The following is a 52,798-nucleotide window of genomic DNA, read 5'->3' as shown; positions in this document are numbered from 1 at the left end:
AGTGGTGGTCAATTTACTCCGAAACTGGTGGTCAATTTACACTGGAATGGGGTGGTCAATTTGACCGGTTTTTCCAGTATGACCAGTAATAAGCATTAATTTGCTTTTCGCTTCAAATGGAGTACTGTTTTTGACCAATTCTCGGTATAGCTTGGTTATGAAAGTATGTCTAAAGCTATACAATCCGTAATCTTTTCCTAATTCTAAACTGTCTTTTACTTTCTTGAAACGTTTACTGAAGTAATCTCTTTTGTCGGTTTCTCCAGTCGTCCAATCATAGCCAATGCCATTTGGAGTAAATAAGAAGCTTTCAGGGTTCAATTTTTCTAAATCAGGAATTGCAGATAAAAGTATTTCAGGAATGATTTTGATTTTTACAGCTTTGTTTTTGGCTCGAACATAAATAAGTTTGTCTTTTATGTTTACATCTTTAATTCTCAATCGAACAACTTCTACTGGTCGCAAATGATTATAGGAAATAAATTGAATAAACAAGAGTAATAAATCGTCATTGCTTTTTAGATAATTGAAAATATCAACTTCTTGGGTAGTACTATAAGTCTTGTTTCTTTCAGGTGTGGATTTTAGAACATTGATTTTTTTGACAAAATTATCCGTAATAATATCATTATCTTCTAGTGATTGAAAGAACATTGATAGATTGGAACGAGTATTATTTCTGTTTTTAGCACTTGTACTCGATAAAACGGAGTTAAGAAAAGTGATAACCGTCTTTTTATTTACCGTTGTAATGTATCTATTTTCATATCCGTTAGCCAAAAGCCACTTCTCAAATGATTTTATTCTTACTCTAAAATCACGATAACTATTCTCTTTTAGTGTGCTTTTTTTTAATTCAAGCGCAAAAGTAACGGCTTCTGGAATATTATATTTCTTTATTTCTTCAACAGAAAGAGAATCGTCATAAGGATTGAAACCATTATCCAAAATGGTTTCAATTGCCTTTGCGAGTATTTTTATTGCGTTTCTTCGCTCTTTGAGGGTCTTGAACAAATTTACTCCTGCATAAACAGGGGTTTGTCTTTCAAGCTTATCGGTTGTGGGATTTCGAAAGGAATAATACACATACCAGCGTTTAGATAAATCACCGTTTGCATCGTAAATCTTTGGTAATGAGAATTGTTTTTTATGAGCCAAATCGTATGCGTTAGCGTATTCTTTCGTTAAGAGGTCGATAATTTTAGACATAAAAAAACGGTTTTAAATTTCTCTAAAACCGCATAAAATCTATATTTTTTCGTTTTTCAACCTTGTAGCGAAGACGGGAGTTGAACCCGTGACCTCAGGGTTATGAATCCTGCGCTCTAACCGACTGAGCTACCTCGCCATATTCGGGACAAATCCTGTCCCTGAATGCGGGTGCAAATATAAAACAATAATTTAAGTGTGCAAGCAAAAATGATAAAAAAAATATTTTTCAAAATGCTTTTTTCTTGTCATAATATTCTATATATTTCCAAAAAATATAAAAGATGTTCATGGATCTAAAAGTACGTTACGAAATCGAGTTCCCCATAAATTCTTCTCCTCAATTGTTGTATCAATATATCTCAACACCTTCTGGTTTGTCAGAATGGTTTGCGGATAATGTCAATTCTCGGGGTGAGTTTTTTACGTTTATTTGGAATGACTCCGAGGAAAAGGCTAGGCTTGCTTCCAAAAAGTCTGGCGAGAAAGTAAAATTTAGATGGGTCGACGACAACAATAAGGATACCGAGTATTTTTTTGAATTAAATATTCTGGTAGACGAACTTACCAAGGATGTTTCTTTGATGGTAGTCGACTTTGCTCGTAAAGATGAGATTGAAGAAGCTACTCAGCTCTGGGAAAATCAAATTTCAGACCTGAAACATGTAATTGGATCGGTGTAGTAAAATTGTATATTATAACTTATATTTGCCTGAATTAATTCAGGCTTTTTTTATGATAAATTTTAATGGAACTTTGGTGTCTGAGGATGCAAATACAGTAGCGCAAAATCGCGGTTTTTTATATGGTGATGCGGTTTTTGAGACTGTCAAAATAGTGAATTCGAAAATTTTATTTTTAGAAGATCATTATTTTAGGTTAATGTCTTCCATGCGCGTGATTAGAATGGAAATCCCTATGAATTTCACGATGGAATCTCTTGAGGAGCAAATCGTTTCTTTGGTTAAGAATAATGGCTTAGAATCGTCGGCACGTGCCAGAATAACGATATATAGGAATGAAGGAGGGTATTATTTGCCTCAAAACAATACGGTTTCTTTTTTTATACAGGCAGTTTTAGTAGAAAGTGCTTTATATGCCCTTGATGGAAAAGAATACGAGGTTGATTTGTACAAAGATTTTTATGTGACCAAGCATTTGTTGTCTTCAATAAAGACAACAAACCGACTTATAAATGTAACGGGAAGTATTTATGCCAGCGAAAACGGATTGGATAATTGCATTTTGTTAAACGATAGTAAAAATGTTGTTGAGGTGTTACAAGGAAATATTTTTATGCTAAAAGGAAATGTTTTAACTACTCCTCCGGTTTCAGAAGGTTGTTTGAACGGGGTTATGAGAAAACAAATTTTAAAAATAGCTCAAAAATTAGAAGGTATTGAAGTGGTTGAAGAGATAATTTCTCCCTTTGATATTCAAAAAGCAGATGAATTATTTGTTACCAATGTTATTAAAGGCGTTCAGCCGATTACAAAATATAGAAAAAAAGAATTTTCAATTGAATTGTCCAAGGCTTTAGTGGCGGAATTGAATAGTTTAATAGTCTAGTTTAAATAGGGATTTTCAGGAGCGTTAGACCAGATGAGGTATTCGCCTCCAAGTTCCATGATTTGTTCTTTCCAGAAATGAGTAGCCGATTTGCCAATTATTTTGTTTTCATAATTGTTTTGGGTAATTATCCATGAGTTGGCTTCCATTTCTGTTTCTAATTGGTGTTCATCCCAGCCGGTGTAACCTAAAAAGAAACGAATGTTGTCTTTTTTTATTTTACCGCTGTTGATCAGTTCTTTGGTAGACTCAAAATTGCCACCCCAATAAATTCCGTTTGAAATCTCTATGCTGTTAGGGATTAATTCTGGAATGTTATGGATGAAATAAAGGTTGTCTTGCTCAACTGGTCCACCATTGTAAATTTTGAAAGTGGCATCAATTTCGGGAATTAAATCATTGATGGTATATTTCAAAGGTTTATTAATGATAAAACCTACTGAACCGTCTTCATTATGGTCCGCTAAAAGTATTACAGATCTATTAAAAGATAAGTCGCCAATGATAGATGGCTCTGCAATAAGTAAATACCCTTTTTTTAATTTTTCGGAAATCATAAGGCTTTATTTTTTATTAAATTTAATAAAAAAACAGTAAAAACTCCAAATTTAATCGTTGAAAGTATAAAAAAAACCTTCCATAGGAAGGTTTAATTATATAAGATAAACTATAATTAGTTTACTGCTCCTTCTAAATCTGCTCCAGCTTTGAATTTCACAACATTTTTGGCAGCGATTTGGATAGTTTTACCTGTTTGAGGGTTTCTTCCGTCTCTTGCAGCTCTAGCAGATACTGACCATGATCCGAAACCTACTAAAGAAATTTTTCCACCTTTTTTCAAAGTTTCACCTACATTTCCTAAAAATGATTCTAAAGCTAATTTTGCAGCAGCTTTTGTGATTCCTGCATCAGCAGCGATAGCGTCGATTAATTCTGATTTGTTCATAATAATAAGGTATTAATTGTTGGTTAAAAGAATTGTTATTACAACAAATTTAATAGGAATTATGTTTCTTGCAAGGATTTTGTGTGATTTTAGCGCTTTTTGTTGATAACTTGATTTTATTGTTCATAAAGCAAGGTTTTTTTCTTGCAAAAAATCACTTAACTCCCGTTTTTATTGGTTTCAATAGGCTTTTGCACTTTCGGAAAAAACAACACCATTTAATAATTCATAGGTGTTCATTTTCTTTTTGCCTGGAAATTGCAGACTCAATATTTGGAGGTAACCATCTGTAATGGCGACTTTCATTTCTTTTTTGGTGCATAATAAAGTTCCAATAGGATGTTCGTGTTGTTCCGAAATGATTTTGGTCTCATATATTTTTACATTCCACTCTTCATTTTTATCACTAAAAAAACACCAAGCCGCAGGATAAGGGCTTAATCCTCGGATAAGGTTATTGATTTCTGATACCGATTTCGTCCAATCGATTTTGCAATTCTCTTTGTTTAGTTTGTAAGCCGTTTTGATTTCTGCTGAATCATTTTGAATGGTTGTAGTTACATTTCCACTTTCTATTAATTGCAATGTTTCTATAACGGTACCACTTCCTAAAACCATCAAACGATCGTGTAAGTGCCCTGCATTTTCAGTTGCTGAAATTTCAGTTTCAGCACTCAAGATCATGGCTCCGGTATCTATTTTATCATCTATAAAAAAAGTAGTGACTCCGGTTTTGGTTTCTCCGTTTATGATGGCCCAATTTATCGGTGCTGCTCCGCGATAATTAGGAAGTAAAGAAGCGTGAAGATTGAATGTTCCTAATGCGGGCATTTCCCAAACTACTTTCGGTAACATTCTAAAGGCTACAACAATTTGTAAATTGGCATTCAATGATTTTAATTCCTCTAGAAAACTTTCGTCTTTTAGGTTTGTAGGCTGTAATAATGTTATGTTGTTCTCTAAAGCATATTCTTTAACGGCAGAGTATTTTAATTTCTGTCCACGGCCTGCGGGTTTGTCAGCAGCGGTTATTACGCCTACTACTTCGTAATTGTTTTTGATTATGGTGTCCAGAATTCCAACAGCAAATTCTGGGGTTCCCATAAATATAATTCTTAATTTTTCCATTATGATTTTAAAGTATATTTATTATTCTTTTGAATTATTAGAATTTCATTTTCTAATAATTGTTGCAGGACAAAGATAACATCGTCTGAGGTGTCTTTGGTCTTATTTTGAATTTCTCTTGAATTTAAATCTTCACTTTCTAATAGCTTGATTATTTTTTTTGAAAGTGTGTTATAATCTTTTCGGGTCTTGGTTTTCGTAATGCAATACGAGCAAATGCCACAATCGGTAGTTGCTTTTTCTCCAAAATAATCTAAAATAATTTTGCTTTTGCAAACGTTTTTTTCTTTAATATAATGGAGTACCGATTGAAGTTGCTCTTTTTTGAGCTGGTTTTGTCTCTCTAAATATTTTGAAACTCTACTGATCGTTCTTTCATCTTCCCGAATCTCATTAAAAATTAAAGTTGCATCATTATTTTTCGAATGGTATTCAATAATTTCTTTGTCTTTTAATTTATGTAGTACAGCCTGTATTTCTGCTTCAGAATGATGGGATTTTTTAGCAATTAACGGAAGATTAAATGCGGTTTGCATTTCATATATACCGGGATAGGTTCTCAATATAGCCAAAATTATTTCTTCATCGTTGGGGTTCAAGCTCGTATAACGAATGACTTCTTTGGATGGAATTAGAAATTGCAACGTTATTTTTTCCGAGAATTCCTGAGATAAAGTAATAACACCTTGTCCGTCTAGAAAACGAAGGGCATTAAAGGTTTTTAACGTAGGGAATCCATATTTTAAGCAAAAATGATGCAAGTTAAAAGGGAACTGTTCGTCAATTCCTTCTCCATAAGCAATTTGGAAATAATTACAGAGTTTAACGTACATGGTGTTCAAAAAAGGTTTATCGGGAAGGACTTGTATAAATTGATTTTCGGTCTGGATAATATCAGATGGACTGGTCAATAATACGGCATATGCTTTGTCTCCATTTCTACCGGCGCGTCCAGCTTCTTGGTAGTAATTCTCTATGTTTTCGGGTAGCTGAATATGAATAACGGTTTTTACATTGGCTTTGTCAATTCCCATTCCAAAGGCATTTGTAGCCACGATGACTTGGGCTTTTTCCTCCATCCACAACTGCATGTTTTTGTCTTTTTCTCTAGAGGTAAGGCCGCCGTGATAATAGGTGGCTTTAAAACCTAATGATTGCAACTGACTCGAAATATCGAAACATGATTTTCTGTTCCGGACATAAATGATAGAAGGTTGTGGATTTTTTTTAAGGATTTGTTCAACCCTGAAAAGTTTGTCTTCTACTTCAAAAACCATATAAGCAATGTTTTCTCTGGCAAAAGATTTTTCGAATTGTTTTGGTTCATGCAAACCCAGTTCGGTTATAATATCTTTTTTCACCTTTGGGGTTGCCGTTGCGGTAAGTGCCAGAAATGGAACTTTTGGAAAATGTTCTTTTAAAGCAGAAATCTTCAAATAAGCGGGTCGAAAATCATGTCCCCATTGTGAAACACAATGCGCCTCATCGATAGTGATCAGGTTTATGGGGAGATTTTTTATTCGATCCATAATCCAATCCGATTGTAATCGCTCTGGAGATACGTACAAAAATTTATAATTTCCGAATTGGCAATTGTCCAGCAAATCAATCATCTCGTCAGATTTGATACCGCCCGTTAATGCAATTGCTTTGATGTCGCGCTTTTGCAAGTTAGCTACTTGGTCTTTCATCAGCGCCACCAAAGGCGAGATCACCAAGCATATTCCTTCCTTCATCATGGCGGGAACCTGAAAACAAACTGATTTCCCACCTCCCGTTGGCATCAAGGCAAAAGTATCCCGACCGCTCAAAACTGAATCAATTATTTCGTTTTGAAGAGATCTAAATTTGTCGTGTTTCCAATATTTTTGAAGAATGGCTAATGCTTCTTGCATAGAAAAGTGTTCAGTATTCAGTTCTTTAGTATTCAGTGAGCTGACTTCAGTTTTTCTATTTTTAGTTATTAATGCATTGGTTAATACAAAATTATCAATAGATAGCTGGCTATTAATAATCCATCATTGAATGCGAAAAACTAAAAATGGAACACTAAATTTTATCTAATATATAAAGAATTCTGTTATCTACACTATCTTTTGGCACTTCAATTAGATTGTAACCGTATTTTTGATAGGTTTCTATAAGGTGTTTGTAGATGGTTTTTGCTTGTTCAAAGTTTTCATAACGCTCACTATCACTTTGGTAAATCTCTTCCCAAGGCGGAAGAATAAATATTTTAGTGTAATTATTTTCGCGGCAAGCCAAGTCAAAATGATCCGGATAAGAATCCCCAATATAATCCAAGTACGCCACAACGTCGGGAATGCCACGATCGATAAACACTATTGTATGTGCTTCATTTTGAGCATTATTGTATTGCTTAACTCTTCCGTCAAGCAGCATTTGGCTAAACAGTAAAGGATCTTCTAGGAACAATTGCTCAATGCCTCTTTGTTGAGCTTCAAGCGTTACTTCTCGAGAAATTTCGGGATAACAACAATAGCCTTTTGCAACCAAACTATCGATAATAGAACTTTTCCCCGTACCTGGGCCACCAATGATAACAATAATTTCTTTCTGCACTTTCTGTAATTAAACGGCAAAAATACTTAAAGTTATCGTTATTTTAAAAAAAAAAGCGCTAGGATTTTCATCAGTTTGTTCAGGAGCGAATGATTGTTCCTTTTTTAGTAGATATGGGTTCCTGCTGTACACTATATCTTTATATAAAGGATGCCGTTTCCATCAGGGCTAAAGGGAAATAATTGTTTTTTTTTTTTTTTTTGGAGGTATTTTGTTGGATTAAAGCTGTTTTTAAACCCAAAATAAGTTGATACACATCTGGGTTTAAAAAAAAAACTAAATTCTAGACGCAATTCTGAATTCTAAATTTTAAACGGATATAAGACAAATTGCATCTTTTCAAAAATTACAATCAATTTGATTAAAGAATAATTGTTTTTATGATACATTAATCGATCAAATCTGCGTAAATCTGCGAAATCTGCGTACCAATTTTTCACGCAGATTTCGCAGATTTTCGCAGATTTTAAAAAATTCTCTAAGAAATGCAATTTGTCGTGCGCCCATTCTAAATTCTAAAATCAAAACCGTATATTTGCTTTTATTTTAATTTAAGAATGGACGAAGATAAAGAAAGAGAGACCGCAGAATTTTACGAAAGACTGAAGGTTGAGTTAGATAATAGCAACTCTTGGCCAGCAGAATATTTGTTTAAATTTATAGTTCCCACATCCGACGAGAATATCAAAAAAGTCGAAGAAGCATTTAATTGTATGGGAGCTGTAATCAAAACGACAAAGTCAAGAACAGGAAAATTTACCAGTATTTCAATAGATTTAGAGGTCAAAGATTCACAAGAAATAATAGATAAGTACCAAGAAGTTTCTACAATAAAAGGTATAGTTTCCCTATAATTATGGTCGAAAAATATAAAAAAGAAATAGCGAATGATGTTGTTTTCAATTTAGAATATAATTCTGAAAGAGAGCACTTAATCATTCCGGAATATGGTCGTCATTTGCAAAAATTGATAGAGCAGGCAACTGTTATAGAAGATGATGTAGAACGCAACAAAGCGGCAAAATACATCATTCAAGTAATGGGAAGTTTGAATCCTCACCTTAGGGACGTGCCTGATTTTCAGCATAAACTGTGGGATCAACTTTTTATCATGTCCGATTTTAAATTGGTAGCCAATTCGCCTTATCCAATTCCATCGCGAGAAGTTTTACAACTCAAACCCGATGTTTTAAAGTACCCTCAGAATTTTCCAAAATACAGGTATTACGGTAACAACATAAAATACATGATTGATGTTGCCAATAAATGGGAAGATGGCGAAATGAAAAATGCATTGGTAAAAGTAATTGCCAATCACATGAAAAAATCCTATTTAAGCTGGAACAAAGACACCGTAAAAGACGATGTGATTTTTGAACACCTTTATGAATTATCAGACGGGAAATTGAATTTAATTCAAAGTTCAGAAGAGTTATTAAACACCACCGATTTATTACGAACCAATAAAAGGATTTCCAATAAGATTACTCCTGCTGGGCAGCCTAAAATTCAAAGTAATAAAAATACTAAAACGGGAAAACCAAAACCGTTTATCAAGAAATAATTTAAATAAAGATAGAAGTTAAGGCGCTAATTTGATGAGGATAAAGCTATATGGCTAATAAAACCTTTGAATCTTAGAGTCTCTGCGACTTATAAACTTAAAATAAAACCATGGAAGTTTTCAAAATAGAAGGAGGGGTGCGTTTAAAAGGGGAAGTAATACCTCAAGGAGCCAAAAATGAAGCATTACAAATTTTGTGTGCCGTACTTTTAACTCCAGAGAAAGTAACAATCAACAATATCCCAGATATTATCGATATCAATAAATTGATAACCCTTTTGGGGAATTTGGGAGTTAAAATAGAGAAGATAGGATCAGGATCTTATACTTTTCAATCGGATGAAGTAAATGTAGACTATTTAGAAACAGAAGCTTTCAAGAAAGAAGGAGGATCACTTCGTGGTTCTATCATGATTGTTGGGCCACTTTTGGCACGTTTCGGAAAAGGATATATCCCGAAACCAGGAGGAGACAAAATTGGACGAAGAAGATTGGATACCCACTTTGAAGGGTTTATCAATCTTGGAGCCAAATTTAGATACAACAGGGAAGACCATTTTTATGGAGTAGAAGCACCTGATGGACTTGTAGGTGCCGATATGTTATTGGACGAAGCGTCGGTAACCGGAACGGCCAATATTGTGATGGCGGCGGTTTTGGCTAAAGGGAAAACAACAGTTTACAATGCTGCTTGTGAGCCTTATTTGCAACAACTTTGTAAGATGTTGAACTCCATGGGAGCCAATATTACTGGAGTTGGATCTAATTTATTGACGATAGAAGGAGTTAAAAACCTAGGTGGTTGTGTACATAGAATTCTACCCGATATGATTGAAATTGGTTCTTGGATTGGTCTTGCGGCTATGACAAGAAGCGAAATTACAATCAAAGATGTGAGTTGGGACAATCTAGGGGTGATTCCCAATGTATTTAGAAAACTAGGAATTACATTAGAGAGAAGAGGGGATGATATTTTTATCCCAGAACATAAAGACGGATATGAAGTTAAAACAGATATTGATGGTTCAATTCTTACCATTGCCGATGCGCCATGGCCTGGATTTACTCCAGATTTATTGAGTATTGTATTGGTAGTTGCTACGCAAGCCAAAGGAGATGTTTTGATTCACCAAAAAATGTTTGAAAGCCGTTTGTTCTTTACGGATAAATTGATAGACATGGGAGCGAAAATCATGTTGTGTGATCCCCATAGAGCGGTAGTTATAGGTCATGATTTTAAATCAGTTCTAAAAGCAACAACAATGTCTTCTCCGGATATTCGTGCAGGAATCTCATTATTGATTGCCGCACTTTCGGCCAAAGGAACGAGTACTATTCAAAATATTGAACAAATTGATCGTGGATACGAACGTATAGACGAACGTTTAAGAGCAATAGGAGCCAAAATAGTTCGAGAAAAACAATAAGAAACAACAATTTTAAAAATCGCTTAAATAAATTTAATTTTAATTTGAAATTAGTTTGTTTAAGCGATTTTTTTAGTAGAATAAAATGAAATATGTCCGATAGAACGAATGAGCAAAAAGCGATAAAGGCAACCTATTTTAGTATCATTGGGAATACTGCTTTGGCTCTTATAAAAGGGTTAGCTGGTTTTTTCGGAAATTCCTATGCCTTGATTGCAGATGCTATAGAATCTACAACAGATATCTTTGCTTCTCTTTTGGTTTTATTTGGTATAAAATATTCCAACAGACCAGCAGATGATAATCATCCGTATGGACATGGAAGAGCCGAACCATTAATTACTTTTTTAGTAGTTGGATTCCTTATTACATCGGCAACAATTATAGGATATGAGAGTATTGTAAACATTCAAACGCCTCACGAATTACCCAAAACTTGGACACTTCTTGTATTGGGTGCTATTATCATCTGGAAAGAGTATTCGTTTCGGTTGGTAATGAAAAGAAGCAAGGAAACCAATAGTTCTTCTCTTAAAGCCGATGCTTGGCATCATAGAAGCGATGCGATAACTTCAGTAGCTGCATTTACAGGGATTTCTATTGCCTTGTTTTTAGGAAAAGGCTACGAAGCTGCAGATGATTGGGCTGCTTTGTTTGCCTCATTTTTCATTCTTTATAATAGTTACCTCATTTTTAGACCCGCTCTTGGCGAAATCATGGACGAACATTTATATGATGATTTGGTCGAAGAAATTAGAAAAGTTTCCCTTCAAGTGAATGGAATTATTGATACCGAAAAATGTTTCATCCGAAAAGCAGGAATGAAATACCATGTTGATCTTCATGCCAGAGTAAATGGTATGATAACTGTAAAAGAAGGACACGACTTATCTCATAAACTCAAAGATACTCTAAGAGAGAAGATACCAGAGTTGGGGCATGTTTTAATTCATATTGAGCCTAATTAAAGAGTTTTTAATCTTAAAAATAAAACCCAATACATTTTAAATTTGTATTGGGTTTTATTATTTCTATGGGTGAGTTTAATTCAAAAACTTCAATCCAACAATAATTCCGTCTTTTTGAAATCCATTTTGGTAGGAGCGTACATAGTCTAGACGAAACATTTTGAACTTCCCAAAACCGAGATTGTCCAAACCTACACTGTATTCAGCATAAGGACTTGTGTTGGGAACAGCAAGCAAGTGATAGCCTAAAATTAAATTTGATTTAAGCATATTCAATAATGGTATTTTATTCATTATATAGCCTTTGTCATTGTGTTCGGTATGCAACTCAAAATAGCTGTCATTCGTGCTATTAGTGTAGTAAGGCATTAAATTGAATACATTCAAATAGCTTTCAGATAATCCAATATAAGTTTGATTCCCATTAAAATGTTTGTAATCGACAAAAGAGATTTGGTCGGCATTAAAGAATTTACCCACTTTTGCATTCAAGGATAGAATTCCTTTGTTTCCTAGCGTAGCATCATAAGTTATCTTAGCTTTTGCATGGTCAAACTCATATTTCTTTTCGCTTCCGGCAAATCCTTTTTCAAATCCTAAAGTCAATACGGGATATTTACCATTTGGTTCGTTATACTTTCCGTCTGGGCGTGAAATGTAGTCTTGATCGAAATTGATTTTGGCCTCTATTTTGGCTTTTATCAAATTGTATTTTTCAAAAGCGGGCGTTATATTATCATTTGGTGCCCATGGATTATTAGAGGTATAGGATTTATCTTTTTGTAAAAAGGTGTAATCTGTTGTATTAAATAAAGGTTTGTTTTCTAAATAATCAACTTTTGCCTTCACGAAAACTCCATTTGTGATTTCACGTTGATAGAAGAAAGAGATGAAATTATTTTCATAAATTTTCATGAAATTTTCTTTGAAAAATAAAGTGGTAACAGAGTTCAAAAGCTCTGTTATGGGTTTTTCTTCATTAAATTGAGCTACTCTAGATCCTCCAGAAATTTGAATTTCACTTTTATTGATATTGTTGAACTTATGGATAAAACTTCCTGTTGATCTAAATTGAGCTTCGGAGAATCCATAGTCAAAATCAGCTCCAAAACGCGTGTATTTCCCTTTCTCACGGTCGTTTTTTGTATACGATAATCCAGTTGCGATTTTCCAGCCTTGTACCGTATTGAAATTGATTCCGGTTAGTAAACCTTCATAATTGGTAGACCATTTTTGAAACGAATTTTTATAGGTATAGCCCATTATAATATCTGAAATCTGAAATTTATTGCTCTTTTTATCTATGGAATCAAGATATACCTCTGATTTTTTCTTGGTTTGTAGAATGTCTTTCTTGGTGTAATCGGTGCTTTCTTCAATAGTTAAAGGAATTGGTCTAATGGTATTCCAGTAGACATCTTCCTTTTTGTTGGCGTTTTCTTCAAAAGTCAATATTTCTTTTGTAAATGTTTTTTTTGTAAATGGTGGGTCAAATTCAAAATTCGAATAGACATAAGTGAATCTCCCGGATATATTAATGCCTAACATTCCAAAAGTAAAATCAATTGATTGGGTGTTTTTTATCCAAATTTTAGAAGTAGCATTATAACTGAAATTTTGTTTTAAAGTCAATACATCCAAAGCGGGATTTTGCATTTGATCTCCTTTAATACTTACATCAACAGCATAAATAGCCCAACTGTCATCTACGATATAAATGTAGCCTTCCATGACAGGCTCAGACAGTCTCTTTGGTGTAACTTTTATTTTATTGATCTGTTGGTTGTTTTCATTGTAAAAGGAGCCTTCGAATTTGTATTTGTAATAACCAAAAGCATTGTCTGCAATAGGGGAAATCACATTGACATCAAAAGGTAAATAATTATCATAAAAATCAAAATTGGCAGAAGCTGCATTATTAAAACTGAAACCATTATCCTTACCACTTACTTTGGAGGCAATAATGTTTTCTTTCATTTTATCGGGCTTCTGAAAAGCAATTTTAGAAACAGTTTCCGATAAATAAAGAATTCCGCTTCGGGTTGAATCTAGCACTTCGTCAAACATATCCAGTTTTTGTCCTAGAATTTTTTTGGGAGCATCTTTGATTCGGAAGATACCACGGGAATAAAAATCGGCTTTGTAACGAGCCGTTTTTTCGATGTTTACTTTTTTATTGGCAATAGCATTTCTTATAATTTGATTGGCAGGATTGTCTTTTGGATTAATCACAACTTCATTTAAAGAAAAACTTTCTTCAATTAATTTTACATCCAAATTATGAGGGAATGAGAGGATATCTATGACTATTTTTTGAGTTTTAAAGCCTAAAAACTGAAATACAATCGAATGTTTACCTATTTTTTTTAAGTTTAATTCATAATGTCCTTGTTCGTTTGAAGTGGTTCCATTATAGGTGTTCTCTTCGTATACCGTAACATATGGTAAAGGGTTTCCTTTCTCATCAGATAGTTTTCCTTTAATTTGAGCAAAATTGAATAAGCTGCTAAATAGGAATAGCAACAAAAAAGCGTTTTTCATAATTGTAATTTTGATGTTTGACGCTTTTTTGTAAGATTGTTACATGAAAAAATAAACAGGTTTTTATAAAAATTTGTTAAAAATATTACAAAAAGGATTGGATAGCCAAATCATAGCTTTTTAAACCGAAACCTAGTATTACCCCTTTGGCATTTCCAGAAATGTAGGATTGATGTCTGAAACTTTCACGGGCATAAGTGTTTGAGATGTGAACTTCGATCACGGGAGTGGTTACCCCTTTGATGGCATCACCAATACCTATAGAAGTATGGGTATAGGCTCCAGCATTAAGGATAATACCATCATAAGTAAATCCAAATTCTTGAATTTTACCAATTAATTCTCCTTCAATATTACTTTGGTAGTATGTCAATTCTATTTGAGGAAACTTATTTATTAAAATTTCAAAATAATCTTCAAAAGTTTGAGTCCCGTAAACTTCGGGTTCTCTTTTTCCTAGAAGATTTAAATTGGGACCATTAACGATGGCTATTTTCATATGGTTTGTTTTTTGTAAAAATAAATAATCCTTGGGGAATATGGATGTTCTTTTTGTCAAAAATGGATTGTTTTTTGAACAAAACGAACTCGCTTTGTTTTATTAGGAAAAAAACTGTCTTTTGTGCTTTTGTCTGGACTGTTATTTTGTGTAATTTATTTTAAATCTCCTGTGTATAGGTGCTTAGGTGCTATTTTATTTTTGTGAATGATTTCATAAAATTATTCTCTTATGATTTAATTAAGTTTTAGTTAACATATTTAAGTTAGTTTTTCGTACATTTACTTTCGTATTAACAAACAAAAACCAAACAAGATGAAAAAAAGTATTTTAGTATTAGTAGCGATATTTGCGTTTAGTTATGCAAATGCACAAGACAATGGTTTCGTAAAAGGGAATAAATTTGTCGAGGGAAGTTTTAGTTTTCGTTCAGGCGATGTTGAAGACAGTTGGGCTTTTAATCCAAGTATGGGATATATGTTAGATAACAAATGGGCTGTAGGCGGCAGATTAAATTTTGCAGGTACAGAGGATAACGCGAATAACAAAGAGTCTAAAATTGGTTTTACTGCTTTTGCTCGTTATTATTTCCTGTCTCTAGGGGCTTCTAAAAGTTTTAATGTTTATGGAGAATTTGGTTTGGGGTATTCTTCGGTTAAAGACGATCCAAATGTAGGGCCTACTTCTACTGATAGTGCAATGAATGCTAACATTGATTTAGGAATGAACTATTTCTTTACAAATCACTGGGCTGCTACCTTTAAATTAGCTAATATCTTAAGTTACAATAGTACTAATCCTGAAAATGGAAACAATTCAAGTGACTTGAATGTAAACGTTAACTTGTTTAACAATATTTTCGCTCAACCTCAATTTGGATTATTATACAGATGGTAGTTTAAAATGTTTTAAAATCATATAAACCTCTCAATTCGGGAGGTTTTTTTATGACCAAAAAAGCCTTTACTTTGTTATCATGAATTGGCAGTCGTATATAAAGAGTTATCAGTCCTATCTTAAAATTGAAAGAGGATTATCAAAAAACACTATTGATAATTATTCTTTTGATATGGAGCGCTTGTGTTTGTTTTTGTCGCAAAATGATATTAAGGTTTCGCCTATTGTTATTAATGAGGAAACATTACAACAGTTTATCTATGCTGTTTCAAAAGAAGTAAACCCTAGATCTCAGGCTAGAATAATTTCGGGATTGAAAAGTTTTTTTTCCTATCTAATATTCGAGGATTTTAGGAATGATAGCCCGATGGAGTTGGTTGAAACTCCCAAAACAGGACGCAAGTTGCCCGATACATTGGCTGTTGAGGAAATCGATGCACTTATTTCGGCAATTGATTTGAGTTCGAAAGAAGGAGAACGCAATCGTGCGATACTTGAAACGGTATATGGCTGTGGGCTTCGAGTGTCAGAATTGGTAGATTTGAAGATATCGGATTTGTTTTTCGAAGAAGGTTTTATCAAAATAACGGGGAAGGGGAATAAACAACGTTTTGTCCCTGTTGGAGATTTGACCCAAAAATTTATTGAAATTTACAAAAACAACATCAGAACCCAGCTCAATATTCAAAAAGGATTTGAGGATACTTTGTTTTTGAACAGAAGAGGGAGGCAATTAACTCGGGCAATGATTTTTACCATTATTAAAGATTTGGCCGTAAAAATTAATTTGACTAAAAACATAAGCCCGCATACATTAAGACATTCTTTTGCTACCCATCTTTTAGAAAATGGGGCTGATTTGCGTTCGATACAATTAATGCTGGGTCATGAGTCTATCACGACAACAGAAATTTATGTCCATTTGGATCGAAAATTTTTAACTGAAGTTCTTAATACATTTCATCCGAGAAAGGACTAAGGCGCTAAGTAAATTTGCTTATGGGATAGCCGGGTGCAGTAAATTGAATATAAAAAAAAGGCTTGCTGATTTTTCAATCAACAAGCCTTTTAATATTTTGAAAGCCTTAGTTATTTAGCAATATTCACCGCTCTAGTTTCTCTAATTACAGTAACTTTTACTTGACCTGGATACGTCATTTCGGTTTGGATTTTTTGTGAAATTTCGAAAGATAAAGTAGCTGCATTATCATCAGATACTTTTTCGCTTTCTACGATAACTCGTAGTTCTCTACCAGCTTGGATAGCATAAGCGTTTTTCACACCGCTAAATCCGTAAGCTACTTCTTCAAGATCTTTTAAACGCTGAATGTAAGAGTCTAATACTTGTCTTCTAGCTCCCGGTCTTGCGCCAGAAATAGCATCGCAAACTTGAATGATTGGAGATAATAATGATTTCATTTCTATCTCATCGTGGTGTGCTCCAATAGCGTTGCAAACTTCTTCTTTCTCACCATATTTTTCAGCCCATTGCATTCCTAATAAAGCGTGTGGTAAATCACTTTCTGCATCTGGAACTTTACCAATATCGTGAAGTAATCCTGCTCTTTTGGCCAATTTAACATTCAATCCTAATTCAGCTGCCATAATTCCACAAAGTTTAGAAACTTCGCGAGAGTGTTGCAATAAATTTTGTCCGTAAGAAGAACGGTATTTCATTCTACCTACTACTTTTATTAATTCAGGGTGTAAACCATGAATTCCTAAATCAATAACAGTTCGTTTTCCAACTTCAATGATTTCATCATCAATTTGTTTGGTAGTTTTAGCAACTACTTCTTCAATACGTGCTGGGTGAATACGTCCGTCTGTTACTAATTTGTGTAATGCCAAACGAGCAATTTCTCTACGTACTGGATCAAAACAAGAAAGGATAATAGCTTCTGGAGTATCATCTACAATGATTTCTACACCAGTGGCTGCTTCTAGCGCTCTAATGTTTCTTCCTTCACGACCAATGATTCTACCTTTTACATCATCCGATTCAATGTTGAAAACAGATACACAGTTTTCTACCGCTTCTTCCGTTCCTACTCTTTGGATCGTGTTAATGATGATTTTCTTAGCCTCTTGTTGTGCCGTTAATTTTGCTTCTTCAATAGTATCTTGAATATGAGACATTGCTTTGCTCTTAGCTTCTGCTTTTAAGCCTTCAACTAGTTGATCTTTGGCTTCATCGGCAGATAATCCAGAGATTACTTCTAATTGTTGCAATTGACTTTTATGTAGTTTGTCTACTTCTACTTGTTTTTTGTCTAAATTTTCAATTTTAGAGGTGTATTCTATGGTTTTTGCTTCAAAATCATCATTTACCTTTTTAGCTTTTGATAATTCGTTAGAAATTTGAGATTCTTTGTCACGAACTCTTTTTTCTACCTCGGCTACTTTTTTGTCTCTAGCTAGGATTACTTGTTCGTGTTCTGATTTTAGTTCGATAAATTTTTCTTTTGCTTGAAGAATTTTATCTTTTTTAATGTTTTCTGCCTCAAGATTAGCGTCTTTTAGAATAGAAGTCGCTTCTTTTTTTGCACTTTTAATTAAATTAGAGATATTGCTTTTTTCAATGACTTTGGCTATACCAAATCCTGCTGCAATACCCGTAATTCCTGAAATAATTATTGTTAAGATGTCCATGTTTGTTAAAATTTATATATAAAAAAGCCTACATTAGATTGCTTGTATAAACTCGGAAAGACAAGTTTTGAGCTAACTCACTGTTCAAGTTTCCTCGCCGAAGCGTGGCATGCTTTAGTAGTGATGATTTGCTCATTCTAAATTGTTAGTGTTGAGTTTACCAAATATGAACTAATGTAGGCAGTATCTTAGTTTGTGTAAAGAACGTTTAATTTTCGAGATATTGATCTAAAATCGCATTGATTTTGTTTAATCTTTCAATGGTTTCATCCCCATTTATAGCATTATCAATATGTTTTTGTTCTGATTGAGAGGCAAATTGTAAGGCACACATGGCCAATACATCTTGTTTATCCCGAACGGCATAATTTTCTTCAAATTGCTTTATCATAGCATCAATTTTTTTTGAAGCACTTCTAAGTCCTTCTTCCTGAGAGAAATCTACCGTTAGCGGGTACACTCTTTCTGCAATTGATATTTTAATTTTAAGCTTTTCGTCCATATATTTTACTAATCTGATAGCTGTGCTATACAGTAATCAATTTCACGAATTATTGAATTTATCTTAAGCTTTGTATCTCTTTTATTTTCGTCACTGCCTAATAATGCATTGGCTATTTTGAGTGTTTCTAACTGTGTTTTTAAATCATCAATCTCTTTGGATTGAGTTTGTAGTAACACTGCAGCATTTCTTAATTCTAAAGTTAGATCTTGATTGTTTTTTTCTAAAGTTTTAATTTTAAAAAAAAGTTTTTCAACCTTATTTTCAAGAGTATCAATTATTTCTGCAATCACACTCATTATAATTCCTATTCATTACTTAATCTTACAAAGTTAGTATTCCTTTTTATTATTACAATATTTTATTGATTTTTTTACATTAAAAATATCAATTGTTTCAAAATCAGTTTATTGTATTTTGGTTTTGTTTTGTCTTGTGGGTTTTAGTTGCTTTTTTTATCTTAGCAAAAATGTATTCTATGAAATGAGCATGATCGTAAATTGGTAGTAAGCACTAATGATGTTGTGCGACTCGAGCAATAGCGAACGTGCGAAACAATTACATTTGACCCATAAAATACAATAAATATTCACAAATGAAATTTTCTTTTTTTCTGTTATTTTTCTCTAGTGCTCTTTTTGCTCAAATAGATTATCCCAAAAACTATTTTTGTCCTCCACTTGATATTCCGATGCAATTGTCCGGGAATTTTGGAGAATTAAGACCCAATCATTTTCATGCGGGCTTTGATATGAAAACTATGCAAAGAGAAGGCTTGAGCGTTTATGCTGTGGCTGATGGATATGTTTCCAGAATTAAAATCTCTACTTTTGGTAACGGTAAAACCATTTATATTGATCATCCAAATGGATTTACCTCGGTGTATGGTCATCTGCAAAAAGCAACCGATTCTATTCAAAGTTTTATAAAGAAAACACATTACAAAGAACAGTTTTTTGAAATTGAGATGTATTTTAAACCCAATGAAATGCCCGTTAAAAAAGGGCGATTAATTGGTGTTTCCGGAAATACGGGTGCTTCCGAAGGACCTCATTTGCATTTCGAAATTAGAGATACAAAAACGGAGAAAATTATTAATCCCATGTTTTTTGGGTTTGATGCTTTAATGAAAGACACCAAGAAACCGATAGTTTCAAATTTGTATGCTTACCCTTTAGATTCAAAAACAACGGTCAATTATGCGCAACGTCCTATCTCTATCAATTTATCCTTGCAAAAGGACGGGTCTTATTTGGCAGATAAGGTTATAGCGAATGGAAAAATTGGTTTTGGTATTGTAGCTTTCGATTATGATGATGTGTCTTTTAACAAAAATGGAGCTTTCGATGTGAATTTGTCTTGCAACGGGAAATCTATTTTTGGATATCAATTTAATACCTATTCTTTTGATGAAATGCGATACGTCAATGCTTTAATCGATTATTCATTTTATAAAAAAACACAACAAAGGGTTCAAAAATTATTTATGAGTCCACCTTATAATTTGAGCATTATAAAAACCGACGAAATGAATGGTGTCATTACAGTATTGCCCAATTTGACCTCGGTTTGTCGTTTGGAGGTTTCTGATTTTTATGCAAATAAAACCACGATTGTTATTCCAGTACAGTATGATGCACTTTCAATCATAATTGAGAAAGAATCTATTGTTTCTAATTATGTTGTAAAAGCGTCGAAGGATTGTTTCTTTGAAAAGGATAAGATTAGTGTTTTCTTTGCAGCAGGTACTTTTTATAGTGATTTTAATTTGAATTTTGATGTGAAAAATAACGTTTTGACTGTACATGACGATACAGTTCCAGCGCATACGAATTTTACAATTTCTATAGAAAACGATAGTTATCCAGCAGATCAAAAAGACAAAGTGTTTATTGGTCGAATTGAAGGAGGGAAGATAAGTTATAATACAACTCGTCAAAAAAACAATGTTTATGAGACAAAAGTAAAAACTTTAGGGCAGTATAAATTAGTGTTAGACACCATTGCGCCTGTGATTGCTATTGCAAAATCTATTGAAGGGAAACGATTGGATAATCAAAAGTTGCTTCAAGTGAGTATATCGGATAGTTTGTCTGGAATTAAATCCTACAATGGTTACCTTAACGGGAAATGGATTTTGATGGAATACGATAATAAAACAAAACTATTGACCCATGATTTTAATGATGCAATTGTGGCTGAAGGAGACAATGAATTAAAAGTTGTAGTAGTTGATAATGTAGGGAATTCTTCTATCTTTGAAACTCATTTTCAAAGAAATCAAAAAAAGTAAAAGCAAAATCAATTGAATATTTTTAAAGCCCTGTATTGTTTTATTTTTTTATGGATAGGAATGAATTCATTTGCTCAAACGGCTTTTGTAAAAGGTATTGTTTTGGATGAAAAGAATCTTCCTGTTGAGGGAGTGAATGTAACTTCCCCGAATAATAATACCCAGACAAATGAAAAGGGATTTTATCAAATCAAAATTCCATCCGATCAAAATATCACCGTAGAATTTACCCATATTTCTTTAAAAAAAGCCAGTTTAAAAATCTCTTTAAAGCCAAATGAAGTTTATGTGTTTAATATGCGTATGAACGATCAAGAGGAACAAATGGGGGAGGTCATCATCAACAGCAATAATAAAAAATCAGTTCAAGGGATTATTACTTTTGAAGCCAAAGACATTCGTTTTATTCCGGGTGCCAATGCGGGAATCGAAAATGTTTTGAAGACATTGCCCGGAGTCAATTCGAATAATGAACTCAGTACCCAATATTCAGTTCGTGGAGGAAATTATGACGAAAATTTGGTTTATGTCAATGAAGTAGAAGTGTATCGTCCTTTTCTGATTCGGTCTGGACAACAGGAAGGTTTGAGTTTTGTCAATACTGATTTGGTTCAAAATATAGAATTTTCAGCAGGGGGTTTTCAGGCAAAGTATGGAGACAAAATGTCTTCAGTCTTGGATATTACTTATCGGAATCCAACGCAGTTTGGGGCAACTCTCGAAATGAGTTTCCTTGGCGGAAGCCTAGCTGTTGATGCGGTTTCTAAAAACAGAAAATGGTCAGCCATTACAGGAATAAGGTACAGAAATAACAGTCTTCTTGTTAATAGTCAAGAAACTCAAACGAATTATACTCCTACTTTTGCCGATATTCAAACGAACATCAACTATCAGGCTTCTGCCAAATGGCAATGGAGTTTTCTGGGGAATATTTCTCAAAATAAGTATTTATACCAACCGCTTACGCGTCAAACCAATTTTGGTACAGCAGATGCACCAATGGCTCTTGCGGTTTATTACGAAGGCAAGGAAAAAGATAAATATGATACGTATTTTGGAGCTTTAAAAACCACTTATCAAGTGAGTGATACTTTCACTTTAAAATTTATTGGATCTGTTTTTCACACTATAGAACAAGAGTATTTCGATATTTATGCACAATACCGATTGGGTGAAGTCGATACCAACATTGGTTCAGACACTTATGGAGATATTGCTTTTTCAAGAGGAATTGGTTCACAGCTCAATCATGCCAGAAATGATTTGGATGCTTTAATTGCCAATTTAGAAGTAAAAGGTTTAAAAAATTGGAAACAAAATCAAATCGAATGGGGAGTTAAATACACCAAAGAATTGATCCGAGATCGAATTTCAGAATGGGAAGTCATTGATTCAGCAGGGTTCTCCATTCGGCCACCACTTGTATTGCCCAAAAATGATGAGCCTTACCAACCCTATGCAGGACTGTTGGTCCCGTATCAATATGTAAGTGCTACTAATTTTACGAATATAGATCGGTTTTCAGCTTATGCGCAATGGGGAAGAAAAGACAATTTAGGTTCAAACGAAATATGGTACAATTTGGGTGCACGAATGCAAAGTTGGGAAGTTTCAGGCGATAATTTGAAAAGTAATCTTCAAACTGTTTTTAGTCTGAGAGCTCAGTTTGCCATAAAACCAGATTGGAAGAAGGATATGCTTTTTAGATTAACCGTTGGCATCTATAACCAGCCGCCATTTTATAGGGAGTTACGAGATTATGATGGAGTGGTGCAACCCGATACGAAAGCTCAAAAATCTCTAAATGTTGTTTTGGGGAATGATTATAGTTTCAAAATGTGGGAACGCCCTTTTAAACTTGTGACCGAAGCCTATTATAAAAAAATGACAGATGTCAATCCTTATACGGTTGATAATGTCCGGATACGTTATGCTGCAGATAATAATGCTGTCGCCTATGCACAAGGACTGGATGTTCGACTGAATGGAGAATTTGTCCCCGGAACCGATTCTTGGATTAGTTTTGGATATCTAAAAACCGAGGAGAATATTGACAACAAAGGGTATATTGCAAGACCAACAGATCAACGATTAAAATTTGGTCTTTTGTTTCAGGATTATATGCCAAAAATTCCAAGTCTAAAGTTATATCTCAATATGGTCTATAATACAGGATTACCGGGAGGTTCGCCTGCTTATGCCGATCCGTATTTGTACCAAAACAGATTGAACGATTACCGCCGGGTTGATGTTGGATTTTCGAAAGTCTTCATTGATCAAAAAGTAGGGGTGTCCAAGAATAAATTTTTCAAAAATCTGAAGGAACTATCTTTAGGTTTTGAAATATTTAATCTCTTTAACAATCAAAATGCCATAACCAATACATGGGTTCGGGATGTGTACAGTAAAACAGAATATGCGATTCCCAATTATATGACAACCCGAGTTTTTAATTTGAAGTTAAGTGCGAGGTTGTAGCAATTTTTAGGTAGATTACGTTCGTTGCAATGAATAAATCTACAGTATATTTCCCTTTCCATTTTTAAAAATGATTACATTTGAGTTTATTTTTTAATATTAAAATTATTATGAGAACATCACATTTTGTCTATATAGGAATTTCACTTTTACTTTTAGCAAGCTGTAAAGAAGAATCAGAGAAGCCGAAAGTGATTTATGATGCTTCAAAAATAGGGAGAGAACTCACTAAAGCCGATCCGACTCAAATAAAAATAGCTGATTTACCCATACAAATGGAAGGAACTGATTATTTAATCCATCCAGTGGGGGATTTGAGTGTTTATGAAAAAGGAACCAAAAATAAATATGGTTCTTCGAGTGTGAATGATTTGAGTTTTACCATATCGAATGCATCCGAGTATGAAATTACGGGCTATTTGCAAAATATTAAATTCCAAAGAGTAGATTCAGATTCTATAAAAGTATTGACGGATAAACCTATTTTGATTCAAACGGCAACTTACTTAAAAACGGTTGCTGATAAGACCAAAAATCAAATTATGGTCTATACCATGTATGATATGGATTCTAATAAAGACGGAAAACTGGATACTAGTGACATCAAGGCGTTGTATTTAAGTAAAATAAGCGGCGATAAATTCACGAAAGTTTCAACCGATTTTCAAGAATTAATCGATTGGAATTTAATCGAATCCAAAAACCGTTTGTATTTTAGAACCGTTGAGGACACCAATAAAAATGGGAAATTCGACAGTAAAGATGTACTGCATTACAATTACATCGATTTGTCAAGTAAGGATTGGAAAATAGAGACTTACAATCCGATATAAATCTCAAATCAAAATATCACTTTCTAAATCTGATTTTTCGATTTCAAAATCAAATCCAAGTTGTGTTACCAATTGAATCACTAGATTTTTATACCAATTTTCGGATTTGGGATGGATATAGATTTTTTCGATCAGTTGACTGATATCCACATTTATTTTTAATCCATCATTTAGTTTGATGGTGCTTTCAGTTACATCTGTAATGATGCGAACTTCGCGTTCGTATTGAAAGCTTTTTCTTTTGAACAAAAAAGGAAAAAACAAATCGTCAAACGGAATATACTCTTTTTTGTAATCGATGTAATTTACTTCACCAATGAATTGCTTGTGGTTTTTTTCGGGAACCAAGGCATCTTGAAGCCTTTTTACTGTAGATTGTATGGCCAATCCTTCGCTATTTTGAGTAAAAATTTGCCACATGGCGAACGATTCGTATTCATTGATGTGCCAACTACTGATAGCCACTTTCTCCCGATGGGTTTTGTAGTAATTTAAAAAATCAGGATTGTTTGTAGAAAGTTTTTTGATTTCCTCAAATGTAGGTTCGCTAAAAGTTCCTTCGTATTGGTCTTCAAATTTATCAGACCGTGACATAAACAGTTTCTGCGAAAGCAATAAATCCAAAAACTTCGACAAGTCCAGATATTTCCATACAATGGTATCTGGATCTTGCGGAAGTTTTATGTTGGGATTATTAAGATACATTGTTTTGATTTATATAAGTAGAACCATTAGAAATCTAAAGGTACTAATCTAAATTGTTATTCAAAACTTTGCATTGTTACCAGTTTGTTATATGCTCCATTCATAGCAATAAGATCTTCATGTTTTCCTTGCTCTACTATTTTTCCTTTTTTCATTACAACAATCAAATCTGCTTTTTGAATGGTTGAAAGACGGTGTGCAATTACAATAGAAGTTCTGTTTTGCATCATGTTTTCTAAAGCCACTTGCACAAATTTTTCGCTTTCGGTATCCAAAGCTGATGTTGCTTCATCCAAAATCATAATCGGAGGGTTTTTCAAAACGGCACGGGCAATAGATAGTCGTTGTTTTTGACCTCCGGAAAGTTTGTTTCCGCTGTCGCCAATGTTAGTGTAAATACCTTTTGGCAGGTCTTTTACGAATTCGTAAGCATTCGCAATTTTTAGAGCTTCGATGATTTCTTCATCGGTAGCATCTAGTTTTCCTAAGGAGATATTGGCTTTTATGGTATCATTAAATAAAATACTGTCTTGGGTTACCAATCCCATCAAACCACGAAGCGATTGTAGATTTAAATCTTTTATAGCAACACCGTCGATAGCAATGGTTCCTTCATTGACATCATAAAAACGAGTCAGCAAATTGGCGATAGTACTTTTTCCGCTTCCTGATTGACCTACAAGAGCAACAGTTTGTCCTTTTTTTACGGTAAGTGAAAAATCTTTTAAAACAGTTTCGTCTTCGTATTTGAAGTTGATGTTTTGAATCGCGATTTCGGATTCAAAAGTAGATTTTTCTACAGCATCGATTTTACTGGTAATTGGGTTTTCTTGATCCAAGATTTCTAAAACACGCTCTGCAGCGGCATTTCCTCTTTTGATAGCGTATGATGCTTTCGAAATAGATTTTGCAGGAGTTAGGATGTTGTAAGCCAATCCCATATAGGCGATAAACGAAGCGCCATTCAGCGTTTTGTCAATCAAAACCATGTGTCCACCGTACCAAAGTAAAATGGCGATAACCATAATTCCCATAAACTCACTGGCTGGAGATGCTAGGTTTTGACGATTACCAATACTATTTGATAAGATAAAAAAACGTTGAGTCGATTCTTGAAAAACACGGTTGAAGTAATTTTCCGAGTTATAGCCTTTTACCACTTTCAATCCGCCCAATGTCTCTTCAATAGTTGATAAAAAGATACCTTGTTCTTCTTGTGCTCTCGTCGATTTTTTCTTTAATTGTTTTCCAATAAGGGAAATGACGTAGCCAGAAACAGGAATGAAAATAAACACAAAAAGAGTCAATTGCACACTGATGGTAACCATTGTAATTAATGTAAAAACAATTGTAAGGGGTTCTTTTACAATAAGTTCCAAAATAGACAAGAAAGAAGTTTGAACCTCATTGACATCTCCTGAAATTCTAGAAATCACATCTCCTTTTCTTTTTTCAGAATAGAAAGCTAGTGGTAATTCAATCGTTTTTTTGTACATGGCATTTCGCATGTCTCTCAAAATACCATTTCGTAAAAAGGTAATAAAAAACATCGCTAGATAATCACATAAATTTTTCAGTAAAAAGATAGAAATGATTATCACGACCATTATGGTCAAGGTGCGACCTACACCAAACGTATCAGTAGTGTGGGTAATGTAATAACTTAAGTAATCTTCGCCATATTTTTTTAGCTCCCAAATGCCTTTATAAACTGGCATTACCGTATTTTTTTTGGTTTGGTCAAATAAAACCTGCATCATCGGAATCAATGATACAAAAGAAAGTGTACTAAATAGGGCATATAGTACATTAAAAAGTATGTTCATATAAGCATACTTTTTGTACGGAATTACAAAAGGGAATATTCTTTTAAAATTGTTCATTAGTTCAATTGCATTGCAATAATTATATTTTTAATTTTTTCGTTCAAGACTTGCTCAACTTCGGTAAAATGGTCAACGCTGTCTAAGTGGGTGTTTACACTGATGTAAAATTTAATTTTTGGTTCCGTTCCGCTAGGTCTGGCACATATTTTAGACCCATCTTCTGTGTAATAAATCAATACGTCAGATTTAGGAATATTCATCGTTTCTTCTTCATCTGTAAATAAGTTTTTGGCTATTGATGATTTGTAATCTTCCATCATAACCACTCTTTCTCCGTTGATTTCTTTCAATGGGTTTTCGCGTAATGAAACCATCATTTGGTTAATTTCGGCCAATCCTTCGATTCCTTTTTTGGTGATAGAAACTAAGTGCTCTTTGTAAAATCCGTAATCTACATAATATTGTAACAAGGTATTGTACACAGAACTGCCATTGGCTTTGGCTTGAGCCGCAACTTCGCAAATTAATAAAGTGGCCGCAACGGCATCTTTATCACGAACGGCATCGCCAACCATATATCCAAAACTTTCTTCTCCACCACCAATAAATTCGAGTTCCGGAAAATCTTTAATCATTTTGGCAATCCATTTAAAGCCTGTTAATCCCACTTTGCATTCTACGTCATAAGCCGAAGCTAGTTCCATAATCATTGGCGTGGAAACAATCGTAGAGCCCACAAATTGTTGACCGTTTATCTTTCCGGCTTTTTTCCATTGTTCGAGTAGAAAAGCGGTCATCAAAATCATTGTTTGATTTCCGTTCAACAAAATCATTTTACCTTCGTTATTTCGAACAGCAACTCCCAAACGGTCACAGTCTGGGTCGGTACCCACAACAATATCAGCATTCAATTTGTCTGCCAGCGCCAATGCCATTGTCAATGCTTCCGGCTCTTCTGGGTTTGGTGATTTTACGGTTGGGAAATTCCCATCCGGTTTGGCTTGTTCGGGAACGATGTTTACATTCTTGTAACCCGCTTTTTCCAAAGTTGCAGGAACCGACATAATAGAAGTCCCGTGTAAAGAAGTAAATACAATGTTCAGATTGTCCTTGGCTTCCTTTGGTGTATTAAAACTGGCATTCTCCACAGATGACTTTACAAAAGCTTCGTCAATTTCGGCATCTATATATTGTATCAAACTTTCATCTGCCGAAAATTTGATTTCGTTGTAATTTAAATTCTCAATAATATTTATGATAGCCTCATCTTCTGGAGGAACAATTTGTCCGCCATCTTCCCAATACACTTTGTAACCATTATATTCTGGTGGATTGTGAGAAGCAGTTAGTACAATACCACATTGACAGCCTAAATGTTTAAGTGCAAAAGACAATTCTGGAGTAGGTCTCAAGTCCGAAAACAAATAAACCTGAATTCCATTGGCAGAGAAAACATCGGCAACCACTTTGGCCAAAGATTGACTATTATGACGGCAATCATAAGCAATTACAACCTTCAAGGTTTGTCCAGGGAAAACAGTATGCAAGTAATTTGAAAGTCCTTGAGTGTTTTTTCCAAGAGTATATTTATTAATACGATTGTTTCCAACTCCCATTACACCACGCATACCACCTGTTCCGAACTCCAAATTTTTGTAAAAGCTCTCTTCCAATTCTTTTGGTGAAGTAGTCATTAATTCGATTACTTCTGCTTGTGTTTTGGTGTCAAAAGCAGGAGTTAGCCATTCGTTTACTGCGTCTAAAATGTTTTGTGCAATGTGCATATATTTGGTTTAAAGTTGTTAATCTGTTTTTTGCAAAAGCAAGAAATAAATCTTGTCACCCTGAGCATAGTCGAAGGGAGGAGCTATTTCCAGCTATTCGCTTTAATCTTTTTCTCTTAAATCTTTTTTTCCAAGAACTGTCAGGAGCTTCCGTTGGTCGCTCTGCCCGTTCAGGAAAAAATAGATTTATTCAAAAAAGGATTTCCGCTACTATCAGGGCTAGACCCGTAAAGTGAGAGATTTAGTTTTTAATCCTATTTCCTTTGACAAACGAGTTGTAGCAAATTTTCAGCTGCGAATTTCACTAATTCTCACAAATTAATTGGAGTAAATTAGTAAAATTCTGGGCGAACTATTTTAACAATATCATTAAATTCGTTTAAATCTGTTCAATCCGTGTTCCATTTTAAATTCGTGAGTGCACAGATTTTAAAAATTCACTTCACTCGAAACCTTGTATCGTTCCTCATTATTTTTGGTTCTCAATATAATTTCGCCTAGAAACCCAGCCAAAAACAATTGTGTTCCCAAAACCATTGTTGTTAATGCGATATAAAACCAAGGATTACTTGTTACTAAATTATAGCGCATTCCCATATACATATGATATAATTTTGAAACTCCAATGTATCCAGCCAACAAAAAACCAATAATAAACATAAAGGAACCTATGGCGCCAAATAAATGCATTGGTCTTTTTCCAAATCGGGAAAGAAACCAAATCGTTATCAAATCCAAGAAACCATTGATGAAACGTTCCATTCCAAATTTGGTTTCTCCGTATTTTCTGGCTTGGTGTTGCACTATTTTTTCGCCAATTTTTCCAAAACCGGCATTCTTGGCCAAAACCGGAATGTATCGGTGCATTTCACCGGATACTTCAATGTTTTTTACCACTACGTTTTTGTAAGCTTTCAATCCGCAATTAAAATCATTTAATTCAACCCCAGATGTTTTTCTGGCCGCCCAATTAAATAGTTTTGATGGAAGATTTTTGGCCACAACAGAGTCGTAACGTTTCTTTTTCCAACCCGAAACCAAATCGTATTTTTGAGTGGTAATCATTTCGTACAAACCTGGAATTTCATCGGGACTGTCTTGCAAATCGGCATCCATGGTAATGATCACATCGCCTTTTGCCTTAGCGAAACCAGCATGCAAAGCTTGAGATTTACCGAAATTTTTCATGAATCGAATCCCTTTTACATTAGAATTCTCAGTAGCAAATCCTGCTATAATGTTCCAGGATTCATCTGTACTTCCATCATCCAGAAAAATGATTTCGTAGCTGTAATTGTTCGATTTCATAATCGAAATAATCCAAGTGTACAATTCTTGCAGCGATTCCTCTTCGTTAAGAAGCGGTATGAGTATAGATAAATTCATTATTTCTATTCTTGGGATGTAGATTTACTTTTGAAAAAGGCTGCTATTACTAAACCCAGTATAGCGCAAAAAAAGAGATTGAAAATAGAACCTTTTAATTGTTCTACAATTGAAAAAGGATCACTTTCTTTAAGTTTTGAAATGGTTTCGTTCATTGCGGATGCAGGAACTCCATATTTTTCTGAAGTACTAATTAGGTACTTTATTGTTAAATCTAGAAGTGTATCTTTTACAGATGGATCTATGAAATTGAACAAAATGATTTTAAAGACTATAGAAATAAGTATTCCTATTGCAGCCGAAATAAAGTAGGTAGTGAAGGCTTCTTTGAATGGGAATATTCCGTTTAATTCTTTCTTTGTTTTAAATAGTGCTATAATTGGTACAATGATAATTACGGAAAAACTTAAAAGGGTAGTCCACCAAGCAATGAATAATTCTAAGTTTGTTGCATATATTGAAGCTGTAATTAAGCACAGTATCGCTCCTGTAATTGCTCCATAGGTTATCCCGTTTTTTTTTATAATTTCATTTACCATTAGTAGTTGTTTTTTTATGAATCCACAAAGATAGCAATTCCCAATATATTGGCGTACAAAAAATGTTTTTTACCGCGATATAAAAAAAGTCACGCAAAGGTTTGTATATTGGAAAATAAGTGTAAATTTGCAAACTCAAAATAATATTGTAAAACAAAAAGTTATAATGCGTTTATACCTTTTCTGTTAGAAGAAAAGCTTCAAGACAAGTTATAATTAACAAATAAAAAAGATTCAAGATGAAAAAAGGTGTACACCCAGAAAATTACAGATTAGTTGCTTTTAAAGACATGTCAAACGAAGATGTTTTTATCACTAAATCTACTGCAGATACAAAAGAAACTATTACAGTTGACGGTGTTGAATATCCAGTTGTGAAAATGGAGATTTCTAGAACTTCTCACCCTTTTTACACAGGTAAATCTAAACTTATCGATACTGCAGGACGTATTGATAAATTCAAAACTAAATACGCTAAACACGTTAAATAATTTTAATTTGTTTTCAAATACACTAAAGCCTCGCATTTTGCGGGGCTTTTTTTATGGGATTTATACCAGAAATTCCCGTATTTAGGGAAGTTCCATTTCTTTAAACAAATAAAAATAATTGTAACTTTGCGGTGATAACCAAATCATATTTTAACAATTTACAAATCAGTTTATGAACTATATCCTTTTTGACGGACCGGCTCGGAACGCTTTACTACCCTTTACTTTTACGCGACCTGTTGCCGATATTCTAGTTGGTATTATGACGATTCGCCAAAAATGGGAAATGCGTCTGGGGTCTACTACGACAACCTTAACAGAGGAATATCTGTCGGATAAATACCCGATGGTAGAATTAGAAGAAAATGTAATGATCAATGCTTCTTTTCTTCCTAATGATGTTTTGGCAGAAATGGTGAGCAATTTAGAGCCGAATCAGGCTATTTTCAAAGGAGATGAAGTGATTGCTTTTTATACGCAAGAAGACCAAGAATCGGTGGATTTTGATACTTACGAGATACTCGAATACAATGAAGAATGCATATCGATCGAACATACTTGGGATATTTTCTCTAAAAATGATACCGCTATTCGTGAGGATTTCGAATATTTAACCGAAGATAGAAAATCACAGCCGATTCCAAAAAGCGTAAATGTTATTGCGCCAGAAAATATATTTATTGAAGAAGGGGCAAAATTGGAGTTTGTTACCTTGAATGCTTCGTTTGGCCCTATATATATAGGTAAAGATTCAGAGATCATGGAAGGTACTGTAATTCGTGGGCCATTTGCTTTATGCGAAAATGCACAAGTAAAAATGGGTGCCAAAGTTTATGGAGCGACTACAGTTGGACCACATTCCAGAATTGGTGGGGAAGTTAAAAATGCGGTTCTTTTTGCGAATTCCAATAAAGGGCATGAAGGGTATCTAGGAGATTCTGTTTTGGGGGAGTGGTGTAACATTGGTGCGGATAGCAACAATTCGAACCTAAAAAACAATTACGAAGAAGTGAAATTGTGGAGTTATGAAACCGAAGGTTTTGCCAAAACAGGACTTCAATTTTGCGGATTAATGATGGGAGACCATAGTAAGTGTGGTATAAACACTATGTTTAATACCGGAACGGTAGTGGGAGTGAGTGCCAATATTTTCGGAAGCGGGTTTCCACGCAATTTCGTTCCTAGTTTTTCTTGGGGTGGAGCATCGGGATTTACGACTTATATAACCAAAAAAGCTTTTGAAACGGCACGAATAGTTATGGCGCGTAGAAATGTGGAGTTTGATGACAGAGAAGCGGCAATTTTAGAACATGTTTTTGAGGAATCAAAAAAATGGAGGAAAGAGTAAAAGAGAAGAGTGTCTTTCAAAGATAAGTGTTTTAAATATTAAAAAGGGATGAACGGAAAATCGAAAGAATAATTCCCGTTTATCCCTTTTTTTATTTAATTAAAATCCGCTGACATTTAAGCGACCACTTGAAACACATTTCCCGTTTAATGAAGGTGTTGCTACTGCACTACTTAAGATTGCTGATTTAATAGCTGCAGCATTTGATCCCGGGTGAGTTGATGCATATAAAGCACAAGCTCCTGTTACATGCGGTGTGGCCATGGAGGTGCCGCTATAAGATCCATAACCATTACCAGCGGAATTAGGTAAAGTGGAATAAATACCGGATCCCGGAGCGCCGATATCTACCGTAGTTGCTCCATACTGAGAAAAACTCGAAAGAGCTCCGGTATTAGTGATAGAAGCGACTGCAATGATATTAGCACTTGTGTAACCGGAGGGGTAGCTTGCTGTAACATCGTTATTTGTGCTGCTGTTTCCAGCGGCTGCGATGAAAAGAATGTCGGCCGTGTTGGCTCTGTCAATAGCGTCTTTGAGACTTTGCGAAAATCCGCCCCCGCCCCAAGAGTTATTCGTTGCGACTATATTAACTGGATTAACTAACCTAGTTTTCAAGGCAGTAAAATAATCAACTGCCTTGATTGCATTTGCAGTTGTCCCGCCTCTTCTTCCCAAAAATTTTGCAGAGATGATCGTTACATTCCAGTTCACGCCTGCAACTCCTTTTCCATTGCCACCCACAGCGCCAATGGTGCCCGAAACGTGAGTGCCATGATCGTCTTGTGTGCCATCATAGGTGCTATTGTCGTTTTTGTCAAAATCCCAACCATGAATATCATCCTTATAGCCATTTCCATCATTATCAATTCCATCAATTGGGTCATAAGGATTGGTCCAGAAATTAGCGGCAAGATCCTCATGAGAGTATTGGGCGCCTTCGTCAATTACACCAACATAGACTAAAGAGGAGCCAGTTTTCCCAGCGGCCCATGCTTTACCCGCCTGAGATCCGAATTGATTAGCTGGATTTGTGTCACCTCCATACATTCCCCAAAGCGATCCATTTGTAAAATAGGTATCGTTTGAAGTTGCACAATGTTGATAGATCCAGTTGGGTTCCGCATATTCAATTTCAGATGAATTTTTAAGCAATGCAATCGCTTCCATTGTACCTAGTTTTGAAGAAACTAACAGAAGTTCACCCGAGCTGACACCTTTTCCGGTATTTGCAGTTTTCATGGCATTTGTATTGATTTCTTCAACTACATTGCCCATAATCATTGATAGTACAGTTGATTTTGTTTTACTGGTAGATTTGTCTCCATCTTTAAATTTGATGAGTATTTCACCAGGTACAAAGTTCTGTTGTTCTGTTTTTTGAACAGATTCTGGTTCGATTTCGATTTCATTTTCGCATGATACTGTCAGTATCATGATCATTACTGATAGCATTAAAATGTAATTAAGTTTCATAATATAGCTTGGTTAAAGGTTAAAATAAACTCAAATTTACGTAATAGTTTTTATATAGACTTCTTAATACTCTAAAAATCAGCACGTTTGTTTGTTTTGACAGATTGATTAGTCGTTTTTGATAATCTCACTTCCAATTTGTTCAATACTCTAATTAAGCTATCTTTGCACTTTTAAAAATTCTAGGAGTTTCAACTAATAACTTCTAACGCATAACTTCTAACTTTATATAATGATTACAATTAACGATATTTCAGTTCAATTTGGAGGAACAACTCTTTTTAGTGATGTTTCTTTTGCTATAAATGAAAATGATAAGATTGCCTTGATGGGTAAAAATGGAGCCGGTAAGTCAACGCTTCTAAAGATTATTGCAGGACAAAGCAAACCTTCTACAGGAAATGTTTCGGCACCAAAGGACGCTGTTGTGGCTTATTTGCCACAGCATTTATTGACTACAGATGGAGCGACAGTAATGGAAGAAACGTCAAAAGCGTTTGGCGAAATTTTTAGTATGAAAGCCGAAATAGATGAAATCAATGAACAATTGACGATTCGTACCGATTATGAAAGTGACGCTTACATGAAATTAATCGAAAGAGTTTCGGACTTAAGCGAGAAATTTTATGCGATTGAAGAAGTAAATTATGAAGCTGAAGTAGAGAAAATTCTAATTGGTTTGGGTTTTGTTCGTGAGGATTTTACCCGTCAGACTTCAGAATTCTCAGGAGGTTGGAGAATGCGAATCGAATTGGCCAAAATCCTTTTGCAAAAACCAGATTTAATTTTGCTGGATGAGCCTACCAATCACATGGATATCGAAAGTATTCAATGGCTGGAAGATTTCTTGATCAATTCAGCCAAAGCCGTTGTTGTCATTTCGCACGATAGAACTTTTGTAGACAATATTACCAATCGTACCATTGAAGTCACCATGGGTAGGATTTATGATTATAAAGCCAAGTATTCCCATTATTTAGAGTTGAGAAAAGACCGTCGTATGCACCAACAAAAAGCGTATGATGAGCAACAACGTATGATTGCCGATAACAGAACTTTTATTGATCGTTTTAAAGGGACTTTCTCAAAAACAGATGCCGTTCAGTCTCGAGTTAAGATGTTGGAAAAATTGGTTATCGTGCAAGTTGATGAAGTAGATACATCGGCATTGAAATTGAAATTTCCTCCAGCGATTCGTTCTGGACAATATCCGGTAATTGTCAAAGATTTATCGAAGTCTTATGGAGACCATGTGGTTTTCAAAGATGCCAATATTGTAATCGAAAGAGGTCAAAAAGTAGCTTTTGTGGGTAAAAATGGGGAAGGAAAATCAACCATGATCAAAGCTATTATGAAGCAAATTGAAATTGATGGAGGAAGTTTGGAAATAGGACATAATTCTCAAATTGGTTATTTTGCTCAAAATCAAGCCGCTTTGTTGAATGAAAATGCGACTATTTTTGAAACTATTGATGATATAGCAGTAGGAGATGTTCGAACAAAAATTAAAGATATCTTGGGAGCCTTCATGTTTCACGGTGATGATGTAACCAAAAAAGTAAAAGTGCTTTCGGGTGGTGAAAAAACCCGTTTGGCAATGATTAAATTATTACTTGAACCAGTCAATTTCTTGATTCTTGATGAGCCTTCCAATCACTTGGATATGAAAACCAAAGATATTATCAAAGATGCTTTACGCGATTTTGACGGGACTTTGATTCTAGTTTCTCACGATCGTGATTTCCTTGATGGATTGGCAACCAAGGTTTTTGAATTTGGAAACAAACGAGTGGTAGAGCATTTTGAGGATATAACTGGTTTCTTGGCTCACAAGAAAATGGATAGTATGAAAGAAATAGAAAAATAGTGTTCCATTTATTCAATATAAAAAAAGGCAAGAGTTTTATTTCTCTTGCCTTTTTTTATATTTCATTTTTTAAAATCGCATTTTTCTTCAAATACAAAGCGATATAAGCTACAACGGCACAAACGCTTCCAATGATAATCATACTTTGAATAGGATCTCGAGTTTGACAAAGAGTTCCGTTTTCAATAATTAATATACGAAAAGCTTTTAAGAAGTGGGTTAATGGAATCACATTGGCAACTCCTTGGACCCAATTGGGCATTTGACTCAAAGGCCAGCTAAATCCACTTAAAATAAAACTAGGGGTCGCAATAACCATCAAAATCTCTGTAGCTTTGAGTTGATTTGGAATCAAGATACTGACTAAAATTCCAATAAAAGAGACTGACAATACGAATATGCCTGCTACAAAGGTGAGTTGGAGTAAATTATCGAAAAAGGGTATTCGGAAATAAAAGGTGAACATCCAGTAGAGTAGCCAAACACCAAAACTCATAATAAGATAAGGGATTATTTTTATACTCATCATTTTTAGAATTGAAGGGGATTGGTCTACTAAAATTTTAAATGTACCGTTTTCAAATTCAGAAGCAAAGGATAAGGCTAGTGCCAATAGCATAACCTGTTGCAATACAGCGGATAAAACTCCTGGCCATAGGTAGTACATATAATTGCTACTACGATTGTTCTTTTTAATGAAAGTTGTTTTGAACGGTTCGTATTGTTCTGCTAATAATTTTTCAGGCACCCCTTGCTTGCGTAAGGTTTCCATTTGAACACCAGCTTTTAGGGTTCCTAAACAAACTTGTATTGCTGTAGCGGCATAGTTTGCGGTTAATATATTGGCAGTATTGACGATAGTTATAATTTCGGGACATCGCTTGGTAAATACTCTTTTTTGAAAATCCTTAGGTATTATGACTACACTATTGGCTTCTTTGTCAATTACAATTGAAGAAAGATTGTTTTGATTGTATAAAATTGCTGATACTGAAATAACTTCATTGTCGTTGAACATTTCAATAGCTTTGGCGCTCATTTCTGTTTGGTCCAAATCAATGACGATAATGGGTAAATCGGTTACTTTCCCTTTGCTGTAAACGTACCCTAATAAAATGGCATACAATAATGGAGCTCCAATAAAAAGCATTCTTAAAACCGTATTTTGCCAAAATAATTGAAACTCTCTTTTTAAGAGTGAATTGAAATTTCGCATGATTTATAAGGATATAGTTACTGTTGTTTTGGTAATTAAATCTTTGGTCTCTGTTAAGTTAATTGGAGCTATTTTAACTTCAAATAAACTTTCCTGCAAATCATAATCGGGATAAGCTGTTGCTATATTCCCATAAGAACTCAGTTGTTTTATGGTTGTAATAACTCCTTTTATGGTTTTATTGGTATACGGAATTGAAACAGTAAGATCTTGTCCTTTTTTTATTTTGTTTAATTTACTTTCGGGAATAGTAAATCTGAAATAAGTACTATTGCTAATAAAACCATTAAATAAGGTGTAGCCTGGTAATGCAAGTTCACCTAAATTAAGGGTAATGGTTTCTATACTCATGTCTTGAGGAGCTAGTATGTAACGTTCTTTGTTAGCAGTTTCAACTTCTTGTAGGGCGCCATAGGCACGATCTTGTTGGCCTAAAGCCATGGTTTGTTGTTCAATTCTAGCACCTTTTTTCGCATCATCTAATTCAGCAATAACGGCGTTATATTGTGCTTGAGCTCCTTGGTATTTTGCAAAAGTTTCGTCAAAAGATTGCTGAGAAATTAAAGAATCTTTAAGCATATTACTCAATCGTTTTATTGATTTTTGGGCAAATTCATATTGCTCTTTCAATCCCATTTTTTTGGCCTCAAGCTGTTTGATTTGATTTTCGGTAGCTCCTTTGATAGCCATAGAGTATTGTGCTTTTGCGCTAACAACAGCGCCTTCGGCTTGATTTTTTTTAGCATCAACTTCCGGAATATCAAGAATGGCTAAAGTATCTCCTTTTTGAACTAGGTCTCCTTCCTTTACCAGTATTTTTATGATTTTTCCGGGGATTTTACTTACTACTGAAATTTGTTCGTTTTCTACTTTTCCTTGAATAAGGGAGTCGTTTTTCGGTTTATTACAGCTTAATGCAAGTAGCGTTAGGAATAAAAGGGTGATTACTTTTTTCATAAATAAAGTTTTATTTAGATAATGTATTAGATAGTTTTCCTGTGGCTATAATAGTTTCAATAGCGGCTAAACGTTCTTCTATTAAAATATTTAATTTGCTGGTAGACACTTTAAAAGAATCATTTTCAGCTTCCAAAAGTTCTGAAATGTTGATTAGTCCTTCTTTGTATTGTTTAGAAGCTAAATTTAAATTGTTTTTGGCAACTTTTTCTTGTTGTTCAGAAATCTCAATTTTTTTTAATAAAACGGTGTAGTTTACAAGGTTGTTTTCGAGAAGTAATTGTAGTTTTTGTTTGGTGTCATCTATCTGATTTTGAATCTGGTCAATGTTTATTTTTGCTTCGTGAACTTTGTGTTTTCTTTCAAAACCTGCAAAAATTTCCCACTTCATTGCAACTCCTACCGTTAAAAGCGGACTCAATGAAAATTCATTGAGACTTAAATTTAAGGGTTGGTTTATGATAGGAACTGCCGAAGTGGTTCCGTTTACATCAAATAAACTAGAATAAACAACTCCTCCAAAAGCTCCTACGGTTGGTAAGTAGGTGCCTTTCTCTTTCTTTAAAAGGTATTCGTTTGCCAGCTTAAACGACTCTAATGCTTTAATCTCTTGTTTATTTTCGGTGCTTAATTTGTCTTCTGTAATTAAATAAGGGATTAAATCGTATTGTACGCTATTGATTTCTGAATCAGAAAAACCAGTTAAGTATTGTAGTTTTTTATAAAGTAAAGATCGTTTACCGGTGAATTCAATTTTTTTTGATTCCAGTTCCAATAAAGCCAGTTTTATTTTGTCTCTATCGTAAGGAATAGCAAGTCCTTGTTCTATCGCTTTTGTAATTCTTTTGGTTTCTGTTTGTAATCTCTTGTCACTATCGTTAATGAGTTTTTCTGTTTCGTTAATTAATTTTAATTGATCAAAAGTGTTGATAACATCTTTGATAATGGCATCTTTTTCGGCATCTTTTAGGTAGGCTGTTCCAATGGCTTTTTGTTTAATTGCGTTGGCTCCATTGGGTATTTGCATGCCGCTGAATAGTACTGTTTTGGCCATTACACTTCCTATGAAAAAATTACCCGAATTGTCATAAGTTGCTTTATCATTGAATAATGGGTAGTTGACAATTGGAATTGTTGAGGTGGGTAAATCAAGGGTTAGATTACTATGGAAATAGGAATAAAGCGCATTGGCTTCAACGGTTGGGATGTATTTATTACGAACACCTTTTTCTTGTAAATTTAATTTTTCGATTTCAAGTTCTTTGTTTTTGATTGAAGTGTTTTTTTCTATTGCTTTATAAATAGCTTCATTTAAAGAAGTGGATGTTTCTATTTGAGAGTAGCTATTTGTAATAGAAAAAAAGAAGAAAAATGAAATTATAGGATATTTTATCATCTTATTTTAAGTTTCGAATTATAAATCAAAATTTTTATGATTTAATTGAATTTTTCAGAGATAGTATAGTTGTAAAGATAAGATTTCATTTTTCATTTTTAAAAATATTAATCTTTTTTTATTTTATGAAAATTTGCAAGATTTCTAACTGTAAATTTTTTAACTGTACATTTAATTAAATACTTCTTGTATTGTTAAAAAAAAGGTTCAGATTAGTATATTTACGTTCTTTTTAATAGCTTGCAATAGAATTTAATAATAAAAAAAATGAAAAATAGTATTTTAAGAATTGTGGTTTTACTGATTTGCTTAGTAAGTGTTCCAGCTTTCTCCCAGGCGGATAAAGAACCAAAGACTATAGGTTTGCCTGGGGACAATTTAGATTTATATGCTGTTTTGGATCTGTTTCAAAAATCAAAAACCATCGAAGATTTTGAAAAGTCATTAAATTCAGATAAAGCAGGAATCAATAATCTAGATTTAGATTTAGATAAAAAAGTTGATTTTATTAAAGTGGTAACAAAGCAAGATAAAGAAGATTTTACATTTGCATTACAAATAGCTGTTTCCGAAAAAGAAACTCAAGACGTTGCCGTCATTTTATTATCTAAGGACAAAAACAAAAAAGTTACTTTGCAAATCGTTGGAGACAAGGATTTGTATGGTAAGAATTATATAGTAGAACCCAAAACGCCTGCGCCTACTAGTACCGCCAATCCTGGGTATACTGGAGCAGAGACAGTTGTGGTAGCTGCTCCAACAACTACAACTGTCGTGATTGTAGAATCTGCGCCAATTGTGCAGTATGTGTATTCTCCAGTTTATGTACCTTATTATCCTCCTTATCATTATGCTTATTATCCTCCTTATTATACCGCTTTTGCAGTAGTGGCAGTTGGAGTGTATCATTCCAATCATTACTATAATCATTACCATGGAGGCGGCTATGGCAATACAACAGTAGTTGTCAATCATAACACGTATAATAATTACAATAATAATTCTAGAAATACGTCTAATACTGTAAATCAAAATAATGTCAATGGCAATTATGGGGGTAATACTGCCAATAAGTCGACAAATGCAGCTAAAACCAATACGGCTAATAAGCCAGCGAATACTGCCAATACAGCAAATAAATCAGCTAATTCTGCTAATAACGCAGCTGCTTCAACGAAGGCTCAATCTGCTAAGTCTTCATCTAGCGCAGCAAGTAGTCAAAATGCTCGTGCTTCAAACAGTGGTACTAGAAGTTCAGGAAGCCGATCTTTTAGTGGAGGAGGACGTAGAAGATAGTGGTGTAATAAATTTTATATAATGACAAAAGATCCTGTTTCAATTGCGAAACAGGATCTTTTGGTTTAGATATGTTACAAGAGATTAATTTTTTTGGCTCTTCGTATATATTTTTGGATAACTCAAAATATACATTTTATGGATTAGCCATCTTTTATAAATTAATTACATAAAACAGCTTATTTTTGTATATAAAAAACTTTGTAACATCATAATATATAAGGCGTTATGGTCTTTGTGAATATGATTTACTAGATAGTGATGTTAATAAAAACACAAGAACTTTAAACTATTAAATTTTATGGTTAGGTGGTTAAAAAGTTGACTGTGATTATTTATAAATAGTCACAGTCAGCTTTTTTGTTAGTAGAACTAAACTATTTGTCATAAATTTATGCATGATTTGAATGCTTTAAATACTTTATAATGAAAATAAAAAACTCAATTCTAAACGGAATACAGATAAGTATTTGCTTTATACTACTTTTTGCCAATGCTTTAATGGCGCAACAACGTCCAAAAGTAGGATTGGTTTTAAGCGGTGGTGGCGCCAAAGGGATCGCCCACATTGGAGTCTTAAAAGCCATTGATAGTGCCGGGTTAAAAATAGACTACATAACGGGTACCAGTATGGGTAGTATTATAGGTGGATTGTATACCACTGGTTATTCGGGAAATGAAATTGAAAAAGTAACCAAAACACTCAACTGGGATGAATTATTGAGTGGTAAGCCCATTTATAAACACGTTAGTATTGATGAAAAAGATGAATATGGACAATATTCTGCAGAAGTAGGGATTAAAGATAAAAAAGCTCAATTTGCAACTGGTTTAATAGATTCACAAGAACTTTGGCTCATTTTAAATAAAATGTTTATGCCTGTTTACAACGTCAAGGATTTTTCTAAATTTAGCATACCGTTTAAATGCATAGCCACTGATTTGTCTAATGGTAAAGCGGTTGTTATTTCGGATGGAGATATCGTTAAAGCAGTACGAGCCAGTATGGCTATTCCGAGTGTGTTTACAGCTGTTGATTCGGATAAAACTAAGCTTGTCGATGGCGGAATAGTAAGAAACTTTCCTGTCAAAGATGTTAAGGAAATGGGAGCCGATATTGTCATTGGTGTAAACTTATTCACAGGTCTTCCCGATATTGAAAAACTAAATAATGTATTGGATGTTTTTTATCAAATTACCCAATATCGTGATGCTGACGATTTGGTTGAAGAAAAAAAACTTTGTAATCTTGTTATAGAACCTCATTTAGAAAAATACAGCGCTGGTAGTTTTGATGCTACAGATTCTATTATGGACATTGGTGACGCTGTTGGAAAACTCTATTATCCTTATTTTAAAAAACTTGCTGATTCTTTGAATGTTCTATATCCTATAACTTATGATCCTTACAATCGCTTGCCTAAAGTAGAAACCATTGTAATTGATGAAATTGCTTACGAAGGAATAGAGTATACAAGTACGAGTTTATTGCTACAAAAATTAGGATTGAAGCCTAGTAATTCTTACACTGTAGCGCAAATAAATGAGGGCTTCCGTAAAGCTTTTGCGAGTCGTTATTATGACAATATCTATTATAGTTTGACCCCAACAACAGAGGGACACGCCAAGTTAATTTGTAAGATAAAAGAAAAACCTTTAACCCAGTTGAAAGTAGGGTTGTCATTCCATCAGTTTACAGGTCCAGCCTTATTGCTCAATCTGACTATGAGAGATTTGCTATTGAATAAGTCCCGTACTATGGGGAAATTTGCTATTGGAGAGAATTTCAGGATATTATTAGAGCATAAGCAAATTTTTGGCCCAAAAGCAAATAATTTTTTTAACCTGAGTTGGGAAAGACAAAATCTTCCTATGAATCTATACGATGGCACACAGAAACTCTTTGTTTATGACGTTGCTTATTCTCAATCAGATATAAATTATACCCGAGTTATGGCTAATGATTGGAGTATAGCAGCAGGAATTAGCTATCAAAAAAATAAATTTTCTCCTGATGTAGTTGAAGATGAATTTTATACCGGGAATATAAGTAACTATTTTGCTTATTTAGCTTCAGAATCCATCACCACAGACAGGCCAAACTTCCCAACACGTGGGCACCTATTTAATGCACAAGGCGGAATCGTATTTGGTCGAAAAGCACAGATTGATCAAACATTAGAAGATGGCACAGTTCAAGATATTTCCAGCCTTGTGGATAATGCTCCTGAGTTTTATAAGTTTATGGTTAATTTTACAAAATTCAATCCTTTAAGTGATAAATTAGTCTTGTTTTACACCTTACAAACTAGTTTTGCTTTTAAATCTCAAGGGTTTATTGTAGATAATTTTTATCTGGGTGGTATTCAACAATTATTCAGACAACAAGTAGCCTTTGCGGGTCTTAACGAACAGCAAATCAATTCGACTTCCTTAGCTTCAGGGCAGTTAGGTATGCAGTATAATTTTGCTGGGAGCTTGTTTTTGATGGGAAGAGCAAATACTGGAATTTATGACTTTACTACCCAAACCAAAGCCTGGGATTCAGATACTGTAGAATCGATTAATGGATTTTCGTTAGGGTTGGGCTATAATTTAGGTTTCTTGCCAATGGAACTTACAGCAATGTATTCTCCAGAAATAGGCAAGGTATATTCGCATGTTAAAATTGGGTTTGTGTTCTAAATGAATCGAGTTTAAATCCTGAATCGGCAAAACAATTTCTTTGCTGTAGCAATTTTATAGTTAAAACATTTTTAAATGACCTAAAGTCAATAAAACCTAGAAGAGTTTTTTTTAAAAATAAATTAATACCTTTAAAGTTACTATTAATTAACCCTAATACCTTTATATAATGAGAAAAAGCAAGACTACTTTATTTATTGTTCTATCTATAGTCAGTTTCGGAAATAGTATTGGTCAAGAGCTGGATCGTACTTCTCTTCCAATAAAAGAACCCAAGCGACAAACGTATAAAGAGCTTGATGCTCGCAAGGTGACTCCACCTGCAAGATGGGAAGTAAAAGCACCAAAAGGAGCACCCAATGTGGTAGTAATATTAATTGATGATCAAGGTTTTGGAGCTACTGGAACTTTTGGAGGACCAGTTGCTACCCCAAATATGGATAAATTGGCCAGCAATGGTCTTAAGTACAATCGTTTTCATACTACAGCACTTTGTTCGCCTACACGGGTTGCTTTGCTCACAGGTTATAACCATCACAGCAACAATATGGGGTGTATAGGTGAAGCAGCCACTACTTTTCCGGGAAATACTTCGGTAAGACCCCAAAGCATCACTCCAATGGCAGAAGTCTTGAGACAAAATGGGTATAATACAGCCGCTTTTGGAAAATACCACGAAACTCCACCTTGGGAAATCTCGAATTCAGGGCCACAAGACCGTTGGCCAACCCGTTCTGGTTTCGAAAAATTTTATGGATTTATTGGTGGCGAAACCAATCAATGGGCTCCGCTAGTTTATGATGGCATTACTATAGTTGATTCATCTGAAGATCCTAATTATCATTTCACTTCAGACATGACTAGTCAAGCTATTTCATGGGTTCGTTTCCAACAGGCTTTATCGCCAGACAAGCCATTTTTTATGTATTATGCTCCTGGAGCAACTCACGCTCCACATCATGTTCCTAAAGAGTGGATCGAAAAATACAAAGGAAAATTTGATCAAGGTTGGGACAAATTACGAGAAGAAACTTTGGCAAGACAAATAAAAATGAGTATTGTACCTGCAGGAACCAAATTGGCACCAAAACCAACTGACATCAAAGATTGGGAAGCACTTTCAGCCGATGAAAAAAAATTGTTTACCCGACAAATGGAAGTGTATGCCGGATTTGCTGAACAAACGGATTATGAAGCCGGAAGACTTATTTCGACACTCAAAGATTTAGGTGTGATGGATAATACCATTGTCATTTATATTGCTGGTGATAATGGAGCCAGTGCCGAAGGGCAAATGAATGGAATGTACCAAGAAATGACTTATTTCAATGGAGTTGCAGAAACCGTTCCAGATATGTTGAAACATTATGACGAATGGGGGGCAGAAAGCACCTATCCTCACTTTGCTGCTGGTTGGGCTGTAGCTATGGATACGCCATTTTCTTATACAAAACAAGTTGCGTCTGATTTTGGTGGTACACGAAACGGAATGATTATTCAATGGCCAAATGGGATTAAGGCAAAAGGAGAAGTGCGTTCGCAGTTTGGTCATGTCATCGATATTGCGCCAACAGTTTATGAAGCTGCAAAATTACCTGCGCCAAAAAGTGTCAATGGCATCGAACAAGACCCAATTGAAGGTACGAGTTTATTATATTCATTTAATGATGTAAAGGCTTCAGAAAAGCATACGGTTCAATATTTTGAAATGTTTGGTAATAGAGCAATCTATCAAGATGGCTGGTATGCTCGAACTATTCATAGACCAGCATGGAAAATGAAACCTCTAAATACGCTACAAGACGATGTCTGGGAATTATACAACAACAATATAGATTTCAGTTTAGCCAATAATTTGGTTTCAAAAAATGAGGATAAATTAAAAACTATGCAGGAATTATTCATGCAAGAAGCCGAAAAATTCCATGTGTTACCAATTGACGATCGTTTGTTGGAAAGAACCAATGCCGAGTTGATGGGAAGGCCTACCGTTATGGGAAAAAGAAACTCCGTAACTTATGGAGAAGGTATGAGAGGAATGGGAGTTGATGTTTTTATTGACTTAAGAGGTAAATCTTATACCATCACGGCCGAAGTGGCAGTTGACACTAATGGAAACGGTGTAATTGTTTGTCAGGGTGGTCGTTTTGGAGGTATTTCTTTCTATATAAAAGATGGAAAACCAGCTTTCAGTTACAACTATTTAGGAATGGAATCTACCCAAATCATTGCCGATCAACCCTTGACACCAGGGAATTATAAATTGGTTTTTGAGTTCGTATCGGATGGTGGATTAGGCAAAGGAGGATTGGGAACAATTTCTGTAAATGATAAAAAAGTGGTCGAAAAGAGACTTGATAAAACGCAACCAGGTATCTTCTCGGTAGATGATTTAGCAGATATTGGTATAGATGATGGGACACACGTAGCTGACTACGGTGCTTCGTCAAAATTCAATGGAAAAATTGAGTACGTAACTATAGTAAGAAAAGAGTAATTATTTGTAGGTAGTCCTGATGGAAAGCTAAATTTTTCTATCAGGACTTCTTTAATCTTATGCAATAATTCAAATGAAATAATTTAGATTTTTTGAATGTTTATTCAACTATTTTGATTTTCTATTTTTTGACAAAGGCTTTAAAATCTTATTATATTGCTTATATCCTAAACTAATTATTTTTAACATGAGAAAATTACTCATTTTCACCTTTATTTTTGAATCAGCTACTGGTCTTTTATTGATAGTGCTTCCTTCGCTACTAACAAAGCTCTTGTTTGATACAACACTCGATTTGCCAATCTCATTGACTGTTGCACGTGTAGCGGGAGTTGCTATACTTTCTTTGTCAGTAGTATGCTGGTTTGCGCGAAATGACACCCAAAGCATAGCCGCTAGAGGCATAATCTGTGCGATGTTACTCTATAACATTGTAATTGTACTCATCCTCATTTATGCTGCATTAAATTTGTCTCTGTCAGGTATTGGTCTTTGGCCAACAATCCTATTACATCTAGCAATGTCTATTTGGTGTATTCGTAATCTAAAAAAAAGAATAGATAATTAAGAAGTAAGCAGTAATAAGTAATAGGTGAAGGATTAGTTTTAAAATGCTTTTAATTGGTTTTAAAATAAAACCCTAAATTCGCCAAAAATGATGCAAGAAATTAAACAATAACCTTTTGAAACTTTACATGTATGAATACAAAGTTTACTATCACATCGGTACTTTTGTTAATGGTACAGATTACATTTAGCCAATCTAACCAGAAAAACTACTGAAGACCCTCGTAAAGAGATGTTCTACTTTAATGATGATGGAAGTCTCTGTGCGTTGCGCTACAACCGTTGGAAAGTCCATTTTCAAATCCAAGAACATCACGGAATAGAAGTTTGGTCAAAACCGTGGACTCAGCTTCGTGTTCCCATGATTATAGATTTACAAGGAGATCCTTTTGAAAGAGCTGAGCATGATTCAGAGGATTATCCACATTGGTTAATGGAACATATTTTTTATTAGTTCCGGTTCAGGCATATGTAGGTCAATTTTTAATAACCTTTAAAGATTTTCCACAACGCCAAAAAGTGGGGAGTTTTTCTTTGGATCAAGTGATGCAGGCTATGCAAAAACAAGGAAGAAATTAAGATTTACTATTTTAAAATTAACAGTCATTTCCTTGAACTTATAGGAAGTGACTGTTTTAGTTTTTAATAAATATATATGAATGTAATGCACAATCTACGATTAGTTTGTTTGATAATTTTGATGTGTGTCGGAGTAACTTTTGATTGCAATGCACAAAATTCTTCTCTTGAAATCTGGCCCGAAACCGATATTTGGTATCGACTAAATCCTTCATGGCGTTTTTCAACTTTTGTTCCCTTAACCAAGTACAATGAGAATGATAGTCGCGATTTGAATGTCTATTTGAATATTGATTATGCTTGGGGAAATGCTAAGAATCCAGTATTAAGGAGACTAATGGATCAGGAAAGAGAACAACTAATGAAAAATTGGATGGTTCGTGCAGGGTTTATGAAGGGCTGGAGCATTGGCGAATACAAAGGAGATTATAAGGAAGAAATGGCTTTTGCAGAAGTTCATAAAAGAGTCCCATTGAAAGGTAACATTTTGTTCTCCCAACGATTTCGTACCGATACTCGTTGGCTTGGTGATGCCAATGATTTTTCGTATCGGTTTCGCTATCGATTAATGGTAGAAAAAGAATACAAATCAGGAACGAGTTCTATTGTTCCGTATTTAAATGCAGAACTGTATTGGGATTCACGTTATGCTAAAATAGTAAAGACTCGTTTTATAGGCGGGGTCACAACAACTTGGAGAGAACGGTATGCCATAGAAGGTAATTTGACTTATCAGTATGATGAAACCTATTCCACAGAAAATTTATATGCTTTGAACGTTATTTTGCATATTTTTCTTGAAAAAAAGTAAGTACAAAGTAGATAAAACTAAGGGATAAATAGTCATTAATAACTAAGCAATATTTAGCTTTTTTGTTTAATTTTGTAAAGAAATTATGTTGTTTTAGAGTAATGGAGAAACAATATTAAACTAGATATAACTCCTCTTTTTTTGACTTTTTTAAAATTGAATTAAAATAAAATAATTAGATAATTAAGTGAACGAAAAATATATAAAATTTAACTAATGAAAAAAAATAGATTGATTTTTTTGATTGTAATTTTTGTAAGTCTACAAACTTACAGTCAAGTTTATACCGATAAAATTGTTGGTAAAAAAAATGAAGCCGTAATTGATAGTCTTAAAACTAGCGAATATCCTTATTCGTTACCCATCTGGGGAGAAAAGGCAACACAAAAAGGGTATCAATTGCCCTATTCTGCCGGGGTTTCGGTAAATTATTTTTGGCAAGAGTCAAGCATAATAATAGATAATTTGTATGTTGGTTTTAATAATGGGCCACAATATAATTTAGATCAAATTGTACGATTCAATAGTTCAGTTGCTAGCGCCAATGCCATCAATGTTAGACCAGATATATGGTTGTTTCCTTTCCTGAATGTATATGGTATTTTGGGTAAAGTCAATACTTCAACTGCGATAAATGCTGGTGTATGGGTTCCCGATGCTCAAAATAATTGGACTGAGATATATACTTTTGGTTCTAAAGCCAAATTTGAAGGAACAACATTTGGTTTAGGATTTACCCCAACAATTGGTATAGGAGGAGGTTGGTTGGCTCTGGATATGAATGTAGCTTGGACAGATTTAGAAGGATTAGAAAAGCCCGCACAGAGTTTTGTTTTTGGACCTAGAATGGGAAAAACCTTTAATCTAAAAAAACCAGAAAGTAATATAACGGTTTGGGCTGGAGCTTTTAGAGTACATTTAAAAAGCGAAACAAAAGGGTCATTAGCATTATCAGATGTAATTTCAGGTGGTGATTCACAAGCTAAGGTAGATCAAGGTTTTGTAAAAGTAGCCGAAAAGCAAACCGCAGTAGATGATTGGTGGAATGGATTGAGCAATATAGAAAAAGCCAATCCTGTAAATCAAGCCAAGCATAACACTGCAAATCAAGCACTTGAAACCGCAGGAAATTTTTTAACGGCAATAGATGGTGCATTGAGTACTGCCGGGACTTCGACTGTTCAGTATGCACTCGAAAAGGCTCCAGAAGATGCTTGGAATTTCCTTTTAGGTGCTCAGTACCAATACAACAAACACTTTATGTTACGAGCTGAATATGGATTTTTAGGAACCCGAAAACAGTTTATGACTAGCCTTCAATATCGTTTTGGATTATAATTAAATTCTTAAGTATTATGAAAAAATTTATACAGATTGCTATTTTATTATTCTGTATTCAATCCGTAAATGCTCAGGTGTTAATTTCCTTGATTTTTGGAGATAAACTGAACTCGCCGAAAATTGAGTTTGGTTTAGAAGGAGGTGCTAATTTTTCAACCATTTCTAATCTTGATGAAACAAAAAATAGAACCGATTTAAATCTTGGTTTTTATTTTGACTTTATGCTCAAAAATCCATCTTGGGCTATTAGTACTGGAGTGATTGTTAAATCGACATTAGGAGCTTCAGAATTAAAAGTGTACTCTTTAAATAATGCTGAATTAGACAATGCTTTTGATGGTGGGAGTGTAGATCGGAAAATCAGTTATTTTAATGTTCCTTTGATGTTAAAATACAAATTTGATAATCGTATTTATGTTAAAGCTGGCACACAATTGGGTTTGCTTAGCAGAGCCTATGATGAATTCAATAACAAATACGAAGGAGAAGATTTAGAATACAAACATAACATTAGAGATCAAATACATGTTATCGATGCAGGTTTAGCTATTGGTGCGGGCTATCGACTATTGGGGGGTAACGGAATGAATATAGGCTTCAATTATTATCATGGTTTAGTTCCTGTAATGAAAGGAAACTTAAGTCCAAATCAGTATCATCGTTCTTTTTATATTACTTTAGGAATACCAGTAGGTAAAGGTAAAGCGGCTCAAAATGCAGAAAAAAAGAAAGCGTCCGAAATGGATGCCAATAATATTGATAAATAATAAAAATAAATTATATTTACTTAATTGTAAAACGAAAAATTAAAAGTAGTATTAGTATTAAAAAAACAAACAAAAAAATGAAAAAATTATTATTTGTTGCTGGAATTTTATTAAGCGGTATTGGTGCTAAAGCACAGACTCAAGGGAGTATTGGTCTTAACTTATATGGTGGTTATACTTTTGAAGATCAGATATCTAATAATGCTTCCTATATTGAAATTCAGGACGGTTTTCAATATGGTATAGGAGCTGAGTTTTACGTAAGACCTTCTAAGTCAATTGAGTTGAAATACCTTAGAATGGATACTAGCACACCAGTTTTTGCGCCAAGTCTTACAGCGCCTTTTAAAGTTGGGCAAATTAATGTTGGGAATGACAGTTCAGCAATAAATTATGTTTTAATTGGTGGAAATAATTATTTTCAAACTGCTAACCCATCATTAATTCCATTTATAGGTTTGGATTTAGGACTAGGTTGGGCTTCAGGTGATCAAAGTACTAGTGCTAGATTTGCATGGGATTTTAAAGCGGGTGTTAAAATAAAAGCATCGGATGTAGTTTCTGTTAAGCTTCAGGGATATTTCCAAACTATTTGGGGGTCTTATGGCTCTGAGACTTATTATTATCCAGGTTGGGGTACTGTGACTTATCCTAACAATTCATCCCTATATCAATTTGGTTTAGGAGCTGCTTTTGCTTTCGATTTTAAATAATAGTAATTTCATCAAAAAGGAAAAAGCTGCATTTTCAATGAGATGCAGCTTTTTTTCTTTAATATATTACAGGTGTTTTTTGTTAAAGTCGAATTCCTGGAGGAAGTAATTCTTTATAGATGGGATTTTTTTTAAAAAATATTGTGATTTTGGGAAGAATTGGAACTACTTTTAGTTTTCTTTCAATAGCTATTTCCATAATATTCTTGAGAAAATTTGAAATGAATTCTTCGTCTTCAAAGTTTTCAGGGGTGTTTATTTTTGTCAAAAAAATCTTTTTTTCTTGAAATGAATATTCTACAGAAATAGTTCCGGTTTCCACTGCTGTTTCAAATTGTCTTGCAAAAGCATTGTCTTTAATTTCCATTTTGGCAGTTAACTCCATTTTTAATAGTTTTATTGATTCGAAATGCAAGTGATTCATATTGATTACGTAGGCAGATTACTAGTTTTTGTTTAATAGTTTTAGGAATTAATAAATTGGAGTTTTTTATTTGGGATTCGGACGTGATTTTTTTTATTCAGAATATAATAAAACAAAGGTAATGTTTTGATATTCAATTACAATGGTTTTGTGTGTTAACTAAAATTGTAATATCTTAGTACGATGCCTAGTGGTAGAAGAAAAGGTTTTGCAATCGGGAAGTTGCTTTATCGAAAGCAAACTTAAACTTGTTGTGAGCAAAGACATGGGTAATGCTTGTGTTGTTAATCGGACCAATTTTTTGGGATATGATAATTTTTTTCTTATAACTAATTGTGGCACAGTAATTGTTACGATGGTTTTAGTAATTAATATTAAAGTAATGCCAATTACTATGAAAAAAATATTTTCGGGAGCTATACTTTTATTTAGCATGTTGTTTTTATTGTCTTCTTTTGCAGGTGTAGAAAAATCGGAAGGATTGGGGAGTCTAAAGTTTGGCACGGAACTTTCTGCGATAAGTAGTACTCCAGGTTTTGAAAACGCTGTTCCTTCAGTAATAATAACAAAAGAAGGAGATACTATAAATGTGATTAGAGTGCCACAATACAGTATTATGAAACTGTTGACCGTAAATAAACTGGAATTAAGATTCTTTAAAGGTAAATTGTATAAAATCACCTGTGACTACAATGAAGACGTTGCAAAAGTGTTAGATGCAAAATATGGCGCTAGTAAGACTCCAGTAAAAGGGGAAGGTGGCTTTTATGGAAATACAGCAAAGTACGGTACGCCGGAATCTGTAGGGGCAATCATTACGTCCGAATTTCTAACTTGCTATTCGAGCGGTAATATTATTAGCAATAAAGGGTATATAGATGTGGTTGATTATTCGGTTTATAAAGAGTTGTTTTTAGATAAAGAATTAGCCGATAAAGAAAGGGCTTTAAAAATATAAATTGGTACTAGGGGTTTTTTAAACAGAACTTTTAAACTAAAAAAGCCTGTCTGGAAATTAATTTCAGACAGGCTTTTTTGTTGGAATTATTCCAATTTTAAATCAACCTAGAATCTAATTTTTTTATAACGTTCAATGCTTTTTGGTGAAATTTGAGACAAGCTATATTTTTCAAATAATTTGTCGAAGTATAATTTTGATTTTTTGAAATTCTTACAGTCGAAATAATAATTTCCTAAATATTCATACATTTCAACAGACTCATAGCCTTCGCTTGTAATTCTTTCATATGTTTTGTGGACATCAATTAGTACATATTTTTGTTTCTTAATGGAATCATAATGTACTTTTTGTGCGTTAGTATTGAATGTCGAGAAAAATATGAAAGAGAATGAGAAAAACTGCAATAAATTAATTTTTAATTTTTTAGTAGGTTTTTTCATATTTATGTTATTTAAGGCGTTATTAATTAATAAAATGCATTTATAAAGCAAATTTACATATTTATTTATAAAGCAAATGCAAAAATAATTCATTTTCAGTTATTTAGCTACTAAATAGTTATGATTTTAGAGATGGGATGAGTTTTTTTTGACTTTAAGTGACTTTTGGTTTAATAAGATTTGTTGTAGTCTGGGTTTAAAGTTTTGCGTCTAATTTTCACTTCCCACAGGTTTTAGGATTGATCCGTGGTTTGTCGTGTTGATCGTTGAGTAAATTATTGGTGTAAATAAAAAGGTCGAGTAATAAATTACTCGACCTTTTGTGACCCGACTGGGGCTCGAACCCAGGACCCCATCATTAAAAGTGATGTGCTCTACCAACTGAGCTATCGAGTCATTGACTTTATGTAAATATGTTTTTCGTCTTGAAAAGTGACCACGGTGGGATTTGAACCCACACGCCCTTGCGAGCACCAGCCCCTCAAGCTGGCAAGTCTACCGTTTCTCCACGTGGCCTTAAAAAAAATAAAGGTTAAGTAATGAATTACTCAACCTTTTGTGACCCGACTGGGGCTCGAACCCAGGACCCCATCATTAAAAGTGATGTGCTCTACCAACTGAGCTATCGAGTCATTGA

46 protein-coding genes and 4 tRNA genes are annotated in these 52,798 nt (G+C 34.1%); 23 read left to right on the top strand and 27 right to left on the bottom strand.

The features are described 5' to 3' along the window. Window positions 1-36 precede the first annotated feature (36 nt). Window positions 37-1,209 carry a tyrosine-type recombinase/integrase gene (locus tag DB891_RS15895; RefSeq protein ID WP_116764568.1) on the bottom strand — a complete coding sequence of 391 codons (1,173 nt, stop codon included), beginning with the start codon at window positions 1,207-1,209 and terminating at the stop codon, window positions 37-39. A 65-nt stretch (window positions 1,210-1,274) separates the two neighbouring features. Further along, window positions 1,275-1,348, bottom strand: a tRNA-Met gene (locus DB891_RS15890). A gap of 151 nt (window positions 1,349-1,499) precedes the next feature. Here DB891_RS15890 and DB891_RS15885 point away from each other — a divergent pair. Both DB891_RS15885 and DB891_RS15880 read left to right on the top strand, forming a co-directional pair. Next, the gene (locus DB891_RS15885) at window positions 1,500-1,892 is read left to right on the top strand and encodes an START-like domain-containing protein (protein ID WP_116764567.1); all 393 of its coding nucleotides are present in this window, start codon (window positions 1,500-1,502) and stop codon (window positions 1,890-1,892) included. A 52-nt stretch (window positions 1,893-1,944) separates the two neighbouring features. Next, window positions 1,945-2,778 carry an aminotransferase class IV gene (locus DB891_RS15880; protein ID WP_116764566.1) on the top strand — a complete coding sequence of 278 codons (834 nt, stop codon included), beginning with the start codon at window positions 1,945-1,947 and terminating at the stop codon, window positions 2,776-2,778. Here the strand turns inward: DB891_RS15880 and DB891_RS15875 are convergent. The 5 genes from DB891_RS15875 to DB891_RS15855 form a co-directional block, all read right to left on the bottom strand. After that, entirely contained in the window at window positions 2,775-3,335 is a 561-nt protein-coding gene (locus DB891_RS15875; protein WP_116764565.1) for a YqgE/AlgH family protein, read from the bottom strand. The genes DB891_RS15880 and DB891_RS15875 overlap by 4 nt on opposite strands. Window positions 3,336-3,451: 116 nt before the next feature. Further along, window positions 3,452-3,724, bottom strand: a complete 273-nt coding sequence (locus DB891_RS15870; protein ID WP_116764564.1) for an HU family DNA-binding protein — start codon at window positions 3,722-3,724, stop codon at window positions 3,452-3,454. A gap of 180 nt (window positions 3,725-3,904) precedes the next feature. Further along, the gene (gene fmt, locus DB891_RS15865) at window positions 3,905-4,852 is read right to left on the bottom strand and encodes a methionyl-tRNA formyltransferase (protein ID WP_116764563.1); all 948 of its coding nucleotides are present in this window, start codon (window positions 4,850-4,852) and stop codon (window positions 3,905-3,907) included. Beyond that, complete coding sequence (locus DB891_RS15860) at window positions 4,852-6,747, bottom strand: RecQ family ATP-dependent DNA helicase (protein ID WP_116764562.1); 1,896 nt, start codon at window positions 6,745-6,747, stop codon at window positions 4,852-4,854. The genes fmt and DB891_RS15860 overlap by 1 nt, the downstream gene beginning before the upstream one ends. A 154-nt stretch (window positions 6,748-6,901) precedes the next feature. Then, the gene (locus DB891_RS15855) at window positions 6,902-7,435 is read right to left on the bottom strand and encodes an AAA family ATPase (protein WP_116764561.1); all 534 of its coding nucleotides are present in this window, start codon (window positions 7,433-7,435) and stop codon (window positions 6,902-6,904) included. Between the two features lie 557 nt (window positions 7,436-7,992). Here DB891_RS15855 and DB891_RS15850 point away from each other — a divergent pair. The 4 genes from DB891_RS15850 to DB891_RS15835 all read left to right on the top strand — a co-directional run bounded on the left by DB891_RS15850 (window position 7,993) and on the right by DB891_RS15835 (window position 11,394). Continuing rightward, window positions 7,993-8,289, top strand: coding sequence for a DUF493 family protein (locus DB891_RS15850; RefSeq protein ID WP_116764560.1), 297 nt, complete (start codon window positions 7,993-7,995; stop codon window positions 8,287-8,289). 2 nt (window positions 8,290-8,291) lie between these two features. Then, window positions 8,292-8,999 carry a DUF4290 domain-containing protein gene (locus tag DB891_RS15845; protein ID WP_116764559.1) on the top strand — a complete coding sequence of 236 codons (708 nt, stop codon included), beginning with the start codon at window positions 8,292-8,294 and terminating at the stop codon, window positions 8,997-8,999. Window positions 9,000-9,109: 110 nt separating this feature from the next. Beyond that, complete coding sequence (gene murA / locus DB891_RS15840; protein WP_116764558.1) at window positions 9,110-10,426, top strand: UDP-N-acetylglucosamine 1-carboxyvinyltransferase; 1,317 nt, start codon at window positions 9,110-9,112, stop codon at window positions 10,424-10,426. A 92-nt stretch (window positions 10,427-10,518) separates the two neighbouring features. Continuing rightward, window positions 10,519-11,394, top strand: a complete 876-nt coding sequence (locus tag DB891_RS15835) for a cation diffusion facilitator family transporter (RefSeq protein ID WP_116764557.1) — start codon at window positions 10,519-10,521, stop codon at window positions 11,392-11,394. Between the two features lie 75 nt (window positions 11,395-11,469). On the opposite strand, the gene DB891_RS15830 is transcribed toward DB891_RS15835, so the two are convergent. Together DB891_RS15830 and aroQ are read right to left on the bottom strand one after the other, a co-directional pair. Further along, window positions 11,470-13,935, bottom strand: coding sequence for a DUF5686 and carboxypeptidase regulatory-like domain-containing protein (locus tag DB891_RS15830; protein ID WP_116764556.1), 2,466 nt, complete (start codon window positions 13,933-13,935; stop codon window positions 11,470-11,472). A gap of 85 nt (window positions 13,936-14,020) precedes the next feature. Next, window positions 14,021-14,434 (bottom strand): type II 3-dehydroquinate dehydratase, encoded by a 414-nt coding sequence (gene aroQ, locus DB891_RS15825; RefSeq protein ID WP_116764555.1) that lies wholly within the window; start codon window positions 14,432-14,434, stop codon window positions 14,021-14,023. A gap of 315 nt (window positions 14,435-14,749) precedes the next feature. On the opposite strand from aroQ, the gene DB891_RS15820 reads away from it, so the two are divergent. Continuing rightward, window positions 14,750-15,331, top strand: a complete 582-nt coding sequence (locus DB891_RS15820) for an outer membrane beta-barrel protein (protein WP_116764554.1) — start codon at window positions 14,750-14,752, stop codon at window positions 15,329-15,331. Between the two features lie 79 nt (window positions 15,332-15,410). Beyond that, a complete protein-coding gene (gene xerD, locus DB891_RS15815) occupies window positions 15,411-16,310 on the top strand; it encodes a site-specific tyrosine recombinase XerD (protein ID WP_116764553.1) in 900 nt (299 codons plus the stop codon). A gap of 110 nt (window positions 16,311-16,420) precedes the next feature. Here xerD and rny read toward each other — a convergent pair whose 3' ends face one another. From rny to DB891_RS15800, 3 genes are all read right to left on the bottom strand, one after another. Continuing rightward, window positions 16,421-17,983, bottom strand: a complete 1,563-nt coding sequence (rny, locus tag DB891_RS15810) for a ribonuclease Y (protein WP_116764552.1) — start codon at window positions 17,981-17,983, stop codon at window positions 16,421-16,423. 208 nt (window positions 17,984-18,191) lie between these two features. Beyond that, window positions 18,192-18,485, bottom strand: coding sequence for a cell division protein ZapA (locus tag DB891_RS15805; RefSeq protein ID WP_116764551.1), 294 nt, complete (start codon window positions 18,483-18,485; stop codon window positions 18,192-18,194). Window positions 18,486-18,493: 8 nt separating this feature from the next. After that, window positions 18,494-18,784: a hypothetical protein gene (locus DB891_RS15800; RefSeq protein WP_116764550.1), complete on the bottom strand. Its 291-nt coding sequence runs from the start codon at window positions 18,782-18,784 to the stop codon at window positions 18,494-18,496. 296 nt (window positions 18,785-19,080) lie between these two features. On the opposite strand from DB891_RS15800, the gene DB891_RS15795 reads away from it, so the two are divergent. The 3 genes from DB891_RS15795 (at window position 19,081) to DB891_RS15785 (ending at window position 24,089) form a co-directional block, all read left to right on the top strand. Next, window positions 19,081-20,778, top strand: a complete 1,698-nt coding sequence (locus DB891_RS15795) for a M23 family metallopeptidase (protein WP_116764549.1) — start codon at window positions 19,081-19,083, stop codon at window positions 20,776-20,778. A 60-nt stretch (window positions 20,779-20,838) separates the two neighbouring features. Continuing rightward, entirely contained in the window at window positions 20,839-23,256 is a 2,418-nt protein-coding gene (locus DB891_RS15790) for a TonB-dependent receptor (RefSeq protein WP_116764548.1), read from the top strand. Between the two features lie 110 nt (window positions 23,257-23,366). Then, the gene (locus DB891_RS15785) at window positions 23,367-24,089 is read left to right on the top strand and encodes a hypothetical protein (protein WP_116764547.1); all 723 of its coding nucleotides are present in this window, start codon (window positions 23,367-23,369) and stop codon (window positions 24,087-24,089) included. A gap of 3 nt (window positions 24,090-24,092) precedes the next feature. Here the strand turns inward: DB891_RS15785 and DB891_RS15780 are convergent, their stop codons facing one another. The 5 genes from DB891_RS15780 to DB891_RS15760 all read right to left on the bottom strand — a co-directional run bounded on the left by DB891_RS15780 (window position 24,093) and on the right by DB891_RS15760 (window position 30,329). Next, window positions 24,093-24,794 (bottom strand): DUF2971 domain-containing protein, encoded by a 702-nt coding sequence (locus tag DB891_RS15780; RefSeq protein WP_116764546.1) that lies wholly within the window; start codon window positions 24,792-24,794, stop codon window positions 24,093-24,095. 56 nt (window positions 24,795-24,850) lie between these two features. Continuing rightward, window positions 24,851-26,677, bottom strand: coding sequence for an ABC transporter ATP-binding protein (locus tag DB891_RS15775; protein WP_116764545.1), 1,827 nt, complete (start codon window positions 26,675-26,677; stop codon window positions 24,851-24,853). Further along, complete coding sequence (locus tag DB891_RS15770; RefSeq protein ID WP_116764544.1) at window positions 26,677-28,404, bottom strand: phospho-sugar mutase; 1,728 nt, start codon at window positions 28,402-28,404, stop codon at window positions 26,677-26,679. The genes DB891_RS15775 and DB891_RS15770 overlap by 1 nt, the downstream gene beginning before the upstream one ends. A gap of 429 nt (window positions 28,405-28,833) precedes the next feature. Further along, on the bottom strand, window positions 28,834-29,790 hold the full coding sequence (locus DB891_RS15765; RefSeq protein WP_116764543.1) for a glycosyltransferase family 2 protein: 957 nt from the start codon (window positions 29,788-29,790) through the stop codon (window positions 28,834-28,836). A 5-nt stretch (window positions 29,791-29,795) separates the two neighbouring features. Further along, complete coding sequence (locus DB891_RS15760) at window positions 29,796-30,329, bottom strand: DUF4199 domain-containing protein (protein WP_116764542.1); 534 nt, start codon at window positions 30,327-30,329, stop codon at window positions 29,796-29,798. Window positions 30,330-30,568: 239 nt separating this feature from the next. On the opposite strand from DB891_RS15760, the gene DB891_RS15755 reads away from it, so the two are divergent. After that, on the top strand, window positions 30,569-30,820 hold the full coding sequence (locus tag DB891_RS15755; RefSeq protein ID WP_116764541.1) for a type B 50S ribosomal protein L31: 252 nt from the start codon (window positions 30,569-30,571) through the stop codon (window positions 30,818-30,820). A gap of 172 nt (window positions 30,821-30,992) precedes the next feature. After that, window positions 30,993-32,168: a GlmU family protein gene (locus DB891_RS15750; RefSeq protein ID WP_116764540.1), complete on the top strand. Its 1,176-nt coding sequence runs from the start codon at window positions 30,993-30,995 to the stop codon at window positions 32,166-32,168. Between the two features lie 99 nt (window positions 32,169-32,267). On the opposite strand, the gene DB891_RS15745 is transcribed toward DB891_RS15750, so the two are convergent. Next, complete coding sequence (locus DB891_RS15745) at window positions 32,268-33,611, bottom strand: S8 family peptidase (RefSeq protein WP_223256124.1); 1,344 nt, start codon at window positions 33,609-33,611, stop codon at window positions 32,268-32,270. Between the two features lie 265 nt (window positions 33,612-33,876). Here DB891_RS15745 and abc-f point away from each other — a divergent pair, with 265 nt between their 5' ends. Beyond that, window positions 33,877-35,511: a ribosomal protection-like ABC-F family protein gene (gene abc-f, locus DB891_RS15740; protein ID WP_116764538.1), complete on the top strand. Its 1,635-nt coding sequence runs from the start codon at window positions 33,877-33,879 to the stop codon at window positions 35,509-35,511. Between the two features lie 55 nt (window positions 35,512-35,566). On the opposite strand, the gene DB891_RS15735 is transcribed toward abc-f, so the two are convergent. The 3 genes from DB891_RS15735 to DB891_RS15725 are packed head-to-tail and all read right to left on the bottom strand — an operon-like array spanning window position 35,567 to window position 39,080. Beyond that, complete coding sequence (locus tag DB891_RS15735; RefSeq protein ID WP_116764537.1) at window positions 35,567-36,727, bottom strand: ABC transporter permease; 1,161 nt, start codon at window positions 36,725-36,727, stop codon at window positions 35,567-35,569. Window positions 36,728-36,730: 3 nt separating this feature from the next. Continuing rightward, entirely contained in the window at window positions 36,731-37,684 is a 954-nt protein-coding gene (locus tag DB891_RS15730; protein ID WP_116764536.1) for an HlyD family secretion protein, read from the bottom strand. 10 nt (window positions 37,685-37,694) lie between these two features. Continuing rightward, window positions 37,695-39,080, bottom strand: a complete 1,386-nt coding sequence (locus tag DB891_RS15725) for a TolC family protein (RefSeq protein ID WP_116764535.1) — start codon at window positions 39,078-39,080, stop codon at window positions 37,695-37,697. Window positions 39,081-39,347: 267 nt separating this feature from the next. Between DB891_RS15725 and DB891_RS15720 the strand changes: the two genes are divergently transcribed. The 3 genes from DB891_RS15720 (at window position 39,348) to DB891_RS15710 (ending at window position 45,558) form a co-directional block, all read left to right on the top strand. Further along, window positions 39,348-40,376, top strand: a complete 1,029-nt coding sequence (locus DB891_RS15720) for a hypothetical protein (RefSeq protein WP_116764534.1) — start codon at window positions 39,348-39,350, stop codon at window positions 40,374-40,376. A 426-nt stretch (window positions 40,377-40,802) separates the two neighbouring features. Next, window positions 40,803-43,061 (top strand): patatin-like phospholipase family protein, encoded by a 2,259-nt coding sequence (locus DB891_RS15715; protein WP_116764533.1) that lies wholly within the window; start codon window positions 40,803-40,805, stop codon window positions 43,059-43,061. A 169-nt stretch (window positions 43,062-43,230) separates the two neighbouring features. Then, a complete protein-coding gene (locus DB891_RS15710) occupies window positions 43,231-45,558 on the top strand; it encodes an arylsulfatase (RefSeq protein ID WP_116764532.1) in 2,328 nt (775 codons plus the stop codon). Between the two features lie 108 nt (window positions 45,559-45,666). Here DB891_RS15710 and DB891_RS15705 read toward each other — a convergent pair whose 3' ends face one another. Further along, window positions 45,667-45,963: a hypothetical protein gene (locus DB891_RS15705; protein WP_116764531.1), complete on the bottom strand. Its 297-nt coding sequence runs from the start codon at window positions 45,961-45,963 to the stop codon at window positions 45,667-45,669. Window positions 45,964-46,357: 394 nt separating this feature from the next. Between DB891_RS15705 and DB891_RS15700 the strand changes: the two genes are divergently transcribed. The 5 genes from DB891_RS15700 (at window position 46,358) to DB891_RS15680 (ending at window position 50,336) form a co-directional block, all read left to right on the top strand. Then, window positions 46,358-46,579, top strand: coding sequence for a hypothetical protein (locus DB891_RS15700; protein ID WP_116764530.1), 222 nt, complete (start codon window positions 46,358-46,360; stop codon window positions 46,577-46,579). A 201-nt stretch (window positions 46,580-46,780) separates the two neighbouring features. Next, on the top strand, window positions 46,781-47,515 hold the full coding sequence (locus tag DB891_RS15695) for a DUF2490 domain-containing protein (RefSeq protein WP_116764529.1): 735 nt from the start codon (window positions 46,781-46,783) through the stop codon (window positions 47,513-47,515). A gap of 216 nt (window positions 47,516-47,731) precedes the next feature. Beyond that, window positions 47,732-48,853, top strand: a complete 1,122-nt coding sequence (locus DB891_RS15690; protein ID WP_116764528.1) for a hypothetical protein — start codon at window positions 47,732-47,734, stop codon at window positions 48,851-48,853. Between the two features lie 17 nt (window positions 48,854-48,870). Next, the gene (locus DB891_RS15685) at window positions 48,871-49,623 is read left to right on the top strand and encodes a porin family protein (RefSeq protein ID WP_116764527.1); all 753 of its coding nucleotides are present in this window, start codon (window positions 48,871-48,873) and stop codon (window positions 49,621-49,623) included. A 77-nt stretch (window positions 49,624-49,700) separates the two neighbouring features. After that, entirely contained in the window at window positions 49,701-50,336 is a 636-nt protein-coding gene (locus tag DB891_RS15680) for a hypothetical protein (RefSeq protein WP_116764526.1), read from the top strand. 82 nt (window positions 50,337-50,418) lie between these two features. On the opposite strand, the gene DB891_RS15675 is transcribed toward DB891_RS15680, so the two are convergent. Further along, window positions 50,419-50,703 (bottom strand): GNAT family N-acetyltransferase, encoded by a 285-nt coding sequence (locus DB891_RS15675; protein ID WP_116764569.1) that lies wholly within the window; start codon window positions 50,701-50,703, stop codon window positions 50,419-50,421. A gap of 451 nt (window positions 50,704-51,154) precedes the next feature. Here DB891_RS15675 and DB891_RS15670 point away from each other — a divergent pair, with 451 nt between their 5' ends. Continuing rightward, window positions 51,155-51,718 carry a hypothetical protein gene (locus tag DB891_RS15670; protein WP_124019529.1) on the top strand — a complete coding sequence of 188 codons (564 nt, stop codon included), beginning with the start codon at window positions 51,155-51,157 and terminating at the stop codon, window positions 51,716-51,718. 107 nt (window positions 51,719-51,825) lie between these two features. Here DB891_RS15670 and DB891_RS15665 read toward each other — a convergent pair whose 3' ends face one another. The 4 genes from DB891_RS15665 to DB891_RS15650 all read right to left on the bottom strand — a co-directional run bounded on the left by DB891_RS15665 (window position 51,826) and on the right by DB891_RS15650 (window position 52,793). After that, complete coding sequence (locus tag DB891_RS15665) at window positions 51,826-52,161, bottom strand: hypothetical protein (RefSeq protein WP_116764524.1); 336 nt, start codon at window positions 52,159-52,161, stop codon at window positions 51,826-51,828. Between the two features lie 323 nt (window positions 52,162-52,484). After that, window positions 52,485-52,557: transfer RNA gene (locus DB891_RS15660), tRNA-Lys, on the bottom strand. A gap of 37 nt (window positions 52,558-52,594) precedes the next feature. Beyond that, window positions 52,595-52,677, bottom strand: a tRNA-Leu gene (locus DB891_RS15655). A 43-nt stretch (window positions 52,678-52,720) separates the two neighbouring features. Then, window positions 52,721-52,793 (bottom strand) — tRNA-Lys (locus DB891_RS15650). Window positions 52,794-52,798 lie beyond the last annotated feature (5 nt).

The organism is Flavobacterium laiguense (assembly GCF_003097655.1).
Taxonomy (GTDB): Bacteria; Bacteroidota; Bacteroidia; order Flavobacteriales; family Flavobacteriaceae; genus Flavobacterium; species Flavobacterium laiguense.
Note: the sequence above shows the minus strand (reverse complement) of the source record. Positions and strands in the feature narration are given on the sequence as shown.

Excerpts from the sequence above, each read along its gene's own strand:
- DB891_RS15895 (WP_116764568.1), bottom strand. The coding sequence starts at position 1,209 with ATGTCTAAAATTATCGACCTCTTAACGAAAGAATACGCTAACGCATAC.
- DB891_RS15885 (WP_116764567.1), top strand. The coding sequence starts at position 1,500 with ATGGATCTAAAAGTACGTTACGAAATCGAGTTCCCCATAAATTCTTCT.
- DB891_RS15880 (WP_116764566.1), top strand. The coding sequence starts at position 1,945 with ATGATAAATTTTAATGGAACTTTGGTGTCTGAGGATGCAAATACAGTA.
- DB891_RS15875 (WP_116764565.1), bottom strand. The coding sequence starts at position 3,335 with ATGATTTCCGAAAAATTAAAAAAAGGGTATTTACTTATTGCAGAGCCA.
- DB891_RS15870 (WP_116764564.1), bottom strand. The coding sequence starts at position 3,724 with ATGAACAAATCAGAATTAATCGACGCTATCGCTGCTGATGCAGGAATC.
- fmt (WP_116764563.1), bottom strand. The coding sequence starts at position 4,852 with ATGGAAAAATTAAGAATTATATTTATGGGAACCCCAGAATTTGCTGTT.
- DB891_RS15860 (WP_116764562.1), bottom strand. The coding sequence starts at position 6,747 with ATGCAAGAAGCATTAGCCATTCTTCAAAAATATTGGAAACACGACAAA.
- DB891_RS15850 (WP_116764560.1), top strand. The coding sequence starts at position 7,993 with ATGGACGAAGATAAAGAAAGAGAGACCGCAGAATTTTACGAAAGACTG.
- DB891_RS15845 (WP_116764559.1), top strand. The coding sequence starts at position 8,292 with ATGGTCGAAAAATATAAAAAAGAAATAGCGAATGATGTTGTTTTCAAT.
- murA (WP_116764558.1), top strand. The coding sequence starts at position 9,110 with ATGGAAGTTTTCAAAATAGAAGGAGGGGTGCGTTTAAAAGGGGAAGTA.
- DB891_RS15835 (WP_116764557.1), top strand. The coding sequence starts at position 10,519 with ATGTCCGATAGAACGAATGAGCAAAAAGCGATAAAGGCAACCTATTTT.
- DB891_RS15830 (WP_116764556.1), bottom strand. The coding sequence starts at position 13,935 with ATGAAAAACGCTTTTTTGTTGCTATTCCTATTTAGCAGCTTATTCAAT.
- aroQ (WP_116764555.1), bottom strand. The coding sequence starts at position 14,434 with ATGAAAATAGCCATCGTTAATGGTCCCAATTTAAATCTTCTAGGAAAA.
- DB891_RS15820 (WP_116764554.1), top strand. The coding sequence starts at position 14,750 with ATGAAAAAAAGTATTTTAGTATTAGTAGCGATATTTGCGTTTAGTTAT.
- xerD (WP_116764553.1), top strand. The coding sequence starts at position 15,411 with ATGAATTGGCAGTCGTATATAAAGAGTTATCAGTCCTATCTTAAAATT.
- rny (WP_116764552.1), bottom strand. The coding sequence starts at position 17,983 with ATGGACATCTTAACAATAATTATTTCAGGAATTACGGGTATTGCAGCA.
- DB891_RS15805 (WP_116764551.1), bottom strand. The coding sequence starts at position 18,485 with ATGGACGAAAAGCTTAAAATTAAAATATCAATTGCAGAAAGAGTGTAC.
- DB891_RS15800 (WP_116764550.1), bottom strand. The coding sequence starts at position 18,784 with ATGAGTGTGATTGCAGAAATAATTGATACTCTTGAAAATAAGGTTGAA.
- DB891_RS15795 (WP_116764549.1), top strand. The coding sequence starts at position 19,081 with ATGAAATTTTCTTTTTTTCTGTTATTTTTCTCTAGTGCTCTTTTTGCT.
- DB891_RS15790 (WP_116764548.1), top strand. The coding sequence starts at position 20,839 with ATGAATTCATTTGCTCAAACGGCTTTTGTAAAAGGTATTGTTTTGGAT.
- DB891_RS15785 (WP_116764547.1), top strand. The coding sequence starts at position 23,367 with ATGAGAACATCACATTTTGTCTATATAGGAATTTCACTTTTACTTTTA.
- DB891_RS15780 (WP_116764546.1), bottom strand. The coding sequence starts at position 24,794 with ATGTATCTTAATAATCCCAACATAAAACTTCCGCAAGATCCAGATACC.
- DB891_RS15775 (WP_116764545.1), bottom strand. The coding sequence starts at position 26,677 with ATGAACAATTTTAAAAGAATATTCCCTTTTGTAATTCCGTACAAAAAG.
- DB891_RS15770 (WP_116764544.1), bottom strand. The coding sequence starts at position 28,404 with ATGCACATTGCACAAAACATTTTAGACGCAGTAAACGAATGGCTAACT.
- DB891_RS15765 (WP_116764543.1), bottom strand. The coding sequence starts at position 29,790 with ATGAATTTATCTATACTCATACCGCTTCTTAACGAAGAGGAATCGCTG.
- DB891_RS15760 (WP_116764542.1), bottom strand. The coding sequence starts at position 30,329 with ATGGTAAATGAAATTATAAAAAAAAACGGGATAACCTATGGAGCAATT.
- DB891_RS15755 (WP_116764541.1), top strand. The coding sequence starts at position 30,569 with ATGAAAAAAGGTGTACACCCAGAAAATTACAGATTAGTTGCTTTTAAA.
- DB891_RS15750 (WP_116764540.1), top strand. The coding sequence starts at position 30,993 with ATGAACTATATCCTTTTTGACGGACCGGCTCGGAACGCTTTACTACCC.
- DB891_RS15745 (WP_223256124.1), bottom strand. The coding sequence starts at position 33,611 with ATGATCATGATACTGACAGTATCATGCGAAAATGAAATCGAAATCGAA.
- abc-f (WP_116764538.1), top strand. The coding sequence starts at position 33,877 with ATGATTACAATTAACGATATTTCAGTTCAATTTGGAGGAACAACTCTT.
- DB891_RS15735 (WP_116764537.1), bottom strand. The coding sequence starts at position 36,727 with ATGCGAAATTTCAATTCACTCTTAAAAAGAGAGTTTCAATTATTTTGG.
- DB891_RS15730 (WP_116764536.1), bottom strand. The coding sequence starts at position 37,684 with ATGAAAAAAGTAATCACCCTTTTATTCCTAACGCTACTTGCATTAAGC.
- DB891_RS15725 (WP_116764535.1), bottom strand. The coding sequence starts at position 39,080 with ATGATAAAATATCCTATAATTTCATTTTTCTTCTTTTTTTCTATTACA.
- DB891_RS15720 (WP_116764534.1), top strand. The coding sequence starts at position 39,348 with ATGAAAAATAGTATTTTAAGAATTGTGGTTTTACTGATTTGCTTAGTA.
- DB891_RS15715 (WP_116764533.1), top strand. The coding sequence starts at position 40,803 with ATGAAAATAAAAAACTCAATTCTAAACGGAATACAGATAAGTATTTGC.
- DB891_RS15710 (WP_116764532.1), top strand. The coding sequence starts at position 43,231 with ATGAGAAAAAGCAAGACTACTTTATTTATTGTTCTATCTATAGTCAGT.
- DB891_RS15705 (WP_116764531.1), bottom strand. The coding sequence starts at position 45,963 with ATGCCTCTAGCGGCTATGCTTTGGGTGTCATTTCGCGCAAACCAGCAT.
- DB891_RS15700 (WP_116764530.1), top strand. The coding sequence starts at position 46,358 with ATGTTCTACTTTAATGATGATGGAAGTCTCTGTGCGTTGCGCTACAAC.
- DB891_RS15695 (WP_116764529.1), top strand. The coding sequence starts at position 46,781 with ATGAATGTAATGCACAATCTACGATTAGTTTGTTTGATAATTTTGATG.
- DB891_RS15690 (WP_116764528.1), top strand. The coding sequence starts at position 47,732 with ATGAAAAAAAATAGATTGATTTTTTTGATTGTAATTTTTGTAAGTCTA.
- DB891_RS15685 (WP_116764527.1), top strand. The coding sequence starts at position 48,871 with ATGAAAAAATTTATACAGATTGCTATTTTATTATTCTGTATTCAATCC.
- DB891_RS15680 (WP_116764526.1), top strand. The coding sequence starts at position 49,701 with ATGAAAAAATTATTATTTGTTGCTGGAATTTTATTAAGCGGTATTGGT.
- DB891_RS15675 (WP_116764569.1), bottom strand. The coding sequence starts at position 50,703 with ATGGAAATTAAAGACAATGCTTTTGCAAGACAATTTGAAACAGCAGTG.
- DB891_RS15670 (WP_124019529.1), top strand. The coding sequence starts at position 51,155 with ATGAAAAAAATATTTTCGGGAGCTATACTTTTATTTAGCATGTTGTTT.
- DB891_RS15665 (WP_116764524.1), bottom strand. The coding sequence starts at position 52,161 with ATGAAAAAACCTACTAAAAAATTAAAAATTAATTTATTGCAGTTTTTC.